Annotated in this window: 55 protein-coding genes, 1 other RNA gene and 2 pseudogenes (1 of these 58 only partly in view); 33 read left to right on the top strand and 25 right to left on the bottom strand. The window is 53.4% G+C overall.

The genetic code is table 11. The features are described 5' to 3' along the window. Positions 1-1,053 carry the 3' portion of a phosphoglycerate dehydrogenase gene (gene serA / locus ACM5QY_RS00285; protein WP_416118733.1) on the top strand. It extends 186 nt beyond the left edge of the window, so 1,053 of the gene's 1,239 nt are visible here — the last part of the coding sequence; its start codon lies beyond the left edge, outside the window; it ends in the stop codon at positions 1,051-1,053. A gap of 155 nt (positions 1,054-1,208) precedes the next feature. Here the strand turns inward: serA and ydgU are convergent, their stop codons facing one another. The 5 genes from ydgU to zapA all read right to left on the bottom strand — a co-directional run bounded on the left by ydgU (position 1,209) and on the right by zapA (position 3,198). After that, complete coding sequence (gene ydgU / locus ACM5QY_RS26485; RefSeq protein ID WP_456095398.1) at positions 1,209-1,289, bottom strand: small membrane protein YdgU; 81 nt, start codon at positions 1,287-1,289, stop codon at positions 1,209-1,211. Positions 1,290-1,405: 116 nt separating this feature from the next. Then, a complete protein-coding gene (gene asr / locus ACM5QY_RS00280) occupies positions 1,406-1,834 on the bottom strand; it encodes an acid resistance repetitive basic protein Asr (RefSeq protein ID WP_416118732.1) in 429 nt (142 codons plus the stop codon). Between the two features lie 164 nt (positions 1,835-1,998). Continuing rightward, positions 1,999-2,595 (bottom strand): 5-formyltetrahydrofolate cyclo-ligase, encoded by a 597-nt coding sequence (locus ACM5QY_RS00275; RefSeq protein ID WP_416118731.1) that lies wholly within the window; start codon positions 2,593-2,595, stop codon positions 1,999-2,001. A 39-nt stretch (positions 2,596-2,634) separates the two neighbouring features. Next, a non-coding RNA gene (ssrS, locus tag ACM5QY_RS00270) (6S RNA) lies at positions 2,635-2,818 on the bottom strand. 50 nt (positions 2,819-2,868) lie between these two features. Then, complete coding sequence (zapA, locus tag ACM5QY_RS00265) at positions 2,869-3,198, bottom strand: cell division protein ZapA (RefSeq protein WP_013576788.1); 330 nt, start codon at positions 3,196-3,198, stop codon at positions 2,869-2,871. A gap of 253 nt (positions 3,199-3,451) precedes the next feature. Here zapA and ACM5QY_RS00260 point away from each other — a divergent pair, with 253 nt between their 5' ends. From ACM5QY_RS00260 to ACM5QY_RS00150, 23 genes are all read left to right on the top strand, one after another. Next, a complete protein-coding gene (locus tag ACM5QY_RS00260; RefSeq protein WP_416118730.1) occupies positions 3,452-4,024 on the top strand; it encodes a YecA/YgfB family protein in 573 nt (190 codons plus the stop codon). 54 nt (positions 4,025-4,078) lie between these two features. After that, positions 4,079-5,395, top strand: a complete 1,317-nt coding sequence (gene pepP, locus ACM5QY_RS00255) for a Xaa-Pro aminopeptidase (protein ID WP_416118729.1) — start codon at positions 4,079-4,081, stop codon at positions 5,393-5,395. Between the two features lie 18 nt (positions 5,396-5,413). Further along, complete coding sequence (gene ubiH / locus ACM5QY_RS00250) at positions 5,414-6,592, top strand: 2-octaprenyl-6-methoxyphenyl hydroxylase (RefSeq protein ID WP_416118728.1); 1,179 nt, start codon at positions 5,414-5,416, stop codon at positions 6,590-6,592. A gap of 28 nt (positions 6,593-6,620) precedes the next feature. Then, positions 6,621-7,847, top strand: coding sequence for an FAD-dependent 2-octaprenylphenol hydroxylase (gene ubiI, locus ACM5QY_RS00245; RefSeq protein WP_416118727.1), 1,227 nt, complete (start codon positions 6,621-6,623; stop codon positions 7,845-7,847). 322 nt (positions 7,848-8,169) lie between these two features. Then, positions 8,170-9,267 (top strand): glycine cleavage system aminomethyltransferase GcvT, encoded by a 1,098-nt coding sequence (gene gcvT / locus ACM5QY_RS00240; RefSeq protein WP_416118726.1) that lies wholly within the window; start codon positions 8,170-8,172, stop codon positions 9,265-9,267. Positions 9,268-9,319: 52 nt separating this feature from the next. Continuing rightward, a complete protein-coding gene (gene gcvH, locus ACM5QY_RS00235; RefSeq protein WP_195823729.1) occupies positions 9,320-9,706 on the top strand; it encodes a glycine cleavage system protein GcvH in 387 nt (128 codons plus the stop codon). A gap of 109 nt (positions 9,707-9,815) precedes the next feature. Beyond that, positions 9,816-12,689: an aminomethyl-transferring glycine dehydrogenase gene (gcvP, locus tag ACM5QY_RS00230; RefSeq protein WP_416118725.1), complete on the top strand. Its 2,874-nt coding sequence runs from the start codon at positions 9,816-9,818 to the stop codon at positions 12,687-12,689. A gap of 721 nt (positions 12,690-13,410) precedes the next feature. Next, entirely contained in the window at positions 13,411-14,157 is a 747-nt protein-coding gene (locus ACM5QY_RS00225) for an SDR family oxidoreductase (RefSeq protein ID WP_416118724.1), read from the top strand. Positions 14,158-14,487: 330 nt separating this feature from the next. Beyond that, positions 14,488-15,345 (top strand): DeoR/GlpR family DNA-binding transcription regulator, encoded by an 858-nt coding sequence (locus ACM5QY_RS00220; RefSeq protein ID WP_410150879.1) that lies wholly within the window; start codon positions 14,488-14,490, stop codon positions 15,343-15,345. An 18-nt stretch (positions 15,346-15,363) separates the two neighbouring features. Beyond that, a complete protein-coding gene (locus ACM5QY_RS00215) occupies positions 15,364-16,350 on the top strand; it encodes a substrate-binding domain-containing protein (RefSeq protein WP_416118723.1) in 987 nt (328 codons plus the stop codon). Between the two features lie 2 nt (positions 16,351-16,352). Then, positions 16,353-17,870 carry a sugar ABC transporter ATP-binding protein gene (locus tag ACM5QY_RS00210; protein ID WP_416118722.1) on the top strand — a complete coding sequence of 506 codons (1,518 nt, stop codon included), beginning with the start codon at positions 16,353-16,355 and terminating at the stop codon, positions 17,868-17,870. Then, the gene (locus ACM5QY_RS00205; RefSeq protein WP_416118721.1) at positions 17,863-18,852 is read left to right on the top strand and encodes an ABC transporter permease; all 990 of its coding nucleotides are present in this window, start codon (positions 17,863-17,865) and stop codon (positions 18,850-18,852) included. The genes ACM5QY_RS00210 and ACM5QY_RS00205 overlap by 8 nt, the downstream gene beginning before the upstream one ends. 11 nt (positions 18,853-18,863) lie before the next feature. Continuing rightward, on the top strand, positions 18,864-19,937 hold the full coding sequence (locus ACM5QY_RS00200) for an ABC transporter permease (protein WP_416118720.1): 1,074 nt from the start codon (positions 18,864-18,866) through the stop codon (positions 19,935-19,937). A gap of 50 nt (positions 19,938-19,987) precedes the next feature. After that, complete coding sequence (alsE, locus tag ACM5QY_RS00195; RefSeq protein WP_416118719.1) at positions 19,988-20,668, top strand: D-allulose 6-phosphate 3-epimerase; 681 nt, start codon at positions 19,988-19,990, stop codon at positions 20,666-20,668. A 15-nt stretch (positions 20,669-20,683) separates the two neighbouring features. Continuing rightward, the gene (gene alsK / locus ACM5QY_RS00190; protein ID WP_416118718.1) at positions 20,684-21,616 is read left to right on the top strand and encodes an allose kinase; all 933 of its coding nucleotides are present in this window, start codon (positions 20,684-20,686) and stop codon (positions 21,614-21,616) included. Continuing rightward, positions 21,613-22,584 carry a ribokinase gene (gene rbsK, locus ACM5QY_RS00185; protein ID WP_416118717.1) on the top strand — a complete coding sequence of 324 codons (972 nt, stop codon included), beginning with the start codon at positions 21,613-21,615 and terminating at the stop codon, positions 22,582-22,584. The genes alsK and rbsK overlap by 4 nt, the downstream gene beginning before the upstream one ends. A 284-nt stretch (positions 22,585-22,868) precedes the next feature. Then, positions 22,869-23,183, top strand: coding sequence for a hypothetical protein (locus tag ACM5QY_RS00180; protein WP_416118716.1), 315 nt, complete (start codon positions 22,869-22,871; stop codon positions 23,181-23,183). A gap of 154 nt (positions 23,184-23,337) precedes the next feature. Then, entirely contained in the window at positions 23,338-24,210 is an 873-nt protein-coding gene (locus tag ACM5QY_RS00175) for a carbohydrate ABC transporter permease (protein ID WP_104923168.1), read from the top strand. Beyond that, positions 24,200-25,084: a carbohydrate ABC transporter permease gene (locus ACM5QY_RS00170; RefSeq protein WP_416118715.1), complete on the top strand. Its 885-nt coding sequence runs from the start codon at positions 24,200-24,202 to the stop codon at positions 25,082-25,084. Before ACM5QY_RS00175 ends, ACM5QY_RS00170 begins: the two co-directional genes overlap by 11 nt. A gap of 11 nt (positions 25,085-25,095) precedes the next feature. Beyond that, complete coding sequence (locus ACM5QY_RS00165; RefSeq protein ID WP_416118714.1) at positions 25,096-25,923, top strand: phosphodiesterase; 828 nt, start codon at positions 25,096-25,098, stop codon at positions 25,921-25,923. Next, the gene (locus ACM5QY_RS00160) at positions 25,923-27,023 is read left to right on the top strand and encodes an ABC transporter ATP-binding protein (protein WP_416122789.1); all 1,101 of its coding nucleotides are present in this window, start codon (positions 25,923-25,925) and stop codon (positions 27,021-27,023) included. The genes ACM5QY_RS00165 and ACM5QY_RS00160 overlap by 1 nt, the downstream gene beginning before the upstream one ends. A gap of 20 nt (positions 27,024-27,043) precedes the next feature. Next, on the top strand, positions 27,044-28,351 hold the full coding sequence (locus ACM5QY_RS00155; RefSeq protein WP_416122788.1) for an ABC transporter substrate-binding protein: 1,308 nt from the start codon (positions 27,044-27,046) through the stop codon (positions 28,349-28,351). Positions 28,352-28,651: 300 nt separating this feature from the next. Beyond that, complete coding sequence (locus tag ACM5QY_RS00150) at positions 28,652-29,125, top strand: DUF2846 domain-containing protein (protein ID WP_416118713.1); 474 nt, start codon at positions 28,652-28,654, stop codon at positions 29,123-29,125. Between the two features lie 80 nt (positions 29,126-29,205). Here the strand turns inward: ACM5QY_RS00150 and ACM5QY_RS00145 are convergent, their stop codons facing one another. Then, positions 29,206-29,814: an HD domain-containing protein gene (locus tag ACM5QY_RS00145; RefSeq protein ID WP_416118712.1), complete on the bottom strand. Its 609-nt coding sequence runs from the start codon at positions 29,812-29,814 to the stop codon at positions 29,206-29,208. A gap of 348 nt (positions 29,815-30,162) precedes the next feature. On the opposite strand from ACM5QY_RS00145, the gene trhA reads away from it, so the two are divergent. Further along, on the top strand, positions 30,163-30,807 hold the full coding sequence (gene trhA / locus ACM5QY_RS00140) for a PAQR family membrane homeostasis protein TrhA (RefSeq protein WP_416118711.1): 645 nt from the start codon (positions 30,163-30,165) through the stop codon (positions 30,805-30,807). Positions 30,808-30,863: 56 nt separating this feature from the next. On the opposite strand, the gene ACM5QY_RS00135 is transcribed toward trhA, so the two are convergent. After that, the gene (locus ACM5QY_RS00135; RefSeq protein WP_416118710.1) at positions 30,864-32,144 is read right to left on the bottom strand and encodes a lysine N(6)-hydroxylase/L-ornithine N(5)-oxygenase family protein; all 1,281 of its coding nucleotides are present in this window, start codon (positions 32,142-32,144) and stop codon (positions 30,864-30,866) included. 152 nt (positions 32,145-32,296) lie between these two features. On the opposite strand from ACM5QY_RS00135, the gene ACM5QY_RS00130 reads away from it, so the two are divergent. Continuing rightward, positions 32,297-33,178, top strand: a complete 882-nt coding sequence (locus tag ACM5QY_RS00130; protein WP_416118709.1) for a PhzF family phenazine biosynthesis protein — start codon at positions 32,297-32,299, stop codon at positions 33,176-33,178. Positions 33,179-33,180: 2 nt separating this feature from the next. Here ACM5QY_RS00130 and ACM5QY_RS00125 read toward each other — a convergent pair whose 3' ends face one another. After that, positions 33,181-33,852, bottom strand: a complete 672-nt coding sequence (locus ACM5QY_RS00125; protein WP_416118708.1) for a DJ-1/PfpI family protein — start codon at positions 33,850-33,852, stop codon at positions 33,181-33,183. Positions 33,853-33,965: 113 nt separating this feature from the next. Beyond that, positions 33,966-34,838 carry a LysR family transcriptional regulator gene (locus ACM5QY_RS00120; RefSeq protein ID WP_416118707.1) on the bottom strand — a complete coding sequence of 291 codons (873 nt, stop codon included), beginning with the start codon at positions 34,836-34,838 and terminating at the stop codon, positions 33,966-33,968. Between the two features lie 200 nt (positions 34,839-35,038). Between ACM5QY_RS00120 and ACM5QY_RS00115 the strand changes: the two genes are divergently transcribed. Genes ACM5QY_RS00115 through ACM5QY_RS00105 form a run of 3 tightly spaced genes read left to right on the top strand, consistent with a single transcriptional unit; the run spans position 35,039 to position 38,732 of the window. Next, positions 35,039-36,226, top strand: a complete 1,188-nt coding sequence (locus ACM5QY_RS00115; protein ID WP_416118706.1) for a M20 family metallopeptidase — start codon at positions 35,039-35,041, stop codon at positions 36,224-36,226. Positions 36,227-36,249: 23 nt separating this feature from the next. Continuing rightward, positions 36,250-37,047: a transporter substrate-binding domain-containing protein gene (locus ACM5QY_RS00110; protein WP_416118705.1), complete on the top strand. Its 798-nt coding sequence runs from the start codon at positions 36,250-36,252 to the stop codon at positions 37,045-37,047. Continuing rightward, positions 37,047-38,732 (top strand): M28 family peptidase, encoded by a 1,686-nt coding sequence (locus tag ACM5QY_RS00105; RefSeq protein ID WP_416118704.1) that lies wholly within the window; start codon positions 37,047-37,049, stop codon positions 38,730-38,732. Before ACM5QY_RS00110 ends, ACM5QY_RS00105 begins: the two co-directional genes overlap by 1 nt. Here ACM5QY_RS00105 and ACM5QY_RS00100 read toward each other — a convergent pair. Continuing rightward, positions 38,716-39,270 (bottom strand): helix-turn-helix domain-containing protein, encoded by a 555-nt coding sequence (locus ACM5QY_RS00100; RefSeq protein ID WP_416118703.1) that lies wholly within the window; start codon positions 39,268-39,270, stop codon positions 38,716-38,718. The genes ACM5QY_RS00105 and ACM5QY_RS00100 overlap by 17 nt on opposite strands. Before the next feature lie 85 nt (positions 39,271-39,355). Here ACM5QY_RS00100 and ACM5QY_RS00095 point away from each other — a divergent pair, with 85 nt between their 5' ends. From ACM5QY_RS00095 to ACM5QY_RS00085, 3 genes are all read left to right on the top strand, one after another. Continuing rightward, positions 39,356-39,877 carry a GNAT family N-acetyltransferase gene (locus tag ACM5QY_RS00095; protein WP_416118702.1) on the top strand — a complete coding sequence of 174 codons (522 nt, stop codon included), beginning with the start codon at positions 39,356-39,358 and terminating at the stop codon, positions 39,875-39,877. Positions 39,878-39,974: 97 nt separating this feature from the next. Further along, positions 39,975-41,072, top strand: coding sequence for a bifunctional DNA-binding transcriptional regulator/O6-methylguanine-DNA methyltransferase Ada (gene ada / locus ACM5QY_RS00090; protein ID WP_416118701.1), 1,098 nt, complete (start codon positions 39,975-39,977; stop codon positions 41,070-41,072). A gap of 50 nt (positions 41,073-41,122) precedes the next feature. Beyond that, on the top strand, positions 41,123-41,656 hold the full coding sequence (locus ACM5QY_RS00085) for a GNAT family N-acetyltransferase (protein WP_416118700.1): 534 nt from the start codon (positions 41,123-41,125) through the stop codon (positions 41,654-41,656). A gap of 63 nt (positions 41,657-41,719) precedes the next feature. Here ACM5QY_RS00085 and ACM5QY_RS00080 read toward each other — a convergent pair whose 3' ends face one another. The 7 genes from ACM5QY_RS00080 to gatZ form a co-directional block, all read right to left on the bottom strand. Then, a complete protein-coding gene (locus tag ACM5QY_RS00080; protein ID WP_416118699.1) occupies positions 41,720-42,424 on the bottom strand; it encodes a GNAT family N-acetyltransferase in 705 nt (234 codons plus the stop codon). 140 nt (positions 42,425-42,564) lie between these two features. Further along, positions 42,565-43,419 (bottom strand): tagatose bisphosphate family class II aldolase, encoded by an 855-nt coding sequence (locus ACM5QY_RS00075; protein WP_416118698.1) that lies wholly within the window; start codon positions 43,417-43,419, stop codon positions 42,565-42,567. A 4-nt stretch (positions 43,420-43,423) separates the two neighbouring features. Next, positions 43,424-44,473, bottom strand: coding sequence for a galactitol-1-phosphate 5-dehydrogenase (gene gatD / locus ACM5QY_RS00070; protein WP_416122787.1), 1,050 nt, complete (start codon positions 44,471-44,473; stop codon positions 43,424-43,426). 44 nt (positions 44,474-44,517) lie between these two features. Further along, entirely contained in the window at positions 44,518-45,885 is a 1,368-nt protein-coding gene (locus ACM5QY_RS00065; RefSeq protein WP_416118697.1) for a galactitol-specific PTS transporter subunit IIC, read from the bottom strand. Between the two features lie 3 nt (positions 45,886-45,888). Beyond that, positions 45,889-46,173 carry a PTS galactitol transporter subunit IIB gene (gene gatB, locus ACM5QY_RS00060; RefSeq protein WP_416118696.1) on the bottom strand — a complete coding sequence of 95 codons (285 nt, stop codon included), beginning with the start codon at positions 46,171-46,173 and terminating at the stop codon, positions 45,889-45,891. Between the two features lie 72 nt (positions 46,174-46,245). Beyond that, positions 46,246-46,728, bottom strand: coding sequence for a PTS galactitol transporter subunit IIA (gene gatA / locus ACM5QY_RS00055; protein WP_416118695.1), 483 nt, complete (start codon positions 46,726-46,728; stop codon positions 46,246-46,248). Then, positions 46,721-48,016, bottom strand: a complete 1,296-nt coding sequence (gene gatZ, locus ACM5QY_RS00050; protein WP_416118694.1) for a tagatose-bisphosphate aldolase subunit GatZ — start codon at positions 48,014-48,016, stop codon at positions 46,721-46,723. Before gatZ ends, gatA begins: the two co-directional genes overlap by 8 nt. Positions 48,017-48,282: 266 nt before the next feature. Here gatZ and ACM5QY_RS00045 point away from each other — a divergent pair, with 266 nt between their 5' ends. After that, positions 48,283-49,065, top strand: a complete 783-nt coding sequence (locus ACM5QY_RS00045) for a DeoR/GlpR family DNA-binding transcription regulator (RefSeq protein WP_416118693.1) — start codon at positions 48,283-48,285, stop codon at positions 49,063-49,065. Positions 49,066-49,255: 190 nt separating this feature from the next. On the opposite strand, the gene ACM5QY_RS00040 is transcribed toward ACM5QY_RS00045, so the two are convergent. The 8 genes and pseudogenes from ACM5QY_RS00040 to ACM5QY_RS00005 all read right to left on the bottom strand — a co-directional run bounded on the left by ACM5QY_RS00040 (position 49,256) and on the right by ACM5QY_RS00005 (position 57,330). Next, complete coding sequence (locus ACM5QY_RS00040) at positions 49,256-50,038, bottom strand: ABC transporter substrate-binding protein (RefSeq protein WP_416118692.1); 783 nt, start codon at positions 50,036-50,038, stop codon at positions 49,256-49,258. Between the two features lie 438 nt (positions 50,039-50,476). Beyond that, a complete protein-coding gene (locus ACM5QY_RS00035; protein WP_416118691.1) occupies positions 50,477-51,007 on the bottom strand; it encodes a rhodanese family protein in 531 nt (176 codons plus the stop codon). Beyond that, positions 51,004-51,321 (bottom strand): ArsR/SmtB family transcription factor, encoded by a 318-nt coding sequence (locus ACM5QY_RS00030; protein ID WP_416118690.1) that lies wholly within the window; start codon positions 51,319-51,321, stop codon positions 51,004-51,006. The genes ACM5QY_RS00035 and ACM5QY_RS00030 overlap by 4 nt, the downstream gene beginning before the upstream one ends. Positions 51,322-51,779: 458 nt before the next feature. Next, positions 51,780-52,891, bottom strand: a protein-coding gene (locus tag ACM5QY_RS00025; protein WP_416118689.1) for an IS3 family transposase whose coding sequence is annotated in 2 segments (ribosomal slippage) — positions 51,780-52,630 and positions 52,630-52,891 — 1,113 coding nt in all. Because the reading frame shifts where the segments join, the coding sequence is not laid out codon by codon here. 339 nt (positions 52,892-53,230) lie between these two features. Beyond that, complete coding sequence (locus ACM5QY_RS00020; protein WP_416118688.1) at positions 53,231-54,229, bottom strand: hypothetical protein; 999 nt, start codon at positions 54,227-54,229, stop codon at positions 53,231-53,233. Positions 54,230-54,463: 234 nt separating this feature from the next. Beyond that, positions 54,464-56,792, bottom strand: a pseudogene (locus ACM5QY_RS00015) (phage/plasmid primase, P4 family). Continuing rightward, a pseudogene (locus ACM5QY_RS00010) lies at positions 56,773-57,115 on the bottom strand (DUF5375 family protein). Before ACM5QY_RS00010 ends, ACM5QY_RS00015 begins: the two co-directional pseudogenes overlap by 20 nt. Further along, positions 57,112-57,330, bottom strand: a complete 219-nt coding sequence (locus ACM5QY_RS00005; RefSeq protein WP_416122786.1) for a hypothetical protein — start codon at positions 57,328-57,330, stop codon at positions 57,112-57,114. The pseudogene ACM5QY_RS00010 and the gene ACM5QY_RS00005 overlap by 4 nt, the downstream one beginning before the upstream one ends. Positions 57,331-57,390 lie beyond the last annotated feature (60 nt).

The following is a 57,390-nucleotide window of genomic DNA, read 5'->3' as shown; positions in this document are numbered from 1 at the left end:
ACTCAGCTGACCGAAGAAGTGTTTCAGGCAGCAGAAAAACTGGTGGCTGTAGGCTGTTTCTGTATCGGTACCAATCAGGTTGACCTGAAAGCGGCAACCCGTCGCGGTATTCCGGTCTTTAACGCACCGTTCTCCAATACCCGTTCCGTCGCCGAAATGGTGCTGGGCGAAATGTTGCTGATGATGCGCGGTATCCCTGAGGCCAACGCCAAAGCTCACCGCGGGATCTGGAACAAACTGGCCGTCGGCTCTTTCGAGGCTCGCGGTAAACGTCTGGGTATTGTGGGCTACGGCCACATCGGTACACAGCTGGGTATTCTGGCGGAAAGTCTCGGGATGCGCGTCTTCTATTACGATATCGAAAGCAAATTGCCGTTGGGTAATGCGCAGCCGATCGCGACTCTGGAAGAATTGCTCAGCACCAGCGACGTCGTGACCCTGCATGTTCCTGAAACTCCGGGAACCAAAAACATGATTTCCGAAGTACAGCTGGCACAAATCAAACCGGGCGCATTGCTGATCAACGCCTCACGCGGCACGGTGATCGACATTCCTGCCCTGTGCGATGCGCTGCGCAGCAAACATCTGTCCGGTGCGGCTATCGACGTCTTCCCGGAAGAACCGGCGACCAACAGCGATCCGTTCAATTCTCCGCTGTGTGAATTCGACAACGTACTGCTGACGCCACACATCGGTGGTTCCACCATGGAAGCGCAGGAAGGTATCGGCCTGGAAGTGGCGGGTAAACTGGCGAAATACTCTGATAACGGTTCGACATTGTCAGCGGTTAACTTCCCGGAAGCCTCTCTGCCAGCGCATACCGAGAAAGCCAGCCGTCTGCTGCACATCCATGAAAACCGTCCGGGCGTGCTGACCAGCATCAACCAGATTTTCGCGGAGCAGGGCATCAACATTGCAGCGCAGTATCTGCAAACCAGCCCTGAAGTGGGTTATGTGGTTATCGATGCTGAAACCGACATCACAACGCTGACTACCGCGCTGCAACTGATGAAAGCGATTCCGGGCACTATCCGTGCGCGCTTGCTTTACTGACAGATCTGCGCAGTAACAGACCATAAACCGCCGAAAGGCGGTTTTTTTATGCCATTTCCCGCAGACGGGAAGATCTTACCGGATGAGTCGTTTGCCAGATTGCTCAAGGCGTTGAGCCGATGACGGGCGTCATCTCAGGGCACTTCAGGAAAATGTCAGAAGTAAAAGAACAGGCTGACCAGACCACAGAGGATCAGCGATGACAGGGTGATTTCGAACTGAAAGCGGCGCAGCATCATCCACAGTACCTCAGGATAAAAACTGGAGAAAAAAACACCCGGCGAACCGGGTGTCAATTTATCAGTCTTGGTAGTTGTGAGTTAACGCCTCACAAAGACTTCATCGTTACTTCTTATGCTGCTGGCGTTGCTTTTGCAGCCGGAGCAGCTTTCTTAGCATGTTTCACGTGTTTTTTAGCAGCCTGCGCTTTCTGAGCAACCGGAGCCGCTTTTTTAGCGTGTTTTACGTGTTTCTTAGCGGCTTGCGCTTTCTGAGCAACCGGAGCCGCTTTTTTAGCGTGTTTTACGTGTTTCTTAGCGGCTTGCGCTTTCTGGGCTACCGGCGCTGCTTTCTTAGCGTGTTTCACGTGTTTCTTAGCAGCTTGCGCTTTCTGAGCGACTTTCTTATGTGCCTTGTGTTTGGTCACGTGCTTGGCTGCAGGAGCCGGAGCGGCAGTGGTTGCTGCGGCAGCAGGTGCCGGAGTTGCTGTAGTTTCAGCAGCGAAAGCGACAGAAGACAGACCCATTGCAGCGGCTACAACCAGAGCTAATACTTTTTTCATGTTTAATTCCTCAGAGATATCGGTTTATGTGTCTGCCCCACTGCGGGGCCGTTGAGAAGATAATAGACATGACGGATTTTATTGTCCGTGAGGGATTGGTTTCGGCGTGTAACGGTATGTATAAGGGAAATTTTCTGAGGGAAGTATTTACAGCTGGCTGATCTTTACCACGTCCACACTTTACCCGGCGTGATCACCTGAGGCAAAGGCACATCCCAGTGTTCCACCGGCAAGGCGTCCACCTGCTGGCAATCATGCGCTAAGCCGATCGGATACGGCCCGCCATCCTGCCAGTGCTCCAGTGTACGGTCGTAGAACCCGCCGCCCATACCCAAACGTTGCCCGTGGCGGTCAAATGCGACAAGCGGCGTCAGAATGATATCCAGCTGAGACAACGGCAACACCTGCGTGACATCCAGCTGTGGCTCGAGGATTTTAAGACGGTTGCGCACCAGCGGCGTTTCAGGGGTATAACGCAGGAACAACAAATGATGAGGGGAAAACGGATGCAGTACCGGCAGACAAAGCGCTTTTCCTTCCTGCCACAGGCGCTGAATCAGCGGGGTGGTATCAAGCTCTCCGTCGAAGGACAGAAAAAGCGAAATCGTTTTTGCAGACTGAATTTTTGGGTGTGCGGCAACGCGCTCAGCGGCCTGAAGGGCAAACTGTGCTTGCTGACCGGCAGTCAGATTTTTTCTGCACTGGCGAATTTGGTTACGGATATTTTGTCGGGCAGAAGCAAAAAGAGGCGTGTGCGACATAGATACAAACACCAGAAAGGGATGTACCGAAAAGAAAGGGGAATCTCCGAGATGCCGTCGCAGGCTGTAACCCTTGAACCCATGGTTCAAGGTGAACGTGCTGTCGCAGTCTTTAGGCTTCTCGGACGGACCGAGCATGCGCACCGATTACGGATCATCACATTCTGTTGGTACTAATTATCGGCTCAGGGGACGGGCCCGCTGGCGAACATCTCAGAGAAATTTTTTACCGTTTCTGACTGGCCTGTGACGAGCCACATCAGCAACGTTTTTTTATTCGAAAGGCGCCCCTTCACGTTCAGAGATCCGGCCTTGTTCGAGCAATGCCTGCTCGATGGTTTGTTGCAACATCCGGATACGTTGTTCCATATTGGATGCGTAATCGCGCGTTTTCAACCTTTCCTGAGCAAGTTCGTGACATACGTTCAATGCCGCGATGAAAACCAGTTGCTCTGTATTGGTGACTCTAGTGCGAACTTTAAGATCTTGCAACCGCTGATTAAGATCTTCAGCTGCCAGATTCAGTGCTTCCTGTTGTTCTGGCGGACAATTCACCCGTAACGAGCGACCAAAAATTTGAATATCTACCGGTTGTGCAGACATGCCACCTTCCTGCTGATTTATTCGTCCGCTCCAACGTGACCACTACGACCTGGCGCAGGATGTTGGAAGCGGGCGCCACTATAACTATCTCAATACCAGGTTACAACCCCATGACCGGCTGACTGCTGCCCGATTGTTCAGGGCGTGCCATTCAGGCCTAAGTCAGCCTGATTGCGGGCTGCTAATCTGGTACTACGACAGACCTTGGTGGTAGCATAACACGAACTTAACCTGCCAACGATGGCGAATGCGCATGTCTATTGAGAATACTTACCCTACTTACGATTCGTTGGATCAAAACCTGAAACAACAATCGGTTGCTTTGACCGCAGCAGAAATGCACGGGCTGATCAGTGGCTTACTGTGTGGCGGCAACCGCGACGGCAGCTGGCTGACGATGGTGCATGATCTGACCAACGAAGGCATGGCCTTCCCGCATACGCTGGCTGATTTGCTGCAACAGCTACGCAAAGTCACGTCCGATACGCTGGAAGATGACAGTTTCGAATTTAAAATGATGATGCCCGATGACGACAAAAGCGTCTTCGAGCGCGCCGATGCGCTCGCCGGCTGGGTCAACCATTTCCTGCTCGGTCTTGGCATGATGCAACCTAAACTGGCGAAAGTGAAAGGCGAAGTGGGCGAAGCCATCGATGATTTGCGCAGCATTGCGCAACTTGGCTACGACGAAGATGAAGATCAGGAACAACTGGCGCAATCTTTAGAAGAAGTGTTGGAGTATGTGCGTGTGGCGGCCATTTTGTGCTTTGGCGAATTCGGCCACAGCCTGCCGTCAGCACCGGAAAATACCCGCACGTTGCACTGATTATTTGAGAACCCAGTTAATAACCACGAACTAAAACGATTTCAGGAGAAAGTGATGACTCAGCAAGAGATCGAGAACCGTCGCCAGGCGCTGTTAGCGAAGATGGTTCCGGGAAGCGCTGCGATAATTTTTGCAGCCCCCGAAGCACCGCGCAGCGCCGACAGTGAATACCCGTATCGTCAGAGCAGCGACTTCTGGTATTTCACCGGTTTCAACGAACCGGAAGCCGTGCTGATTCTGGTTAAAAGTGATGAAAATCACAACCACAGCGTGTTGTTTAACCGCGTGCGTGATCTCACCGCTGAAATCTGGTTTGGGCGTCGTCTGGGGCAGGAAGCGGCACCGGCTAAGCTGGGCGTGACCAAAGCCTTGCCTTTCGGGGACATCAACGACCAGCTTCATCTGCTGCTTAACGGCCTTGATGTGGTCTATCACGCGCAGGGCGAATACGCCTATGCCGATGAAATTGTTAACCGTGCGATGGAAAAACTGCGTAAAGGTTTTCGTCAGAACTTTGCCGCGCCCGCGACCGTTACGGACTGGCGTCCGTGGGTTCACGACATGCGCCTGTTCAAATCCGCCGAAGAAATCGCGGTGATGCGCCGTGCCGGTCAAATCACCGCACTGGCGCATACCCGCGCGATGGAAAAATGCCGTCCGGGCATGTTTGAATATCAGCTCGAAGGCGAAATTCTCCACGAATTCAACCGCCACGGCGCGCGTTACCCTTCCTACAACACCATTGTCGGCAGCGGGGAAAACGGCTGCATTCTGCATTACACCGAAAACGAGTGTGAAATGCGTGACGGCGATTTAGTGCTGATCGACGCCGGTTGCGAATATAAAGGCTATGCGGGCGATATCACCCGTACCTTTCCGGTGAACGGCAAATTCAGCAAAGCGCAGCGCGAAATCTATGACATCGTACTGGCGTCAGAATACAAAGCCCTGGACGTTTTAAAGCCGGGCAGCAGCATTCAGGCGGCGACCGAAGCGGCCGTGCGCGTGATGATTGAAGGTCTGGTGAAACTGGGCGTTATGAAAGGCGACGTAGACACGCTGTATGCCGAACAGGCGCACCGTCCGTTCTTCATGCACGGCCTGTCTCACTGGCTGGGTCTGGACGTTCATGACGTCGGCCATTATGGCTCGGCAGATCGCAGCCGTACGCTGGAACCGGGCATGGTGCTGACCGTTGAGCCAGGTCTGTATATTGCGCCGGACGCCGACGTCCCGGAAGCCTATCGCGGCATCGGTATTCGCATCGAAGACGACATTCTGATCACCGCGACCGGCATCGAAATTCTGACCGGCGACGTGGTGAAAGAGGCCGACGATATCGAAGCCTTAATGGCGGCAGCCCGTAAATAATATGAGCATTGTTTCTCTATGAGCATCGTAATTGTTGGGGGCGGAATGACCGGTGCCACGCTGGCGCTGGCGATTTCCTCGCTGACGCAGGGGCGTCTGCCGGTGCATCTGGTGGAGGCCACTGCGCCGGAAGAACACGGGCATCCGGGCTTTGACGCCCGTTCGATCGCGCTTGCGCAGGGAACCTGTCAGCAACTGGCGCGTGTGGGTATCTGGCCTGCACTGGCAAAAATCGCGACGCCTATCCGTGACATTCACGTCAGCGATCGCGGTCATGCGGCGTTTGTGAATCTCACCGCGGCACATTACGGCGTTGAAGCGCTCGGCCACGTCGTGGAGTTGCACGAAGTGGGCAACCGCCTGTTTGCGATGCTGAACAATGCGCCCGGCGTGACGGTGCATTGCCCGGCAAAAGTGGTTGATGTTCAACGACAAACCGACAGCGCGAGCGTCACGCTCGACAGCGGTGAAACCCTGACCGCGCAACTGCTGGTCGCCGCTGACGGATCCCATTCGTCGCTGGCGAAAGCCTGCAATATCAGCTGGCAGCGCGAGGATTACGGGCAAATTGCCGTGATCGCCAACATCGCCACCAGCGAACCGCATAATGGCCGCGCATTTGAACGCTTCACTAAAAACGGGCCCCTGGCTTTATTGCCGATGTCCGACGGGCGCAGTTCGCTGGTCTGGTGCCACCCGCGTGAAGCCCGTGAAGAAATTGATCACTGGAGCGAGGCGCAGTTCCTCAGTGAACTGCAAAAGGCCTTTGGCTGGCGTCTGGGCACCATGAAACAGGCCGGTAAACGCTTCAGTTATCCGCTGCAATTACAAACAGCCAACAGCCATATCAGCCATCGTCTGGCGCTGGTGGGCAACGCGGCGCAAACGCTGCATCCGATTGCCGGTCAGGGATTTAACCTCGGCCTGCGCGATGTGATGACGCTGGCCGAAACGCTGGCTGGCGCGGCAACGCAGGGTACCGACGTTGGCAGTTATCGCGTGCTTTGCGATTATCAGAACCGACGTCAGCCCGATCAGCAGGCGACGGTCGGCGTTACCGACGGCCTGATCCACCTTTTTGCCAACCGTTATCTGCCATTAATGGTCGGCCGCAATCTGGGTTTACTGGCGATGGAAGGCATCACGCCGTTGCGTGATGCGTTTACCCGACGGACACTCGGCTGGGTTGACCGTTAATTCCGCTCCGGGCCTTACAGGAAAAATTATGCAATCTTTTGATGTGGTTATCGCCGGTGGCGGAATGGTTGGTCTGGCGCTGGCGTGCGGATTACAGGGCAGCGGTCTGCGTGTTGCCGTGCTGGAAAACCAGCTGCCGGATCTCGATTCGCCTTTGCCGGAACAGCCGGGCCTGCGCGTTTCTGCGATCAATGCTGCCAGCGAGCGTCTGCTCAAATATATCGGCGTCTGGGACAATATCATCGCCCAGCGCGCCAATGCCTATCAGGGAATGGAAGTCTGGGATCGCGACAGCTTCGGTAAAATTGCCTTTCGTGGCGAAGAATACGGTTTCAGCCATCTTGGCCATATCATCGAAAATCAGGTGATTCACCGCGCCCTGTGGCAGCAGGCAGAAAACGCTTCGGACATCACGCTGCTCGCACCTGCGACGCTGAAAAATGTCGCGTGGGGCGAAAACGATGCGTTCGTGACCCTCAGTGATGACCGTCAGCTTAGCGCGCGTTTAGTGGTCGGCGCTGATGGTGCACAGTCGTGGCTGCGTCAGCACGCCGATATCCCGCTGACGTTCTGGGATTACCGCCATCATGCACTGGTTGCGACCATTCGCACCGAAAAGCCGCACCAGTCTGTTGCAAGACAGGTTTTCCACGGTGAAGGTATTCTGGCGTTCCTGCCGCTGGCAGATCCGCATTTGTCTTCCATCGTCTGGTCGGTTTCACCGGATGAAGCGCAGCGTCTGAGCGCCCTGGCACCGGAGGAATTCAATAAAATTCTCGCCAGCACATTTGACCTGCGTCTGGGCGTTTGTGCTGTCGAAAGCGAACGCGTGACCTTCCCGCTGACCGGTCGTTATGCCCGCAGCTTTGCCGCGCCGCGTCTGGCGCTGGTGGGCGATGCGGCGCACACCGTGCATCCGCTGGCCGGGCAGGGCGTTAATTTAGGCTTTATGGACGCCGCTGAGCTGGCTTCTGAAATTAAACGCCTGCAAAAAGAAGGCAAGGATTTCGGCCAGCACATGTATCTGCGCCGTTACGAGCGCCGCCGTAAACACAGCGCGGCACTGATGCTGGCGGGGATGCAGGGCTTCCGTGAACTGTTTGCCGGGGATAATCCGGCGAAGAAATTACTGCGTGATATCGGCCTGACGCTGGCGGATTCCTTGCCGGGCGTGAAACCGCAACTGGTCCGTCAGGCGATGGGGCTGAACGATCTTCCAGAATGGTTGCGGGATGATTCACTTCGATTGAAATAATCTAATTTCAGCTCGGTTTTACCATTATTTTTTCTAATCCGAGGCCGGATTCTCCATTCTGAAAAGGGTGAGAAATCCGGCCTCGCCGTTATATAACATCGATACTTTTGCTGTTTATTTGTAGATTTTGCGCCACAAACCCCAGTTTACCAGTCAAAAACTCTGCACAATGCCCCTGAGAAATTACTGACATTCGTTCTGCTCCGCATATTTTATCTTATGGTTAGCAGGGGGATTCAGTGGTAAGTTCAGACAAAGGGTATCGTTTGCGCTCCCTGTCATTTTTACATTTTCAGGCAGCCTTTTCGTCATGAGGAATAAGATGGTTAAGCAGACTCAGCTTTATGAACAACACGTGGCGTGCGGTGCGCGTATGGTCGATTTCCACGGCTGGATGATGCCTTTGCATTACGGCTCGCAGCTGGATGAGCACCACATTGTGCGTCAGGACGCCGGTATATTTGACGTCTCGCACATGACCATCGTTGATCTTCACGGCGCACGGACCCGCGAATTCCTCCGTTACCTTCTGGCGAATGACGTCGCCAAACTCACCGTCCCGGGCAAAGCCCTGTACACCGGTATGCTCAATGCGTCCGGCGGCGTGATCGACGACCTGATTGTTTACTTCCTCACTGAAGATTATTTCCGCCTGGTGGTGAATTCCGCGACCCGCGAAAAGGATCTGGCATGGATTTCGCAGCATGCAGAACCGTACGGCATCGAACTGACCGTGCGTGATGACTTAGCGCTGGTTGCTGTTCAGGGGCCGCAGGCGAAAGAAAAAGCGGAAACGCTGTTCACCGCAGAACAAAAACACGCCGTTGCCGGCATGAAACCGTTCTTCGGCGTGCAGGCGGGCGACCTCTTTATTGCCACGACCGGCTACACCGGCGAAGCAGGCTATGAAATCGCATTGCCGCAAGAGCAGGTTGCTGATTTCTGGCAGAAATTGCTGGCCGCGGGCGTTAAACCAGCCGGGCTCGGCGCGCGTGACACGCTGCGTCTGGAAGCAGGCATGAATCTTTACGGTCAGGAAATGGATGAAGGCGTTTCACCGCTGGCGGCCAACATGGGCTGGACCATTGCGTGGGCACCGGAAGACCGCAACTTTATTGGCCGTGACGCACTGGAAAGACAGCGCGAGCAGAGCACCGAACACCTTGTCGGTTTAGTGATGACAGAGAAAGGCGTGCTGCGTAACGAACTGCCGGTGCGATTCACCGACGGCGCGGGCAATACGCAGGAAGGCGTGATCACCAGCGGCTCATTCTCCCCGACTCTCGGCTACAGTATTGCTCTGGCACGCGTTCCGGCGGGCATTGGCGAAAACGCTATTGTCCAAATCCGTAACCGCGAAATGCCGGTAAAAGTCACCAAACCAGGCTTTGTCCGTCACGGCAAACCGCTGGCGCAGTAACCCATTCGATTAGCTGATTTATAAAAATTTAAAACGTTTTCAGGAGATTAAGATGAGCAATGTGCCAGCAGATTTGAAATACGCGTCTTCCCACGAGTGGGTGCGTTCAGAAGGCAACGGCGTTTACACCGTAGGGATCACCGAACACGCACAGGAATTACTGGGCGATATGGTCTTTGTAGACCTGCCAGAAGTGGGTCGTGAAGTTGCCGCAGGTGAAGACTGCGCGGTCGCGGAATCCGTTAAAGCGGCGTCCGATATTTACTCCCCAATCAGCGGCGAAATCGTTGCCGTGAACGGCGAACTGGAAGGTTCTCCGGAGCTGGTCAACAGCGAGCCGTACGGCGCAGGTTTCCTGTTCCAGATTAAAGCCTCAGACGAAGCCGAACTGGCTAACCTTCTGGATGCAGAAGCCTACTCAGCTTCAATCGAAGAATAAGCAAGACTGCAATGCGCGCCCCGCAACCCGTTTGCGGGGCGAATTCAAGACCCGTAGCTTTTGTCAGTATCCCAAGACACCTCCAGCAGATTTCAGGAATGCGTAGCAAATGACTCAGACTCTCAGCCAACTCGAAAACAACGAAGCCTTTATCGGCCGTCACATTGGTCCGTCTTCTCAGCAGCAGCAACAGATGCTGGAAACGGTCGGTGCAGACTCGTTAAACGCGCTGATCCAGCAGATCGTTCCGGTCGATATCCAGTTGCCGGGGCCACCGGCCGTCGGCGATGCCGTGACAGAACATCAGGCGCTGGCTGAGCTGAAAGCCATTGCCAGCCAGAACCAGCGTTATAAATCCTACATTGGTATGGGTTACAGCGCGGTGCTGACGCCGCCGGTTATCCTGCGCAACATGCTGGAAAATCCGGGCTGGTACACTGCGTACACGCCATATCAGCCGGAAGTGTCTCAGGGCCGCCTCGAAGCGCTGCTTAACTTCCAGCAACTGACGCTGGATCTGACCGGTCTGGATCTGGCTTCTGCGTCATTGCTTGATGAAGCGACCGCTGCCGCCGAAGCCATGGCGCTGGCGAAACGCGCCAGCAAACTGAAAGATGCCAACCGTTTCTTCGTAGCCGATGACGTACACCCGCAAACGCTGGACGTCGTGCGCACCCGTGCGGAAACATTTGGCTTTGACATCATCGTTGATAAAGCGGAAAAAGTGCTCGATCTGGAAGGCGTATTCGGCGTGCTTTTACAACAGGTCGGCACCACCGGTGAAGTTCACGATTACACCGCGCTGCTGGGCGAACTGAAATCCCGCAAAATTGTGACCAGCGTTGCCGCTGATATCATGGCGCTGGTTCTGCTGGCCGCGCCGGGCAAACAGGGCGCTGACGTAGTCTTTGGTTCCGCGCAACGCTTCGGCGTGCCGATGGGTTACGGCGGTCCGCACGCGGCCTTCTTCGCCTGCATCGACGAATTCAAACGTTCCATGCCGGGCCGTATTATTGGTGTTTCCCGCGATGCCGCCGGGAAAACCGCGCTGCGTATGGCGATGCAGACCCGCGAGCAACATATCCGCCGCGAAAAAGCCAACTCCAACATCTGTACCTCGCAGGTTTTACTGGCGAATATTGCCAGCCTGTATGCGGTATTCCACGGCCCTGAAGGCCTGAAACGCATTGCGTCACGCATTCACCGTCTGACTGACATTCTGGCCTCTGGCCTGAAACAGGGCGGCCTGACCCTGCGTCACAACACCTGGTTCGACACGCTGACCGTTGAAGTGAAAGACAAAGCTGCCGTGCTGGAACGTGCGCTGAGCTTTGGTCTGAACCTGCGCACCGACATTCACGGCGCCGTCGGCGTGACGCTCGACGAAGCGACGTCCCGAGAAGACATCCAGGTTCTGTTCGCCGCCCTGCTGGGTGACGACAACGGCCTGGACATCGATAAACTGGATAAAGCCGCGTCGACCGACAGCAACTCGATTCCTGCCGCGATGCTGCGTGTGGATCCGATCCTGACGCATCCGGTCTTCAACCAGTACCACAGCGAAACCGAGATGATGCGTTACATGCACCGTCTGGAGAAAAAGGATCTGGCGCTGAATCAGGCGATGATCCCGCTGGGTTCCTGCACCATGAAACTGAATGCTGCGGCGGAAATGATCCCGATCACCTGGCCGGAATTTGCTGAACTGCACCCGTTCTGCCCGACAGAACAGGCCGCCGGTTATCAGCAAATGATTGGCCAGTTGTCACAATGGCTGGTTCAGCTGACCGGTTACGACGCGGTGTGTATGCAGCCGAACTCCGGCGCGCAGGGCGAATATGCGGGCCTGCTGGCTATCCGCCGTTACCACGAAAGCCGTAACGAAAGCAGCCGTCACATCTGCCTGATCCCAAGTTCAGCGCACGGCACCAACCCGGCTTCCGCCCAGATGGCGAGCATGACGGTGGTCGTGGTGGCTTGTGACAAACAGGGCAACATTGATCTGAGCGATCTGCGTGAGAAAGCGGCGCAGGCAGGCGATGCGCTGTCGTGCATCATGGTGACTTACCCGTCAACGCACGGCGTTTACGAAGAAACCATCCGCGAAGTTTGCCAGATTGTGCATCAGTACGGCGGCCAGGTTTACCTTGATGGCGCGAACATGAACGCCCAGGTCGGCATCACCACGCCGGGTTATATCGGCGCGGACGTTTCGCACCTTAACCTGCATAAAACCTTCTGCATCCCGCACGGCGGTGGCGGTCCGGGTATGGGCCCGATCGGCGTGAAAGCGCATCTGGCACCGTTTGTTCCGGGCCACAGCGTGGTGCAGATTGATGGCGTTCTGACGCAGAACGGCGCAGTTTCTGCGGCACCGTTCGGCAGCGCGTCTATCCTTCCCATCAGCTGGATGTACATCCGCATGATGGGCGCGGAAGGTCTGAAGCAAGCCAGCCAGGTCGCGATTCTGAATGCGAACTACATCGCTACCCGTCTGAAAGACGCGTATCCGGTGCTCTACACCGGCCGCGATGGTCGTGTGGCGCATGAGTGTATTCTGGATATCCGTCCGCTGAAAGAAAGCGTCGGGATCAGCGAAATGGACATCGCCAAGCGTCTGATCGACTACGGATTCCATGCGCCAACCATGTCATTCCCGGTGGCGGGTACGCTGATGGTTGAACCGACCGAATCCGAAAGCAAAGTGGAGCTGGATCGCTTTATCGATGCGCTGCTGGCGATCCGCAGTGAAATCGATCGCGTAGCAAAAGGCGAATGGCCGCTGGCCGATAACCCGCTGGTGAACGCACCGCACGTACAAAATGAGCTGGTGAACGAGTGGAACCACCCGTACACCCGTGAAGTGGCCGTGTTCCCGGCAGGTGATGAGAATAAATACTGGCCGACGGTGAAGCGTCTCGATGACGTTTACGGCGACAGGAACTTGTTCTGTTCATGTGTGCCGATGAGTGATTACGAATGATTAAGGGACAGTCCCTTAACGCTGAATCAGAATGTTTTAGTTCGAGAATATTTCGGTTTCTCAAGCGCGGTGATTACTTAGCTTATCGCGCCTAAACCGACCAAGAGAGGGAAGTGCTTTCCCTCTCTTGGATCTCTCCCCCGCTTTTTCAAACAAGCGCTACCGCTTGCTAAGCAAGTTTCAGAAACCCCCGCTATTGCCGCAAAATCCCGCCGCTGCGCGGTACCCTCCGTTCGGGTTACAAACCTCGCAAAAACACGCTCGTTTTTCCACCACTCCTCCGGCGCGATTTTTGAAAGCGGCTGGAAGTTTATCTAAATTCAAATGCAGGCTGGTTTTGTCTTTTAGATAGGCAGGATGGCGCGCTCAAAAATCCTGCTGAACGGAGCGGGCTGGAGACCTGAGGCTCCAGCACCGAGTGAAGGAACCGCGCAGCGGCAGGGTTTTGCGCCACACGCGGTTGCGCCAGAACACGTCTGTCGTCCCAGCGATAGCGCGTGTTGAAAAAGCGTGGGGAAATCCAAAAGGGGAAAAGCACTTTCCCCTTTTGGTCGGTTTCGGAGTAGTACGTTAAGTGATCACTGTTATTGAAAAACCGAAATATCCTCGATCTCTTCCAAACCCTGGCCGGAGAGCCACTACACCTGAGGTTTCTCCCTGAAAGTTGTAATTGAAACAATCTCCCCTACACTTTCCTCACTTTCTAAAAGGAGCTCCCTCTATGAACAGCGTAGCGTTAGTCACCGGCGCTAGCCGCGGTATCGGCCGTGCCACCGCGATCCTCCTCGCGCAGCAAGGTTACGCCGTCGGCGTCAACTATCTGAATAACGAAACCGCCGCTCAATCCGTCGTTGATGAAATCCAACAGGCCGGAGGTAAAGCCATCGCACTTCAGGCTGATATCGCCGACGAAACGCAGGTCGTCGCGATGTTCAAGCGCCTTGGCGGGGAACTCGGGACGATCACCGCGCTGGTGAATAACGCCGGAATTCTGTTCCAGCAGACGACCCTTGAAAACCTCTCCGCTGAGCGGATTAATAAAGTGCTGTCGACCAACGTGACGGGCTATTTTCTGTGTTGCCGTGAGGCGGTTAAAATTATGTCGCACCGGCACGGCGGAAAAGGCGGGGCGATTGTGAATGTCTCCTCGGCGGCTGCCCGTCTGGGCGCACCGGGTGAATATGTCGATTACGCCGCGTCGAAAGGGGCGGTGGATACCCTGACCACTGGTCTGGCGCTGGAAGTGGCGGCGTACGGTATTCGCGTTAACTGCGTACGGCCGGGTCTGATTTATACCGAAATGCACGCCAGCGGCGGTGAGCCGGGGCGCGTCGATCGCGTGAAAGTCAACCTGCCGATGCAGCGCGGCGGTCAGCCGGAAGAAGTGGCGCAGGCGATCGCCTGGCTTTTATCGGATTCGGCGTCTTACGTCACCGGAAGTTTTCTTGATCTGGCGGGTGGCCGGTAAAGTTTTCTATGATTGCACAAGCGCCTCCGGGCGCTTTTTTTATGTCCAAACGGTCAACTCCACACAAACGGTCATCCCCGGTCATGAGAAACCACGAGGAATTGTGACCGTTTGCAAAACTGTTGCTGTCTTGTTGCAACGCAAATGACGATTTAATGCCGTTCCCGCCACAGATCCAAACTTTAACATTTCATCTTTTCTCACCTTTTCGTGACAACTATCACATGACGGCGGTGGCAAAAAATGCACACAGCCGCGTTTGAGGCACTGCGCATTCCACACCCACCGGGCTGCGTATCCTGTTTGACATCGGGAAAGAGGAATCACCACATGCTGCCAGTCGAGCGACATCGTTTTATTACCGAAATTCTTACCCAGCGCGGACGCATTCTGGTGCAGGAAGTGGCGCAGTTATGCCGTATCTCGCTGGAAACGGCGCGGCGGGATCTGGCGCTGCTGGAAAAGCGTGGTGTGCTGTTACGCAGCCACGGCGGCGCGGTCTTTACGGAACATTCGGCGGGCGAAAAAACCTATGTGCCGTCGCAGATTGAACAGGGTGAATCGTTTCGTGACCGCAGCAATCAGTCACCGGACAGCAAAACGCGCATCGCCAAACGCGCACTGCAGCTGATTAATCCGGGCGACTGTCTGCTGCTCGACAGCAGTTCGACCAGCTGGTATCTGGCGCGTCAGTTGCCCGATATTCAGCTGGTAGTGCTGACCAACTCGGTGCAGATCATCCAGACGCTGTCGGTGAAAGCCAATGTGCGCACCATCGGTTTAGGCGGTGAATATTCGGCAAAATACGAAGATTTCGTCGGCGTGCTCGCCGAGCAAATGCTCAAAGAGTTCGTCATCAACAAACTGTTTTTCTCTTGTCACGGCATCAGCCACGAAGGCGGGATCCGTGAAAGCAACGAGCATCACGCGCGGCTGAAACAGCAAATGCTGCTTTCCTCCGAGCACAAAATTTTGCTGGCTGACGCCAGCAAATTCGGCCGCCGCTCTTTTGCGCGGATCTGCCACTACCGGGAAATCGACACACTGATAACAGACCATCTGGAGGATGAAGAATTCCGCCAGGAACTGGCCTGGAGCAACGTTAACGTGATTGAAGTTTCTCCGTCACCCCTACAGAAAAAAACTAAAAACAACCGCAACGGCCCGTTTGCTGCGGTAAATAACTGACCTCCCAGGAGAGTAAACATGATCAAGAAATCCGTTCTTGCCTGCCTGTTCGCCACAGCCATGTTGTCCCTGTCAGCACACGCCGCTGACAAAATCCGCATGGGCGTGGTGGTGAAAGTCGGCGGTAACGCCTGGTTCAACGCGATGGAAGCCGGGATCAAAAGCGAAGCGGCGAAACGCGGGATCGACGCATGGCAGGTCGGCCCGACCAGCGCCGATCCGGCGTTGCAGGTGCGTGCGATTGAAGATCTGATCGCCCAGAAAGTGGATGTGATCGGCGTGGTGCCCAACGATGCCCGCGTGCTGGAGCCGGTGCTGAAACGCGCACACGACGCCGGGATCAAAGTCATCGTGCATGAATCGCCGGATCAGAAATACGCCGACTGGGATTTCGAAATGGTCGACGCCACGCAGCACGGTATTACTCACATGGTCGCCCTCGCAAAATGTATGAAAGAAAAAGGTGATTACGCGGTGTACGTCGGCAGCCTGACCGTGCCCCTTCATCAGAAATGGGCCGACGCGGCCATCAATTATCAGAAAGAACATTATCCGAACATGCATCTGGTCGGCGACAAATTCGGTGTCGGCGAATCGCTTGATGACAGCATCCGTACCACCAACGACCTGATGTCCAAAGACGCCAACCTGAAAGGCATTCTGGCGATCGGTTCACAAGGCCCGATCGGCGCAGGCCGCGCGGTGCTCAATCGCGGCAAAACCGACGATATCTGCGTCTTCGGTCCATTCAGTCCGGGTCAGGGCGCGAGTCTGGTGAAAGCGGGCGCCATCAAAGGCGGCTTTATCTGGAACCCGATGGTGGCCGGTGAAGTCTTTGTACGCATCGCCGAGAAGCTGGAAAAAGGCGAAAAAATCACTGACGGCATGACCATCGAAGGCATGGGCAAAGTGAAAGTTGACGAGGCCACGCGCACCATTTTGGGCAACGAAACCGAAAGTCTGGATAAAGCGAACCTGCCGAAACTGGTCAAAATGGGGCTGTAATCATGGCAATCTCCGGGATCATTCAAACAGACAACACGCCGCTGATTGATGTACAGAATCTGTCGGTGACCTTTGGCGGACAGCGCGCGCTAAACGACATTTCCCTGCGGCTGATGCCGGGGGAAGTTCACTGCCTGGCGGGCACCAACGGCTGCGGTAAAAGTACGTTGATCAAAGTGATCTCGGGGGTTTATCAGCCGGATAACGGTTGCCGGATCACTTTGAATGGTCAGGCGTTCAGTAAACTCAGCCCGGATCAGGCGCGGCAGTTTGGCGTGCAGGTGATTTATCAGGATCTGTCGCTGTTTCCGAACCTGAGCGTGTTTGAAAACATCGCGTTTGATCACAACCTGCAAGGGCTGATGGGCTGGTACCGCCCGTCACGCCTGCGCGACACCGCGCAGCGCATTCTGACTGAACTGAATTACACCTTAGATCTCGACAGCAAAGTGTCGGCGCTGCCGATTGCCCAGCGCCAGCAGGTGGCAATTTGCCGCGCGCTGGTCGCCGATGCGCGCTTAGTCATTATGGATGAACCGACCGCCTCGCTGACCCGCACCGAAGTGAATCAGCTGCTGCGCACCGTGCATTACCTGAAAAACAAAGGGATCAGCGTGGTATTCGTCAGCCATCGTCTCGATGAAGTGCTGGAGATTTCCGACAGCGTCACGGTCATTCGTGACGGCAAAAAAGTCGGCACCTTCCCGGCCTCAGAAGTCAGCAGTGAACGCCTGACCGAGCTGATGACCGGCCTCAAACTCGATTACCGCCTGAAAGCCGCCAACATGAATGACGAACGCATCATGCTGGAAGCCGACAAACTCACCCGCGAAGGCCAGTACCACGACGTCAGCTTCAAACTGCACGCCGGCGAAGTGCTCGGCCTGTGCGGCCTGCTCGGTTCCGGGCGTACCGAACTGGCGCTCAGCCTGTTCGGTATGACCAAACCGGACAGCGGCAAAATTTACCTCGACAGCAAACCGGTGCGGTTTCGCAGCCACGAAGATGCGATCAAATCTGGCATCGGTTATGTCTCGGAAGACAGGCTGACGCTGGGACTGATCCAGCAGCAATCGGTCGGAGATAACACCGTGCTGGCGATCATGGATCAGCTGCGCAGCCGTTTTCATCTGATCGACGAATACCAAAAAAACAAGATCATCCAGCAGTGGATCGAAAAACTCGGCGTCAAAGTCGCGAACCCGGATCAGGCGATTTCCACGCTGTCCGGCGGCAATCAGCAAAAAATCGTCCTGGCGAAATGGGTACTGACACAGCCGAAGATCCTGATCCTCGATTCACCGACCGTCGGCGTGGACGTCGGCGCGAAAGCCAGTATTTATCAGCTGGTGCATCAGCTGGCGGAAGAGGGGATTTCGATCCTGCTGATTTCCGATGAAGTGCCGGAAGTGTATTTCAACTGCGACCGCGTGCTGCATTTCTCCGAAGGCACGGTGAAGGGCGAATACCTTCCGGGCGCGATGACTCAGCAACAGCTTGCGGAGGCGGTCAATGCTTAAGCTCAGCCGGTTACGCCCGTCCAGCAATGAAGGCTATTTAGCCTGGGTTTTGCTGGTGGTTATCGTTACGTTTTCCCTGCTCACCAACCAGTTTCTGACACTTCAGAACCTGCTCGATCTGACCGAAAGCTACGCCGTCAGCGGTATTTTTGCCCTCGGCTTATTTGTGGTGCTGGTCACCGGTGGCATTGATATTTCCTTCGCGGCGGTCGCTTCCGTCGTGCAGTACCTCATCGCCACGCTGGCCCTTCATTACGGCCTGAGCAGCCCGACCGGCAGCATTTTACTGGCGATCGCGATCGGTACCGTGCTCGGGATGATCAACGCCATCCTGATCTACTGCCTGCGTATCGTCTCGATCATCGTCACCATCAGCATGCAGTCGCTGTTGTTCGGCATGCTGATGTGGCTGACCAACGGCACCAGCCTCTACGACCTGCCGGACTGGCTGACCACGCCGATCCGCGTCCTGCCGTTCAGCGTCGGCGAACAGCATTACCAGATTGGCCTGCCGGTGGTGGTGATGCTGGCGGTGGCGGCACTGAGCTGGATTTTGCTCAACAAAACGCATCTGGGCCGTCAGCTGTTTGCGGTCGGCGGTGATCAGGAATCCGCGCGCCGCATTGGCATCCGCGTCGGTCTGCTGCACCTGTTTGCTTACGGCTATCTCGGCGCGATGGCGGCGATCGGCGGGCTGGTTCAGGTCTACCGCGTCGGTGAAGTGGTGCCGAATGCGCTGGTCGGCGGCGAGCTGGATGTGTTAGCCGCCGCAGTGCTTGGCGGTGCCAGCCTTAACGGCGGAAAAGGCAGCGTGGTCGGCACACTGATGGGCGTGTTCCTGATTGGCGTGCTGAAAAATGGCCTCAACCTGATCGGCGTCTCCAGCTACTTCATGAATATCGTCATCGGCGTGGTGATTGTCGCGGCCATCACCGTCACCCATTACAAGAAACGCAAAGAAACCGAAGTCGGCTTCGCCTGAGGAAAACCGCTATGTTCGCGAAAAGCAGAAATGTGAATCTTAAAGCCCGGCCACGGTTGAAAATTGCCTCCCGGAAAATAGACAACACCACACTGGGATTATCGCTGTTGCTGCTGGTGGTCATTATCGGTTTCAGCCTGGCGATGCCGGGGCGATTCTTCAGTGACGCCACCTTTATGAGCGTCGCGTTTCAGCTGCCGGAACTCGGCTTGCTGACGCTGGCGATGTTTATCCCGATCCTCAGCGGCGGCCTGAACCTGTGCATTATCGCCACCGCTAACCTGACCAGCCTGCTGATGGCGTGGGTGTTTCTGACCTGGCTGCCGCCCGATGCCAGCATGGCGATGCAGGCGGTCTGGCTGACGGTAGCGCTGGTCGGCGCAATGATTCTGGCGCTGGTCATCGGCATGCTGACCGGTGCACTGGTGGCCTACGTCGGCGCGCATCCGATTCTGGTCACGCTCGCCACCATGACGATGGTCAACGGCGTCGGTATCTATCTTTCACGCGGTGCAGCCATCAGCGGTATGCCGGACATCGTGCGCTTTATCGGCGCGGAAACGCTGCTCGGCGTGCCGGTCCCGCTGATTATCTTCCTGCTCACGGCGGTATTCATCGCGGTGTTCCTCGAACGCACGCGCCTCGGCAAATACATCTACATGAGCGGCAGTAACATCAACGCCACCCATTTCAGCGGCGTCAACACGCACCGCGTCCTGATCGCCATTTACGTGATTTCCAGCATGTTATGCGTGATTGCCGGGCTGGTGATGATGGTGCGCTTCAACTCGGCGCGCATGGGCTACGGCGATTCTTACCTGCTGCTGACCGTGCTGGCGATCATTTTAGGCGGCACCGACCCGAACGGCGGATTCGGCAAAGTGGCGGGCGTGGTGCTCTCGCTGATTGTCCTCCAGGTGATTTCCACCGGCCTGAACCTGATGAACGTCAGCCCGCATTTCAGCCTGGCGATGTGGGGCGCGGTACTGATTGTGGTGCTGGCACTGAAATTCTTCCGTGCCCGTTTCCTGCAAAAACGCGCAGGACGCATGAGCGCCGCCAAAGCGCGGGCTGCACAACCTTAACCCTTATTTTTAACGCTTATTTTCATAGCCTCTGACCTTAGGAAAACATCATGGAATACAAAATTTCTCCGTCGCTGATGTGCATGAGCCTGATAGACATCAAACAGCAACTGGAGGTGCTGAACCGCCGCGCTGACATGCTGCACATCGACATCATGGACGGCCATTACGTCAAAAACATCACGCTGTCGCCGTTCTTTATCGAGCAGATCCGCCCGCATACGCCGCTGGTTCTGGACGTGCATATGATGGTGGAAAATCCGGCCGACTTTATCGAACCGATAGCCAAAGCCGGTGCCGATTTTATCTGCCCGCACGCCGAAACCATCAACCGCGACGCGTTCCGCATCATCAACCAGATCCGTTCTCTGGGTAAAAAAGTCGGCGTGGTGCTCAACCCCGCGACGCCGGTGGAATACATCCAGCACTACATTCATCTGCTGGATAAAATTACCGTCATGACCGTCGATCCGGGCTACGCCGGGCAGCCGTTCATCCCTGAAATGCTGGGGAAAATTGCGCAGCTGCGCGATCTCAAACAGCAAAAAGGCTACCGGTATCTGATCGAAATCGACGGATCCTGCAACCTGCGGACGTATCAGGATCTGATGTCTGCGGGCGCGGAAGTGTTGATCGTCGGCAGTTCCGGCCTGTTTACGCTCGACAGCGATCTGGATATTGCCTGGGACAAAATGCTCGATCAGATGCGTCAGGCGCGTCACGCAGCCTGAGGGCAGGAGAGCCGTATGCCGCATTTTCTTGGAGTGGACGTCGGGGGCACCAATACCCGCTTAATGCTGATGGACAGCCAGCAAAATTTTCGCGGCTACCACAAAATTCCGACGCAAAGTTGGGCAGGGCAGAGCGATCCGCTGAGCGGGCTGGAACACCTTATTACGGCGTATTTGCAGGAACAGGATCCGCATCATCAGGTGGCGCAGGTGATGCTCGGTTTGCCGGGGATCTTGTCCCGCGACCGGCAAACCGTGTTATCGCTGCCGTTTATTTCCGCGCTGGATTATCAGCCGGTAGCGCAGCAGCTTGCACAGCGGCTGCATCTGCCGGTGACGATGGATAAAGACGTTAACCATCTGATGTGGTGGGATTTACTTCAGCACGACACGCTGCCGGACGTCGCCGTCGGCCTGTATCTGGGCACCGGTCTGGGCAACAGTTTGTGGATCAACGGTGACTTTTATCACGGCGCACACGGTGGCGCGGGCGAGCTCGGGCACATTCCGCTGGCAGGTAATCCGCTGCTGTGCCCTTGCGGCAAAACCGGCTGCGTCGAAACGCTGACGTCCGGTAACTGGCTGACCGGCTGGGCGCGGCAGCACGCGCCGCAAACGCCGTTCGCCGAACTGTTTGTGCGTCACGCGGGACAGGTGGATTTAACCGAATTTGTGTCGCGTCTGGCGCGAACCGTCGCCAGTGAAATGAACATTCTGGACCCGGAATATCTGGTGCTCGGCGGCGGTGTGCTGGCGATGGAGAATTTCCCGCTGGCACAGCTTGAACAGCAGCTACGCAGCCATCTGCGCAGCCCGTATCCGGCGAACGGACTGAAGATTCACTTCAGCGCCGTCACCGATGAGACCGGTTGCCGCGGCGCCTGTCTGGCCGCACAACGCGTTTTTCAGTCGCAGTCACGACCGTTTTCTTTCAGGAGAGAGGCATGAAAAAAGGCAAGGTATGCGTATTTGGTTCTTTCAACCTCGACATCGTCGCCGGCATGGCGCGTTTCCCCAAACCGGGAGAATCCCTGATTGCGCGCAACAGCATGATGGGTGCAGGCGGAAAAGGTGCCAACCAGGCAGTCGCCGCACTGCGCGCCGGTGCGCGGGTGCATTACATCGGGAAAGTCGGGCGTGATGACTTCGGCATGTTTGCCCGGCGTCATCTCGACAACGCCGGTTTCGACGCGGTCACGCTGTTTTCGACCAGCGAATGCCCGACCGGAAACGCGCTGATTTACGTCGCCGGTGCGGATGCGGAAAACATGATAGCGGTCGATCCGGGCGCGAACCTGACGGTCACCGACGAAGAGGTCGAACAATGCCGTCCGGCGGTGGCCGCCGCCGATATCCTGCTGACGCAGCTGGAAAATAACCTTCCAGCCATCGAGAAACTGATACACATCGCGAAAGAAAACGGCACATACATAATCCTCAACCCCGCACCGTTTCAGCCGGTTTCCGACCACCTGCTGGCGCAGGTCGATTTGCTCACGCCCAACGCCACCGAATGCACATTGCTGACCGGCATTGAGGTTCACGATATTCCATCCGCCCAACGCGCCGCCCATGCGCTGCACGCGAAAGGCATTCAGGCACTGATTGTCACGCTCGGCACGCAGGGCGCGCTGCTTTCGGTGAATGGCGAAACGCAGATCATCGCCGCCTGCCCGGCCACACCGGTCGATACCACCGGCGCGGGCGATGCTTTCAACGGCGCATTAGCCTCGCAACTCGCCGCCGGTTCTACGCTTTCCGAAGCCGCGCAATTTGCCTCCGCCTACGCGTCAGTTTGTGTGGAAAGGGCAGGGGCTGCGGCATCGATGCCGACCTATGAAGAAGCAAGGGAAAGGATGGGTGTTGGGAGGGAGCAGACGTCATTCCTGCGAGACGCCTTCCAAATATTGAAGTAACTTCCTGTAAATCCATACAGTCTGTTTCATTGGCAAAATCATCGGAATATAGTCACCTCGCTGCGGCAAAATCCGTAGCCGGACTTGGAACTCCGATTATCTGGAACTGAAAAAACTTGTTTTTTTTCAGTGACTACATGCACACTTCAATTCGTGGCTTAGGCAGGGCAATCTTTATGATTGGCCGGTCGCTAGATCCGGAGTTCCAAACCTGTCTGAGTCACTCCTTTAGTTTGGAACCTGAAGGCGTGATGAAACTTAAATCTAGTAATGGAATGATCATCATGACAACAACCGAAACCCAGCACCCTGAAAACTCCATCACCGCTTTTCGCACTCTGATTTCCGATATGGATCTCAGCAACTTCACCGAACCTCAGCTTTATGATCTTGGCGCTGTCGCCTCTGAATCTGCCGAGGGCCTTTGCCACGGTTTGCTGTGCCTGAGCGAAGGGTTGGAAAGTGGAGAGCTTTTGCCGCCGGAAGGCGTGGCGCAGGTGAGCGCGTACATCAAAGCCACGGCGCATGTTTTGCCTGCTTTGTTTGAGTTGTCGGAAAAAGCCGCGAACGCACTGGCGAGGTCGGGAGTTCAGGGTTAATGATTTTTAGGCCGGTGATACGCCGGTCTTTTCATCCCATTTGTTCAGTAACATTCGCTCATTTTTCATTCAAACAACCATCACATAACCGCCATGTAACTGACACACATTCCCGACAGGATAGGCACCTTATTTGGCTGACCGGTATCCTGTAATGCGCCGTTTGTTGTTCCCTTATCTTGTTCTGTTGCCGACGCTGATTTTTCTGTTTCTGTTCACCTATTACCCTTTATTCCAGTCAGCGATGGACAGCCTCTTTGACAGCCGTCTGTCGTCGGACGCGCCGCCGTTTGTGGGTCTGCAAAACTATCTGCGTCTGGTTCAGGACTCCGTTTTCTGGCGTGCGCTGCTCAATAATCTGGCTTACATCCTGATGACCGTGATCCCCGGTATCGTGCTGGCGCTGCTGCTGGCCGTTGCGCTGTGGGAAAACACCTCGCTTAACCGCTGGCTGCGTACCGCGTTTTTCTTCCCGATGATCATTCCGCTGGTCAGCGCCGCCACCTTGTGGCTGTTCATTTTCATGCCCGGCATGGGGCTGCTCGATTACTACCTGGCGAAAATGTTCGGGCCGATGAATAACAATTATCTCGGTATGAGCAACAGCGCGCTGATTGCGCTGAGCGTCATCGGCGTGTGGAAATTCGCCGGTTATTACATGCTGTTTTTCCTCGCCGGATTGCAGTCGATTCCGGCTTCTGCCCGCGAAGCGGCGCTGATGGAAGGGGCATCTCGCCCGCAGGTTTTCTTCTACGTCACGTTGCCACTGCTGCGCCCGACCATCAGTTTTGTGGTCACGATTGCGCTGATTTATTCGATTACTCAGATTGACCACGTCGCCGTGATGACGCAGGGCGGGCCGAATAACGCCACCACCGTGCTGCTGTATTACATCCAGAGTCTCGCCAACGACACGCACGATTTGGGCAAAGCCTCAGCGGCGACCTTCCTGACGCTGGTGCTGTTGTTTGGTTTTTCGATGCTGAATCTGCGCGTACTGGAAAGAGGGGCTCACTATGAGCGTTGAAACACTGGTGACTCAAAAATCGCGCGCCGCGCCGCGTTCTTCCGGGCTGATGCTGCGCGGTGCCCGACGTTCGACATTGCCGGTTCTGCTGCTCTGCGCCGCCTTTTTGTGGATGGCACCTTTCCTGTGGATGTTGTCGTCGGCGTTCAGTGAAAGCAGCTTCGGGCCGGATATGGCCTCGCTGTTGCCACGTTTCCCGCTGACGTTGCAAAACTTCCATGATGCCTGGGACAGCGCCGACTGGCTGCGGCTTTACGCCAACACCATTTTCTTCTCGTTCGGTACGTTTCTGGTTCAGCTGGTGACGATTACCACTGCCGGTTATGTCTTCGCGTATCACGAATTTCGCGGCAAACAGACGCTGTTCTACCTGCTGCTTATCCAGCTGATGATCATGCCGGTCATCATGATGGTGCCGAACATGATGATCCTCAAACAGTTTGGGCTGCTCAACACATTGACCGGCGTGATGATGCCGTACTTCGCGTCGGCGTTTGGTGTGTTCCTTATGCGGCAGGCGTTTCTCAGTATTCCGCGTGAAATCGAAGAAGCGGCGCTGATGGAAGGCTGCCGATGGTGGCAGGTGGTATTCCGCGTGCTGATCCCGATGTCATGGCCCGCCATACTCGCTTTCGCGACCGTCAGCATTACCTATCACTGGAACGAATATCTCTGGCCGCTGATGGTGCTTAACGACCCGGACAAACAGGTGCTGACCGTCGGGCTGGTGTCTTTCGCGATGGGGGCTGAATCCGGCGGCCAGTGGGGATTAATTACCGCCGGGACGCTGATGGTGTGCCTGCCGCTGATGCTGGCGTTCATTATTTTTCAGAAACAGTTCCTGAAAAGCTTCGGTTTCTCGGGGATTAAATAAAGGAGTCTTCCATGTTTTTAGCTCAGATCTCTGACATGCACTTTCGCAGCCACGGCCGCAAACTGTATGACTTTATCGACGTGAACGGCTGTAACGCCGAAGTGGTCAGCCAGCTGAATGCGCTGGAAGAACAACCGGATGCGGTGGTGATCACCGGCGATATCGTTAACTGCGGCCTGCCACAGGAATACGCAGTGGCGCGCCGCACGCTGGGCAATCTGCGTTATCCGCTGTTTATTATTCCGGGCAATCACGATGACAAAGCACAGTTTCTGGAAGCGCTGCATCCGCTGTGCCCGCAGCTTGGAAACGACCCGCAAAACATGCGTTACGCCATCGACGATTTTCCGATGCGTCTGTTGTTTGTGGACTCCAGCCTGGCCGGTGAATCGAAAGGTTTTCTGACGCTGGAAACGCTGGCGTGGCTGGAAGGCCAGCTGGAGGAGGGCGGCGACAAGCCGACGGCGGTGTTTATGCACCATCCGCCGGTCAAAGTCGGTTCCGCGCAGATGGACGCGATTTCCTGTGAAAATGGTGACCAGTTGCTGGCGCTGATTGACCGTTTCCCGTCGCTGGTTCGCGTGTTCTGCGGCCATACGCACCGCCTGATTTTCACCCAGTATAAACAGGCGATCATCACCACCATTCCCGGCACTGTGCATCAGGTTCCGTACTATCACCACAATCCGGCGCCATTCTATAACCTCGAACCGGCGGCCTGCGTGATGCACCGTCTGGTGGATAAAACCGGGCTGGTCAGTTATCTGCATCCGCTGTCGCAGTATCCGGGGCCTTATCTTTACGACGCGCAAATCAGTTGCCCGGTGGATGATCAATGATGTCGGGTATTCGTCTGGAAAATATTACCAAGCAGTTTGAAGGCAGTACGGCGGTGAATCAGCTTTCGCTGGAGATTGCCGACGGCGAATTTTTGGTGCTGGTCGGTCCGTCGGGGTGTGGCAAAAGTACCTTGCTGCGCCTGCTGGCGGGGCTGGAAGAGGTCAGCGACGGGCGTATTTTGCTCGACGGTGAGGACATCACCGCACAGGCACCGCGTGAACGTAATTTCTCGATGATCTTCCAGAACTACGCACTGTTCCCGCACATGACCGTTGAACAAAACATCACGTTCGGTATGCGGATGCGCAATGAGCCGAAAGATCAGCATCAGGCACGGGTCGATCGCGTGGCCGGATTATTGCAACTGGAACCGTTGCTCAAACGCAAGCCGGGTAAATTGTCCGGCGGGCAGCGTCAGCGCGTGGCGATGGCGCGGGCGATAGTGCGCGATCCGAAGTTATTTCTGATGGATGAACCCTTGTCGAATCTCGATGCGCGCCTGCGGACTGAAGTCCGCGACGGGATTATGCAACTGCATCAGCAACTGAAAACCAGCACCGTTTACGTCACGCACGATCAGATGGAAGCCATGACCATGGCCGACCGGATTGCGGTGCTCGATAAAGGTCATCTGCAACAAATCGGCGCACCGGAAACGCTGTACGCGCATCCGGCCAACCTGTTTGTCGCCGGTTTTATTGGCACACCTTCGATGAATCTGTTTTTGCTGCCGTGCGCCGGTGGTGTGCTGACCGTCGAAAATCAGCCGGTACGTTTACCGCAAACTGACCACGCGCAGGCGCTCAGTGATGTGTATCTGGGCATCAGACCCGAACACATCAGCGACCGGCCGGTGGAAGGCGAAAGCCTGCAATTGCAGGCCACTCTGACCTATCGCGAGCTGCTCGGTGCAGAGTATCTGTGCCACGCCGACACCGCGATCGGCAAAATACGTTATGTCCGTAAAAACCAGCTGCGGGAAAATGCCGGGGATATTCCACAACCCGGCGACCGCATCACTTTGCATTTCTCTTTGCACGACCTTCATCTTTTTTCAGGCCAAAACCAGCAAAACCTGCACCGGGAGAATTTTTTATGAGCAAAAGCATAAAAGCCACAATGCGTAAAATAAACGCGCTGGCGCTCGCCATCGGCTTCATTGCCGCAGGCACGGCGTCCGCCAAAGAAAACATCGATTTCATGTTCCCCGCGCCGGTTGACGGCAAACTGACCATGGAAATGACCCGCGTTATCAAAGAGTTCAACCAGTCACAGAATGATGTCGAAGTGCGCGGGATTTTCACCGGCAACTACGACACCACCAAAGTGAAAGCTGAAGCGGCGGCGAAATCCGGGCAACCCCCGGCGCTGGTGATTATGTCCGCCAACTTTACGGCGGATCTGGCGATCAAAAATGAAATCCTGCCGATGGACGAATTGTTCAAATTCGGCGACCAGAAGGCAACGCCCTTCCTGACGCAAAACTTCTGGCCTGCGATGCGCCAGAACGCCCAGCTGAACGGTGTGACTTACGCCATTCCGTTCCATAACTCGACGCCAATTCTCTATTACAACAAAGACATGTTCGCCAAAGCCGGGATTACCGCGCCGCCAAAAGACTGGGACGAACTGCTGGCAGATTCGAAAAAACTGACCGATTCGGCGAAAGGCCAGTGGGGCATCATGCTGCCATCGACCAACGATGATTACGGCGCCTGGATTTTATCGGCGCTGGTGCGCGCCAACGGCGGCCAGTACTACAACCCTGATTATCCGGGCGAAGTCTATTACGACAAACCGTCCACGCTGGGCGCGTTGCACTTCTGGCAGAATCTGGTGTATCGCGACAAAGTGATGCCTTCAGGCGTGCTGAATTCCAAACAAATCAGTGCAGCGTTCTTCTCCGGCAAACTGGGGATGACAATGCTGAGTACCGGTGCGCTGGGCTTTATGCGTGAAAACACCAAAGATTTTGAGCTGGGCGTGGCGATGATGCCTGCCAAAGTCCGCAACGGCGTGAGCATTGGTGGCGCGAGTCTGGTGAGCTTTAAGGGGATTTCCGACGACCAGAAAAAAGCGGCGTACCAGTTCCTGCAATATCTGGTCAGCCCGAAAGTGAACGGTGCCTGGAGCCGCTTTACCGGCTATTTTTCACCGCGTATGGCGTCTTATGACACACCGGAAATGAAAGATTATCTGGCGAAAGACCCGCGTGCGACGATTGCGCTGGAACAGCTGAAATATGCGTATCCGTGGTATTCCACCTACGAAACCGTTGCGGTTCGTCAGGCAATGGAAAATCAGCTGGCAGCTCTGGTGAACGACGAAAAAGTCACCCCGGAAGCCGCTGCCGCACAGGCGCAGAAAGATGCCGATACCGTCATGAAACCGTATGTCGATTCGACGGCGCTGACAGTGCCGAAGTAATTGATTTGGCTCCCTCCCCTGCGAAGGGGAGGGTTGGGGTGGGGTATTAAGGTCAAATTAAAACGTTAAAGTGTGCTTTGACAAACAGTTAGCCTGCAATACCCCCTCCCAACCTCCCCCTTCGCAGGGGGAGGAGCACGTCCACAGCAATAAATCATCTCCCTGATGTAATTTCCCTTTAAACAATAAATTTCATGATTATTCTCATGACACAGGGACTTTTGTTCAATTATAAATACACGACATTAGGATTTTTCTTAGTGGCGTTGTTTTTATTTTTATACATAAGGATCTGTTTTAATGAATACTAAAAAAATACTCGTTTCAGTTTCTCTGCTGGGCGCTCTGTTATTGAGCGGCTGCGCCAGTGTTCCTCTGGCAACGCAACAGGAATCTGCTCAGGCAAAAAGTTTTCCTGTACCTGAACAAAATATGTCTGGCTTATATATTTATCGTGACAGTTTTGTTGGCAAGGCACTTAAAAAAGATATCTATGTTGACGGGAAATGCATTGGCGAAACCGCCGACAAAGTATTTTTCTACACCCAAGTCTCTGGCGGCCAGAATCATAAAATCTCCACTGAGTCAGAGTTCTCACCCAATGATTTAACGATTTTCACTGAACCAGGCCGTAATTACTTCGTCAGACAATATGTAAAAATGGGCGTATTCGTTGGCGGCGCGGGTTTGAGTGAATCTGCCGAGAGCGAAGGTAAGAGGGTGGTTTCAAAACCCGCAGTGCGTCTGGCGAAAACCGGGCACTGCGATAATTAATCTGCTAATAATTCAGGGGTTATTACCGGATTGACAGAAAGCATAACTCCTCCCGCTTTGCAGGGGAGGAGCCAGGAAAATTACTTCAACCACCCCTGCTGGTGGGCGTTATCCAGATGGCTGCGGATATGTAGCCACAATTCCGGGTGGATCTCGGCGATAAAGGAATTACGCGCCAGAACCTGTTCCAGACGAATATTATTTTCTACCCAGCTCTGGCCCTGATTATTCAGATTCATGACCATCGGCATGACGCGGTCAATCACCAGCGCAAAGCGCGCTTCCGGCGTTTCACCCGCTTCGTATTCATTCCATAAATCTAAAAATTGTGTGCTCAGCGGCGCAGGCAGCAGGCCGAACAGGCGTTTGGCGGCGATCACTTCCTGATCATGCACGGCGGCGCGGGCGGCGAGGTCATAAACGATGACGTCACCGGCGTCGATTTCCACGATGTCGTGGATCAGCGCGATGCGGATGACTTTATTGATATCCACACCTTCAGGTGCGAAAGGGGCCAGCGACATGGCTGCAACGGCGAAATGCCAGCTGTGTTCCGCAGAGTTTTCCTGACGTTCTGTGCCCAGCACCTTGGTGCGGCGTTGCACGCTTTTCAGCTTGTCGATTTCCATCAGGAACTGAAAAACGTCGGTCATTGCGCCGAAATTCAGCGGGGAAGTTGCTACGGACATAGTCAAACCTTAGTCAAATTGACGGCATTATGAAGCGCATTATCAGAGATTTCCGCTACACCTTAATCCCTTGATGTAAAAAAATCATGTTTTTGGATGCGGAAAATGCCGGAGTCTTAATAATGTCATGCGGGTAAATTATAAACAAAGTGAATGAATTGAAGGGATTCCAGACATTCCTGTCATGAAATGATGATCTGGCTAAGAGACTGTTACATCAGGAAATACTCATTTTAAGCGTACATGTGTACACTGGAATGATTCTCAGCTAATCTCTTTTTCGGCGTAATTTATAACCAACGCCTGATTAACGTTATTTTATTGTTTTGCTTGAAGGATTCTCATCGTATGGGTAAGTCATCACCACAGGGATATCCGTGGGCTGAAGAAATTGCCAACAGCCTGAGTCACGGCGTCGGGTTGCTGTTTGGGATTGTCGGGCTGGTGTTATTGCTGGTGCAGGCGGTGAGTGAAAATGCCAGCGCAATGGCGATCACCAGTTACAGTTTGTACGGCGGCAGCATGATTTTGCTGTATCTGGCCTCCACGTTGTATCACGCCATTCCGCATCAGAAAGCCAAATACTGGCTGAAAAAACTCGATCACTGCGCGATTTATCTGCTGATTGCCGGAACCTACACGCCGTTCCTGCTGGTCGGGTTGAATTCTCCCCTGGCAAAGGGGCTGATGGCGGTGATCTGGGGACTGGCGCTGTTTGGCGTGATTTTCAAACTGGCGTTTGCACACCGTTTTGAAGTGCTGTCGCTGATTACCTATCTGACCATGGGCTGGCTGTCGCTGATTGTGATTTATCAACTGGCGACGACATTGTCCCTGGGTGGCGTTATTTTGCTGGCGGTAGGCGGCGTGGTGTACACGCTGGGGGTGATTTTCTACGCCTCCAAACGCTTCCGTTTTGGTCACGCAATCTGGCACGGCTTTGTGCTGGGCGGCAGCGCGTGTCACTTTTTGGCGATCTATTTTTACGTGTAGATTCAACGGTCAGTAAAAATGAAAGCGGAGCCTGATGCTCCGCTTTTTTGTGCCTGCTATTCGCCTGACCACCATTGCACCAGTGACGGCACCGGGCGCAGATCGTAATACGGTTCGCCCAGCAGATGGTTCAGGATTTTAGCCGAACGCCACGCGGTCAGCGTCAGCTGGCCTTCGGCGCTGCCATGACTGTGGATCCCCGCATTCACCGCGTAAATCCGGTTCTGTTCCGGGCCGTCCCAGCGCAGGTTGAAGTTGGGCTGTAACGGCAAATGCTGCTCGCGATCGTAAGGGATCCGGTCGAGCATCGGCGCGAGATATTCCGGCAAACCGGGGCGGTAACCGGTGGCCAGAATCACGATATCGCCGCTGAAATGCTCTTCGCATTGTTCCAGCCCGTGTTTGGCCTGCAAACTGAAATCCCCGGCAGCATTGCGCGCGATATGATCCAGCGCCCGGTGCGGCAGTAAACGCACGTTTCGCGGCTGATGCAACACGTCAAACCGGTGATACAACTGCTTATAAATATCTTCCAGTGTGTGATAACTGATGCCGTCAGAAGGCAGTTTCTGCGTTTTGATCTCCTGTTCCCGCACGTCTTCAGGCAGCGTATAAAAGTAATTCACATATTCCGGCGTGAAATATTCATTGGTAAAAATCGATTCATCCAGCGGCTGAAAATTCGGGCGTCGCGACAACCAGGTCAGTTGCGCGAATTCGCCCCAGTGGCCGCTCAGTGCATTGAGAATAATATCTGCGCCGCTCTGACCGCCGCCGACCACAATGACGCGTTTGCCGGTGAAATCCGGCTCACGCAATTCAATTTCAGCCGCGTGGAAACAGTTTTCCCCCAGCGCCGCCCGTGCCGGTTTGGGGATCCACGGTGCATGGCCGGTGCCAAGACAAATGTTGCGTGCCCGGTGTTCACCTTTCTCGCCGTACACCACAAATTCCTGCTTTTTATCATCGAAATCAATGCGCTCAATCGGCTCGGAAAAATGCAGGCCGGGAATGCGGTCACACGCCCAGCGCAGATAATCTGAGAATTCATCGCGGCTGATGATCAGCTGTTCCGTCGCCAGAAAACGATAAATCTTCTTCTGTTCCACCAGATAGTTGATGAACGAGAATTCGCTGCGCGGGGCGACAGTGGTCACCAGATCCTGCAAAACATACGTTTGCATCGTCGCCGTGGGCAATAACATGCCGGGGTGCCAGCTGAATTCCGGGTTGGCATCAAAAAATGCCGTGTTCAGTTTTCCGGTATCCTTCGCCATGGCGGCCAGACTGAGATTAAACGGGCCGATGCCAATACCAATCAAATCCTTCGCGGGCATCTTTCTGTTCCTTATAGGTTTTAGAAAAGACAGTGGAGTGCTTTAAGCATAGATCAGCCGCAGGAAGCTGACATTTTTCTCGAAATATGAAAGAAAAGTTCATAGACTCAGTCACTTCGCCTGTTTCCAAAAGATGAACAAAAGGAACCGTTATGAGCCGCCTGCGCCGTTTTAAACAAGTTGATGTGTTTACCGCTGAGCCTTTGAAAGGCAACGCACTGGCCGTAATCCTGGATGCCGAAGGGCTGACCGACGACGAAATGTTCGCGATGGCACGCTGGACTAACCTGGCGGAAACGGCGTTCGTGCTCAAACCGGAATCGCCGGAAGCCGATTACCGCGTGCGCATTTTTACCACCGACAAAGAGTTGCCGTTTGCCGGGCACCCGACGCTGGGCACGGCCTACGCGCTGCTGCAAAGCGGGCTAAAACCTAAAAATCCGGGCCATCTGATACAGGAATGCGGCGTCGGGCTGGTTCAGGTCAATCAACTGGCCGAAGGCGGGCAGGCATTTTCCGCACCTCCGGCGGTGATGAAACCGCTGGCGGCAGAACATAATGCGTTGCTGGCAACCGCGCTGCGTGGCGGTAAAATCCAGGCGGGCGTCACGCCGGTGGCGGTGGACATGGGCATTATCTGGCTGGTCGTGCGCATGGAAAGTGCCGGGGATTGCCTGAATATCACCGCCGATGCAGCGGCAATCAGTGAATTGCAAACGCGGCTCGGCGTGAACGGTATTGCGGTTTACGGTTTGCACGATAAAAACGGCCCGGCAGATTACGAAGTGCGGGCGCTGATCGACGAAGATGGCGTGATGAAAGAAGATCCGGTAACGGGCAGCGCGAATGCCTGTCTGGCGCGTGTGCTGAAAGCGGCGGGTTTCCCGGACGGTGCACATATGGCAGAAACTTACCGCGTCCGTCAGGGCACAAAACTTCAGCGCGATGGCCGCGTGACCGTCACTTTCGTGGACGGCGAACCGTGGATCGGCGGCGATACCTGTACGCTGATCGACGGCACATTAGATCTCTGATATCAGAGGTTTTTCAGTAACTGGCGCCCGGCGGCTTCTGTCGCCAGTCGCCTTTTTTCTATGAAAGGCGCTATCTGTTTTTTAGCTTGTTCGAGTAATGCCTCTGGTGCAACACGCGGGGAGCCGGAGGTAAAGGGCGGTTCAGGATCATATTCCATGTGCAATTGAATATTCTGAGCGATTTCTGATCCATAAATGTCTGCGATGACATTTAAGGCGAAATCAATGCCTGACGTCACGCCGGCACCCGTAATCCGGTTGCGATCCCTGACGACCCGTTCGTTAACAGGTTCAGCGCCAAGCAGCGTGAGCTGGTCAAGAGAAGCCCAATGAGTGGTGGCTTTGTAGCCGCGTAAAAGTCCGGCCGCGCCGAGAATAAGAGATCCGGTACAGACGGAGGTCACTAATCTCGCGTTTTCACTTTGGGTACGGATAAAAGAAAGCGTTTCATCATCATTCATCAGCGTAATTTGCCCCGGACCACCCGGTATGCAGATGACATCCAGCGCCGGACAGGTGTCGAACGTGCAGGTCGGTAAAATTCTCATGCCACGATCTGATCTCACCGGATCCAATGTTTTCCAAATCAGATGAACGTTGGCATCGGGCGCTCTGGCAAACACTTCATATGGCCCCGTAAGATCAAGCTGAGTGAGTTCCGGGAACAGCAGCATGCCTATCGATAAAGAAGATTCGCTCATTGAACAACCTCTGTAGTGTCAAAACACAAGACGATGAGTTTATGAAAAACGCGTGTCCGCAGAGTAATCAATAAATGCACGCGCGCCTAGACTTTCAAAACGTTGCCTTGTTGCGCCGTCTGCAACAAATGAATAAACGCCTGCATATACGGCGTGGCGTTCAGGTTATGGCGGTGCAGCAGCCAGGTACGGTTCTTCACCGAAGTACCATCGACGCTGACGGGCCGCCGGTAAAAATGCTCCGGCAGCGGTAAATAGGTCGCGACAATCGCGTAGCCCAGCCCGTGTTCCACCATCGCCATACACACTTCAAGTTTATCGACCTCCATCGTGACGTTGGGCGCGTGCGAGAAATTGGCATTCCACCAGCGTTCAATCAGTTGCGTGACGTGCGCCCCGTGATGAATTTTTATCTGCGGCATGTGCGGCAGCAGCGCGAAATCAAAATCCTGACTGTTCACCAGCATATAGTCATCTTCTTCAATCAGATGCTTGCCTTCCTTCCAGTTAAAATCATCTTTCACCAGCGCCATATCAATCTCGCCGCGCAGCAGCTTTTGAATAATATCCTCGCTGAATCCGCTCATCAGGCTGACGCGGATCCCCGGATGCGTCTGGCGAAACTGACTCAGCAAAGGCGGCAGGCGGTACGCCGCATAGTTGCTGGAAACACCGAGCGAAATTTCCCCCTGCTGCGCCTGATCCAGACTGTGCAGATTGAGTTTCAGCTGCTGTAAATCGTTGAGTACGTTCACCGCGTGCTGCGCCAGATATTCTCCCTGCGCGCTGAAAACCAACCCTTTCTGGCCTTCTTCAAATAAACGGATAGCCAGTTTGCGTTCGATCTGGCGCAGGCGATAACTCAGCGCAGGCTGCGAGGTGTAAAGCTGCTCCGCTGCGCGGGTAATATTTTTATGCTGATACACGGCGCGCAAAATTAGCCAGTCTTTCTCGTTCATGCATTTCCCCGGATTTCTGCCCGAAAAGTCGAACACCATAAAATAATTTTTGCGTAAAAAGGGCAACAGATAAAAAGGCTCAATTTGACCAAAACCCCTAAAAGCCCTATTTCTTGGAGATATAGAGACGTGTTAACGCAATATCAAAAAACCTTCATCCGAAAATAATTTTTGGTTTTGCACCATCGCAGGGAATATTTATGTCGGTTTGCACTATAGAAGAACAGAAGGCGCAGATTATTGCCGCCGTGGATTCACTGGCGGCGCAGGCCACCGAACTGGCGCTGAACATTCATGCCAATCCCGAACTCAGCTTTGAAGAAGTGAATTCTGCGGAGGCGTTAATTGCGCCCCTGCGCGAGGCTGGTTTTGAGATTGAAGAATCACTGGGCGGCTTGCCGACGGCGTTCCGCGCCACTTTTGACAGCGGCAAACCGGGGCCGGTGATTGCACTGCTGGCCGAGTATGACGCGCTGGTCAATCTGGGCCACGCTTGCGGACATAACCTGATCGGCACGGCTTCCGTTACCGCCGCGCTGGCGCTGAAACAGGTTTCATCTCTGCTGACAGGCAAATTGCAAGTGATCGGCACACCGGCAGAAGAGGAAGGGGGCGGCAAAATTATCCTCAGTGAAAAAGGCATTTTCGACCCTGTTGACGCGGTGATGATGTTCCATCCGCGCGATAAAACCATGGTGGTGCGCGGCGGGCTGGCGTGCGTCGATGCTGAGTTCAAATTCTATGGTAAAGCGGCACATGCGGCGTCTGCGCCACAAAACGGCATCAGCGCGCTGGACGCGGTGATCCACACCTTCAACGGCATCAACGCGTTACGCCAGTTGTTCACCGATGACGTGCGCGTTCACGGCATTATTACCGACGGCGGCAGCGCCACCAATATCGTCCCGGCCTACAGCGAAGCGAAATTCCTGATGCGCGCCGATACCGTGAAAGGGCTGGCCGCCGTGAAGCAAAAAGTGTTCGATGCGGCACGCGGTGCGGCGCTGATGACCGGCGCTCGGTTGGAAATTGAAGAAGGGCTGACCTACGCCGAACGTAACAACAACCTGACGCTGGCCGGTTATTTCCAGCAAAACCTGGAAGCGATGGGCGTTGAGGTGGTGCCGCCGCCCCTGAAAGGCGGCATTGGTTCTTCGGATATCGGCAACGTCAGCCAGATCACGGCGGCGATCCACCCGTATATCCGTATCGGCGATGTCCTTCCTCACACGCCAGAATTCGCGGTCGCTGCGGGTTCTGAGGCCGGTTTACAGGGCATGTTGCAGGCCGCAAAAGCGCTGGCGATGACGGCTCTCGATTTATTTCAGGACGACACAAAGCTCCGTGCAGTAAGAGAAGAATTTTCAAACTGGCAGTTAAAACAATAACTTTGGGAAGAGAGGACAGAATAATGATGAAAAAAACACTGGTTGCTGCCGTTCTGGCACTGACCTTTGGCAGCGCGATGGCTCATGCAGACGGCGAAACCCTGCGCGTCGCCGCCGACATGGGCTATCCGCCGTTCCAGTATCGTGATGCCAGCGGTACGCCAACCGGTTTTGAAATTGATATTACCAACGCCATTTGCGATGTGATGAAGGTGAAATGCGAATACGTGGTCAGCAGCTTTGACGCAGAGATCCCCTCGCTGATTGCCAAGAAAGTCGATTTCATTTCGCCGCAGGGCGCGACGGAAAAACGCCGTAAGGTCATTGATTTCAGCGATTTTGTCTTCCACATTCCGACCAAACTGGTGGTGCAAAAAGGCAGCCCGCTGTTGCCGACGCCGGAGTCGTTGCAGGGTAAACGGATTGCCGTTCAGCAAGGATCGATTCAGGAAATGTATGCCAACACCTTCTGGCAGCCGAAAGGCGTGGATGTGGTGGCGTATGCCGATCAGGACACGATTTACCAGGATTTAGTGGCCGGACGTTTAGACGGCGCGCTCAGCCCTGCGGTTGCCGTGACCTTTGGTTTTCTCAATAAACCGGAAGGCAAAAATTTCGAGCTGACCGGCCCGGAAGTGCGTGACGACAAAATATTCAGCATCGGGTCCTCCTACGGTGTGCGCAAAGACGATCCCAAAATCAAAGCATTGCTGAACGAAGGTCTGGCAAAAATTAAGGCCGACGGCACCTGGGAGAAGATCAAAGTGAAATATTTCGGCCCGCTGGACATGTCCGTACATCAGCCTGGGGAAGCCCAATAATGTTGCTGCGCCCGCCGGTTCGTGAACATTTACTGCCGCTGATGGATGGCCTGTTGCACGAGTTTTCCTCGCTGCACCGGCTTTCAGGTTGTGATGATGCCGAACTGGCGGCGCAGCGCATGGTGTCTTTATTGCAGGAACAGGGGCTGGATGCGCGCCTGATGCATTGTCCGTTGTATCTCAGCGATCCGCTGCACGGAAGCCTGGAATTGTCCGGCAAGCCCGGCTGGCGCGGTGAGGCGAAAACCCGTTCGTTCTCCGCGCATTGCCCGCAGGGTGTGAAAGGGCCGGCTTTTTATGACGCCGAAGCCTGCGTGCCGCGTACCGATCTCCAGTGGAAAGAGTGGGCGCCGAACGTAAAAGGGAAAATCGTTATCGCCGGGCAGGGTTTTGAAGATTACGTGCAACGCCTGTACGCCGCCGGCGCGCTCGGGCTTATCCATATCTGGGGGTCGGCGGAATCCGCGCTGCATGAAGAAACCGTCGGGCCGGTTTGGGGAACGCCGGAGCCGGATGATTTTTTGCGTTATCCGCGTCTGCCGGTGATTTCAGTTAATCAGCAGGACGGCCAGCGGCTGCTGGCGGAATTTCAGCTCAGCCCGCTGATGACGGTGAAAATCACCACACAGCTGAATTATCACGTTGCTGAATGCAGCATGCCGGTGGTAGATATTCCCGGCACCAGCCCGGAGTTTGTGCTGTTGTCTTCGCATTATGATTCCTGGCATGAGGGCGTGACCGATAACGCGACCGGCAATGCGCTGTGTCTGGCGATGGCGATTCATTTCTATCAGCAGCGGGAGACGCTGCTGCGCGGGCTGCGGATTATCTGGTGGCCGGGGCACTCGAATGCCCGCTATGGTGGCTCGACGTGGTATGCCGACCGCTACCGTGAACAGCTCAAACAGCATTGCGTGGCGCACATCAACGTGGATTCGCCGGGGTGCCTGGACGCCGTGAATGTGGTGCTCAATGCCAGCGGTTCGGAATCCCATACATTCTTAAACGCTGCCGTTGAAGCCGTGACCGGCGAACCGGCGCTGCGTATTACGCCGCTGGGTAAAGGTGGCGATCAGTCCTTCTGGGGATGCGGTTTGCCGCTGCATTTTGCCTTCCGTGAAGTGCCTCTGGAAAAAACGACACAGTCGCCGGGCAGCGGCGGTGGCTGGTGGTGGCACACCGAAGCAGACACTTACGATAAGGTGGATTTGAATATTCTCTGGCGCGATACGCAAATTCACGCGCACTGGCTGGAAGGGTTGCTTACGCAGCACGCACTGCCGCTGGATCCGCTGGCGTATCTGGGGAGTTTGCAGCAATCCCTCGCACAGCTTATCGCGACTATTTCACCGGAATTTGACCTCACACCGGTGGCTGAAAAATTTCAGCAGTTGCAGCCTGAACTGGAGAAACTCACGGCCCGCTGGCAGGCGGAACCGCAGGTCTGGCAGCCGCAGTTAAAGCAGGTGATCACAGATTTGCATCGCCTGCGTTACAGCTCGGTGGATGATTTCCACTATGACCTGAGTTATCGCGGCGGTGCGTTTCCCGGCTTTCGGGAACTGGCGTCAGACCGTAAAAACACGTCGCCCGAGATGTGGCTGATGATGACCACACGCTTTTGGCGTCAGCGGAACCGCGCGCTGGCGTTACTTGAAAAAGCAGACGCTATTTGCCGTTTATGATCAGTAAATAGCGGCATTGCTGTTCGCCCCCGTTGCTGAATGTGACGGGTAAATCCACGCCAAACGTCAGAGCGTCACCGGTAGATAATGTGTAATTTTCATCGCCATAACGGATATCCAGAGTGCCTTCTACCATCCACAGGCGCTGCTTGTAAGCCTGCTGATGCCAGCCCGGATAGCTGACCCGCGCACCCGCAGGAAGGGTAATCTCTACCAGCTCAGGCCCGCCATTTTCTTCATGCGCTGTCACCTGGCGGCGCAGATAGCCGATGTCCGGATCCTGCCAGACTTCCTGCTGTGCCAGCGGACGCAGCGGTGCAGGCTGCGGGTTATCTTCTGAAAGCAGGTGTGCCAGCGGCACGCCGAGGCTGGCCGCCAGCCGCCCCAGCAGACTGGCACTCGGGCTACTGTCCTGCCGCTCAATTTTCGAAATCATCGCTTTACTGACCCCGGAACTGCTTGCCAGCTGTTCGAGGCTCAGCCCCTGATTCTTACGTAATGACTGCAGACGTGTGGCGATCAACTGGTCGATTGACATAACAGACGTTCCGTTGTTTACTTTTGTGGAATTAATTCTACTATAGTGGAAAATTAATCACAACCGACGCTAAGGGGAACATCTGATGAAACTGATTGCCTGTAATGAACGTCAGCACGCGGTGCCGATTTTGGATATTTTTAATGATGCGATTCTGACTTCAACGGCGTTGTATGATTATAAACCCCGGCACATCGACAGTATGACCTCATGGTTTGCCACTAAACTGATCAATAATTTTCCCGTTATCGGCCTCGAGGATGAAAAAGGGGCGTTGCTGGGATTCGCCAGTTACGGCACGTTTCGCGCGTGGCCAGCGTATAAATATTCAGCCGAACATTCTATTTATATTCATAAAGATCATCGTGGAAAAGGGCTGGGAAAAGTGTTGCTCAATGCACTCATCGACGCGGCACGCGAGCGCGATGTCCATACACTGATTGGTGCGATCGACGCGGCGAACGGCAGCAGCATTGCGTTGCACGAAAAGAACGGATTTACCCACACCGGAACGATTAAACAGGCCGCCTGGAAATTTGACCGCTGGCTGGATCTGGCCTTTTATCAGTTGATCCTTGATACGCCGTCAGCGCCGGTTGGAAGCTGAAAACAGCAGATGGAATGAGAAAGCAAGCGCCGGAGGGCGCACGATGATTTCGCAGCTTATGCTGAGGGCCATCCAGTCGGGAAATGTGAGGCAGACTATGTCAGGTAAAACGCAAGTTCGTCATGAAGCGGTATCAGAAAGTACAGGGGGCAATCCGGTGCAGGATCCGCGCTGGCAGGCGGTCGTCAGCGGTGATGTAAAAGCCGACGGTCAGTTTGTCTATGCAGTGAAAACCACCGGAATTTACTGCGCGCCTTCCTGCCCGTCACGTCAGCCAAATCCGGAAAATATTGAATATTACGACGATGCAGAAGCCGCCGAGCAGGCCGGTTTTCGCCCGTGCAAACGGTGCAGGCAGGGGCTTATCTCGCTGGCGCAGTTTCACGCCCAACGGGTGGCGCAGGCTTGCCGCTTACTCGAGCAGTCTGGCGAAATGCTCACGCTGAACCAACTGGCGGCAGAAGTTGGCATCAGCGCCTATCATTTCCATCGTATCTTCAAAGCCCAAACCGGTGTGACGCCGAAAGAATATCAGCAGGCACAGCGCACGCGCCGGGTTCGTGAAAAGCTGACTGATGCGGCAACAGTGACCGAAGCAGTGCACTCCGCAGGATATTCCTCCGATGGTCGGTTTTACGAAACGTCAGGCACGGTTCTGGGCATGACGCCGCAGTCATTCCGCGCCGGTGGCCGTGATGTCCGCGTGTGGTTTGCCATTGGGCAGTCTTCGCTGGGCGAAATTTTAGTCGCTGAAAGCCAGCGCGGTATTTGCGCCATTTTGCTGGGCGATGATCCGCAAACGCTGATTGCCGAGCTGCAAAACAGTTTCCCACTAGCGGAACTGGTGGGCGGCGATCCTGATTTTGAGCAACGCATTGCCATGATTGTCGGCTTTGTTGAACAGCCACAAATCGGGCTGGATTTGCCGCTGGATATTCGCGGCACGGCTTTCCAGCAGCGCGTCTGGCAGGCATTACGTGATATTCCTGCCGGAACCACCGCCAGCTATGCGGATATTGCCCGAAAAATTGGCTCGCCAAAATCCGTTCGCGCCGTGGCGGGTGCCTGTGCAGCGAACCTGCTGGCTGTCGCTATTCCCTGCCATCGCGTCGTGAAAACTGACGGGAATATTTCCGGCTACCGCTGGGGCGTGGAAAGAAAGCGTTCTTTGTTAGCGCGCGAAGATGAAGCCTAACTATACTCACCTGACTTTTCTGCCACCGGATTTTTATAATGAGGGATGCCGTGTCTGCTTTTTCTTTGCGCGAAGCCGCGCTACAAGATATTGATGAACTCGCCGGATTGCACGTTGCTATCTGGCGTGAAACCTACCGCGAACTGGCTCCTGCGGAGGCATTCGCCGCGCTGGATGTGCCGCGCCGCAAAGCCTTCTGGCAGGATAAATTTGACCATCCCGCTGCCGGGCAGGGCATTTTTCTGGCCGAAGTGAACGGAAAACTGGCCGGTTTTTGTCTGGCTTCCGCATCATCTAACCCTGATTTTGGAGAGATGGCCGAAATCAAATTCCTGTATGTTTCCGCTGATTTTAAACGTCAGGGCATCGGGAAACGGTTAATCATCGAAGCCGCCCGACATCTGGCTGCTGCGGGATATCGCAGTGCCGGGTTAGGCGTGGTGGAAGGCAACGAACCGGCAATCCGGTTTTACAGCGCATTGGGTGGCCGCGAATCAGGGCGCTATACCGACGCCGGACCACTCTGGCGCTCGCGCAATATTATTTACGCTTGGCCGGATATTTCGTTGCTGTCCGCTGTGTAAATTTGCTGCTTAAATTTGATATGTCATAAAGTGCCCGCGTCGGTGAATTTCGCGGGCTATTTATTATTTACGCAGTGCTTCCAGCCGCTGTTTTTGCTGACCTTCTGCGGAGAAGTTATCGGCGCTCAGCCAGCGCTCAAATGCCGTTTTCGATTGCGGCCATTCGCTGTCGATGACGGAATACCAGCAGGTGTCACGGTTCTGATTGCGCAGGACGATCGCCTGGCGGAATGTACCTTCATATTGAAAACCAAAGCGTAATGCCGCCTGTTTAGACGGTTCATTCAGGCTGTGACATTTCCATTCGCAGCGGCGATATTTCAGCGTATCGAACAGATAACGTTGCAGCAGATAAATCGCTTCTGTGCCAAAACGGGTGCGCTTCATCAGCGGCGACCAGTTTACCCAACCAATTTCCGCAACACCGTTCACCGGGTCGATGCGCATCAGCGATACGCTGCCGACGGCGCGCCCTGTTTCGTTATCCACCACGGCGAAAAAGACCGGATCTTCACTTTTAGCCTGCTGTGAAATATACAAATCGCAATCAGCCTGTGTGGCCGGACGGTCAACGGAAAGGTAGGTCCAGTCGCGGTTATCATCAATAGTATGCCAGGCTTTAAAGAGGTCCTGACTGTGGCGTTCGCAGCTTAGTGGCTCAAGACGACACCATGTGCCGTTAAGCTGAACGTGTGAAGGACGCTCGCGGGGTTTCCAGTCGGGCAGGGAATCACCCACGGGCTGACCAAAGTGATTGAGGGTTGTCATCGTCTTTTCCATTTTACTCTCTGAGAGAACCCATAAAATCAGAATGGTGATTGGGCTGCAACTCATGCGATGCCAAAGAGCTGAAAAGCGGAGAAAAAACCTCCGCTTTTTATCCATTCAGGTTATGAGAACCATCCCGTTTATAAACGGCCAGCGCTGCCACAGACCTTGATCTTATCCTCCACCACTTTTTGCATTGCCAGCTTGCCGGGAACGATATATTTACGCGGATCGTTCGCGTCAGGGTGAGCTGAAAAATAGTCTTTCACCGCATCTGCAAAGGCAATTTTCAATTCAGTTGCCACATTGACTTTGCAGATCCCCAGCGCAATGGCCTCATGGATCATCTCTTCGGGGATCCCCGATGCCCCGTGCAGAACGAGGGGAATATCCACCAACTGACGAATCTGCTCCAGTCGGCGAAAATCCAGTTTCGGTGTGCCCTGATACAGGCCGTGTGCCGAACCAATGGCAACCGCCAGCGAATCGATACGGGTGGATTCGACGAAATGTTTCGCGACCACAGGGTCAGTAAAGAAGCTGTCACCTTCCTCAACGACCAGATCGTCTTCCTGCCCGCCAAGCCGCCCGAGTTCCGCCTCGACGCTCGCGTCAAAGGCATGACATAAACGCACAGCATCGCGCACCTTTTCTATGTTTTCCGCCAGCGGAAAATGCGAAGCGTCGATCATGACGGATCGGATCCCCGCTCGGACTTTCGTCCCGATGTCTTCCTGTTCTTCATGATGATCAAGATGCAGCGCCAGTGGAATGCGATTTTTCCGTGCCGCTTCCTGACATAGCGAAATCAGGTATTGGGTTCCCGCGTAACTGAATGTGCCGGGCGTTCCGGCGAGTATGACAGGTGAACTCATCGCGGCCGCCGTTTCGGCCACAACCTGTATCGTTTCCATATTGTGGATATTGAATGCAGGAACCGCATAACCTTCGCGCTGCGCCGCCAGAAGCATTTCTCTGTTTGAGATCAGATACATGAATTTATCTCCTTGTTAAATCCAGCAGGATTTTGCCCGCCATAGGTTTTCCCTTCAGGGCGGTGACTTCATTCGCAAATTCCTGAGCGTCGCCCAGACAGCCAATTAACGGCGTCAGATTTATTTTTTGCTCCGCGAAAAGTTGGGTTGCCTGCTGCCATTCGCTGCCGGGCCAGGGCGCGGAATAATTCATCCAGCTGCCGAGTAACGTCAGCTCTTTACGCAAGATGTGGCTGAACGTCGCCACATTCAGGGTCAGATCTTTATGCAGTGTGCCGACCAGCGCGATCTGCGCTTTCGGACCCGCAATGTCGAGAGCCAGCGCGACAGTTTGCGGCGTGCCAGCGGTTTCGATAATCAGTTGATCAAAACGACGATCCTGATTTTGCTGACGAATTTCATCGGCGTTTAGTTGGGCGCTGTTAAAGCTATGGCTCGCGCCGGTGCTCAGGGCGAGATCCAAACGCTGAGGGTTGATATCAATAGCCGTCACGGATTTTGCACCCAGGGCGCTTGCCGCCTGAATAATTAACTGGCCGATAGTTCCTGCGCCAATCACGACGACTTCTTTGCCTTCACAACCACCGGCCAGTTTCAGAGCGTGTAAACCCACGGTGATCGGTTCCAGAAATGCCCCCTGCAACAGCGAAGCGTTTTCCGGCAGCCGGAAGAGATTTTTTCTCGACGCAACGACAAATTCTGCGTGGCCGCCATCGCGGCGGGAGCCGATAAACTGGTAGTGCTTACATTGTGAATACGCTTCTTTTTTACATTCTTCACAGTGAAAGCAGGGGAGCAGAGGAACGCACGCCACAGCATCTCCTTCTTGTAAATCATGAACGTCATCGCCTGCGGTAACCACATAACCACTGAACTCATGGCCGAGCGTGATGGGATAGTAATGTGAAGAGTTGGCAAAAATGCGTGGAATATCAGAACCGCACAGGCCGGAATACGCCACACGCACTAACACATCATCCGGCGCGCTCAGCACGGGCTTATCCCGTTCCTCGACGGTGATAGTCCCGCCCTGGTGTACCACTACAGATAGCATCATTGTTTCCTTAAGGCGGAGGAAACCCTCCGCCTGGATGAGGGTTAAGCGCTGGCCAGTGCAGCCGCTGCCAGTTTTTCAGCCCGGGTAAAATTACGGGCTCGTCGCCAGGTGAGGAATACACCCACGGCGTAAATGACGCCGATGATGCTGAGCCCCGCGATATTTTTCAGCGTACAAAGCTGGATCAGGAGATAGGTAATCGGAGAACCGCCCTGATCCACGGATGCCACCCTGCCACCGGCCGTGAGAGCCCCTGCATTGGCAGCAAGCTGCGTGTGCAAATCGATAGTCTGGGTCGCAATCCAGAGAGTGATGTTCATGATGATGCAGCCTGAAATCAGCGTGCGGAACAGATTCCCCTGATGAACGGCAACCGCAATCGCCACAAAGAAGCCGATAGTGGCCAGATCCCCAAACGGCAGAACCTGATTTCCCGGCACCAGCACGGCAATCAAAATTGTTAACGGAATAAAGATCAGGCTGGCGGAAACGACGGCGGTGTGACCAAGCAAAAGCGCAGGATCCAGACCTATCAGGAATTCCTGACCGCCGAAACGGGCTTGCAGACGTGTACGGGCATGACGGGCAATCGGCGTTAAACCATCCATAATCGGTTTAATAACCCTTGGCATCAGCAGCATGACGGCAGCGGTTTTGACCGCCAGCTGCAATACGCCTTTGATGTCATAACCGGCGAGATAGCCAATAATTAGCCCCATCGCAAAACCGACAGTTACGGGTTCGCCAAACGGGCCAAAGCGTTTTTGAACATCGTCGGCACTGAAGTGGATCTTGTTCAGCCCCGGGATCTTCTCAATGACGGTATCGACCAGCACGGCAATCGGCCCGAGATACGCCGATGAGCCGTGCGGGATAGCGATGCCTTCAAGGTTGAAGAAATCACGCGTATCTTTCGCAAACCAGTCGCCCAATTTGTAGATGAATGCCGCGTGAACCACGACGCCCATGATCCCCATCCAGTATGACCCGGTGGCCAGATGTAACATGGCGCCGGTGAATGTCATGTGCCAGATATTCCAGATATCGACGTTGACGACGCGCGTCATACGGGTCAGCAGCATCACGATATTCACCCCGATCGCAATCGGAATAGCGACCAGTGCAATCTGAGAAGCCCAGGTCATCGGTGATGAGCCCGGCCAGCCGATATCCACCACTTGCAGGTTGATTTCGAAATGCTCGGCCATCGCTTTTGCCGCAGGTCCGATGGAATCGAGCATGAGACCAATCACCAGCCCGATCCCGACGAAGCCGATACCAATGTGAATAGCTGATTTGAATGAGTCTCCCAGTTTCATGCCTAATATCAGGGAGAAAATGATGATGACGCCGGGCAACATGACTGTCGGCCCGAGGTCGAGGATATAGCGCATTATTTCAGTAAACATGGCTTACTCCTGCAACAGGGTCAGTATTTGCTCACGCAACGCATCCATGCCGACACCGGAAATAAACGGCATGCCATGCACTAACGGAATATCCCCGAACTTGCGGTCAACTCTGGCCGTTGTGCAAATCAGGTGCGCACCGTCCATATAGGTTTCAATTTCGGTTACGCGACACTGTACGAGATCGACTTCAATGCTGTGCGCTGCGCACAACTCTTTGATTTCTTCTGCTGCCAGGGTTGATGTGGCGACAGCTCCGCCACAGGCGACAATGATTTTTCGCTTCACGGTAAAACTCCTTGGTGCTTTGTTTTAATGTTTTTAAGTAAGGTGTAGAGGTCGCTTCGGGTGGTAAAGGCTTCAGATGTAAACGGGAGAAATTTTGTCCTCAGCCGGTAAGAAAACGTGTTGCTCAAAAATGGATGCCAGCCGGTTTTCAGGAGCTGTGAGGAGTTGTTCTAAAAACTCAGGTTTCTGTAACTGACTGAAAAGCTGACGCAACAATTTCAGTTGTTCTGACGGGTGAGTGACGATAAGCGCCACAATCAGTGACGCCGGGATTGTGCCTTCATCATCAGCTTGAAAGAATTCAACGGGAGCATCAGGGCGAATCAGGTAGATCGCAGGGCTTCGGGCATGGCTGGCTTCGCAGTGCGGGATTGCGACCGCATGTTGTTCAAGCTGGATGCCTGTCGGAAATTCAGCCTCGCGAGTAAGCAGCGCCTGCGGATAGGTGTTTTCAACCACACCGGCTTTCACCATGCATTCACCGATGTGGCTCAGCGCTTCCTGATAGTCCGTGAAGGCAATGTGCGTTTTGACGAAGATTTCACAGTTATGCATTGCAGCAGGCCTCCGCGCTGATGGGGTGCGGTGAACAGCCGTAATGGTATGCGCGCAAAACATCCTGAATTTTATCGATAATCAATTCGTGAGGATCGCTGGTCAGTTTATTCTCCATCACGCGTTCAAATTGCGCGGGCAGATATTGGCTTAACAGGCCAAGTGGAATGTCTACGGCTTTTAAATTGGCGACCAGCGCTTCCATGGCCCGGTTGATGCGGGCGTTAGGCCAGTAATAACGAATACGATCTGAAAGGCTGAAATGCAGGTCGATCAGTGAGAGGCTGAATGTCGGGTTGTAGTATTTTTTCCAGTAAACCGGTTCGTCCAGCATGACACCGTCGATCACCGTCAGTATCTGGCTGCGGGATTCGGGAGCAATCATTACCTGTTCGATATTCGCCAGAGCAAAAACGGCTTCCCGAAGTGCAAAGGTTAACGCAGGTCCGACTTTCAGAATGGCAAAGTGATCCTCAACCAGATGACGATAAGATTCGCGGGTTTGGTAATCGGTTGAATGTGCCTCATAAACCAGCGGAGTCGTTGTTATATAGGCAGATAATTCCTGAGCGAGCTTCGGCTGATAGTGGATCACCCGGCTGTGGTCAAACTCAACGCCTGGCTGAACAACGATAGCGATAATCCGCTCTATTGCTGCCTCAAGCCCCTTTTCCCGGAAAGCCTGATGGTGCATTTCAAGCGTGGCTTTCGCATCTTTCGCTTGCGTGACATGAACGTGCTGAATAGCTGAAGCTTCTCCGCCGGGAACAGGAACTTCAGTGCCAACTACGTAAGTCAGTAAGCGTTTTTGTTGCGGTGTCGCAACGCGTTCGGCTACCTGACATAAGCGCGCTGCACGCTGAGCGACAACAACAGGATCGAGCGGGACAGGATCGCCTGCGCAGGACATCGAGGCATCCAGATGTATTTTGTTGAAACCGGCCTCAACGTATTGCGCTATCAGCACTTCTGCTTTGCACATTGCGCTGTCAGCATCTTCATTTTGCCAGCAGTTTGGCCCCAGATGGTCTCCGCCCAGAATGAGGCGTTGGGCGGGGAATCCCACTTTTTCAGCAATCGCGAGAACGAAATCCCGAAAATCAATCGGCAGCATTCCCGTATAGCCACCAAACTGATTCACCTGATTAGAAGTGGCTTCGATGAGCACTTTGCGATCAGTGAGAAGATCTTCCCGCAGGGCTGCCTCGATCACTAAAGGATGAGCAGAGCAGACAGAACAAATCCCGGTGCTTTCGCCTTGCTTATGTTTTTCGATAATATCTTTCATTTTGGCCTCCGTTTATTTTCGAAGATAGTCATATTTTTTCGAAAGCCAAACAATAGCGTTTTCTAGAATTCGTGACAGCGATCGAAATCTTTCGTAAGTTTGTTGCATTCGTTTTCTTTCGATTTTCGGAGTGTACCGATAAATGAAACTAATCAAAGCCTGGTGGGCAAGGTGATATCAGGTTTCACAATGTCTGGATTTTTTTCTCCTCTTAATGACGCCTTTTGTTTACACTGTCAGCAATACAGTCTTTCGGATCCTCAATCATGAATACTTATGATAGACGTAACAAAATCATTGATTTAGTGAATAAAAACGGCAGCGTTATGGTTGCCGACCTTTCGAGTGCTTTCGACGTTTCTGAAGTGACAATCCGTTCTGACTTGGGGTTACTGGAACAAAAGGGCGATCTGAAGCGCTTTCATGGCGGTGCGGCGAAACGCGATGCTTCACCTAATGATCAGGCGGCGTTGCCGCAGGATGAAATGGTGCTTGAAGAGCGCTACCTGCAAGCCAGTGACCCTAAAAAACGCATCGCTCAGGCGGCGGCAGGACTGGTAAAACCCGGAGATACCGTCATTCTCGATAGCGGCAGCACTACCATGTTACTGGCAGAAGAGCTGGTGAAATCAGGCGACATCACCGTCATCACGAACAATTTGCCTGCTGCGTTTGTGCTATCTGAAAACCCCGATATCACGCTGGTGGTTTGCGGCGGAACGCTGCGACATAAAACGCGATCTTTGCATGGCAATATTACGGAATACGCCTTGCAGGGAATCGTCGCCAACCTGATGTTTGTGGGGGCTGATGGCCTCGATGCCGTGACAGGTATCACCACGTTTAATGAGGGCTACAGCATCAGCGCAATTATGGCGGGTGCCGCTCAGCGTGTTGTGGTTGTCACTGATTCCACTAAATTTGGCCGTCGCGGATATAATCTGGTGCTGCCGATGGAAAAAATTGACACGATTATTACAGATACAGATATCCGTGATGAGGCTTTGCAGGCACTCAGGCTGACGTCGGCGAATCTCATGTTGGTGTAACCCTCTCAGATAACGTTTATCGGCGAGGCTGACTTTAGGCTGAAAGCATAATCGGGGAAACGGGCAGGTTTAAAGGTTGCGGCGGTTCGTGTAAACAATCTTTAGAATTGCAGTTTCAGACAGGCGGCTTTGGAATCCGGCCCGCAAATAATGAGCCGCATGTCTGCTGCCATGCGGCCTGAGAAGGGGATTACGGTTTTTTCGTATAGACCTCAAATGTGAAATATTTCTTTTCCAGCGTCTGATAAGTCCCGTTTTTATGGATTTCTGTCAGCGCATTATTGATTAACGCCAGGTGTGCCTGGTCATCCTTACGCAACCCGATAGCCGTTCCTTCGCCCAGATAACGGGTATCGTTTAACGGTTCGCCCGCAAAGGCAAAATCCGCGCCTTCATGCGTTTTCAGAAAGCCGATTTCGGCCACCGCTGCGTTCGTCAGCGTCACGTCAATACGGCCAGAGGCCAGATCCTGATTAACGAAATCCTGGTTCTGATAAGAGACGACGTTCACGCCTTTTTTCTGCCATTCGCCTTGTGCGTAAGCTTCCTGCGTTGTTCCCTGAGCAACTCCGACGGTTTTACCTTTCAGAGATTCCGCCGTCGGTTGCAGGCCACTCCCTTTTTTCGCAATCAGCACACTGGGAACGTGATAGAGCATGTCGGAGAAATTGACCTGAGCTTTGCGTTTAGGCGTCATCGACATCGCTGAAAGCACGGCATCAAATTTTTTGGCGTTCAGGGCAGGAATAATGCCGTCATACGCGGTCTCAACCCACTCACATTTAACCTGAGCCTGCTGACAGATTGCGTTGCCCAGATCGATATCAAAACCGACCAGTTTTCCGTCAGATGCTTTGGATTCAAAAGGGGGAAATGATGGATCTACGCCGAAGCGTAATGTCGTTTCCGCCTGCGCGAAACCGCTGGTCACGGCCAGCGTTGTTGCGATGAACAGCAATATATTTTTCTTCACAAGTAATCTCCTGATGGTGCTAAAAAAACAAACCCCCGCAGCTAAAGGCGAGGGTAAAAGTTGTGCTTTCTTATTTCGAATATGACGACTCAGTCAGGCAGGGTCAAGCGCCAAACATTTTTGCAAAACCAGCAATAGACGAAGATGGCAACAATAAGAGAACCGACCACTATGGAAAATGAATATCAGCCAAAATGGATGAGATAAATGTTGTGCTACGCCTTAAAAACAAAAGGATAGACTACGATGACTTACCGGGGGAGTCGCAATAAAAAAGCCGCAAACCCTTGCGGGCTACGGCTTTCTTTGCGGTAACGGCCTTATCGGGTAATAACCGAAACCTTGTTTAGAGACGTTGAGATTAATATTTAACTATCTGTTTTTAATTGAAAAAATTAATTTATATTAAATTCGCTATATCTAAACATATACCACTTTTTAATTCCTAACCTTGTTCCAGGGCATTTTGGAAAGCAGAACTGCCATTCCGCACCAACCACTTACACCAGCAAAAAGTAGTCCTGCACCGATGAATCCCGACAAGAGAAAGAAGCTTTGATCTATAGCGTATCCCATTACGACCCCCGCAAGGATAAGTATTCCAGCGATAATCTGAACTTGCCTCATGATTGGAAGAGGAAATTTCTTGTCTTCGATCGTCGGAAGATTTGCACTCTTCCAGGCATTAATGCCACCAGACAACAATAAAACTGCCGATGGATCTGCTGCTCTGATGAGTACATCTTCATTTTGAGCTGTACGCGAACCCGCTAAACAGTAAAAAATAACAGGATGATTTACAGGCAGATCTTTAATTTTTTTTCCCAATAAAATATCTGATAATGGAAAAGTGATAGCGCCAGGAACGTGCTCACGAAGAAATTCAGCAGGCTCACGGATGTCGACCAGAGTGCTGCCATTTTTCATGAGCTCTTGTGCTTCTGAAGGACTTACGGTTCTTGCGGTCATTTCAAATCCTCAGGGCAATAAATGTCCTTTAACGTTGCGATAACTTTTCGAATCGATTCATTTTTAATGAAATAATTTCTGCGTTGCTCATCTCTGTAGCATTCAATCAAATCCTCTTCTTTCATTCTCGCCAGATGCTGAGATGTTGCTGAGGGGCTTAATCCTGTCAATTTACTCAGATTGCCAGCTGAAGTTCCGGGTGAGTCAATGAGTGTACAAAGGATCAGTAGCCGGTTAGCGTTACTCATGGACTTGAGAAGTCTGGCCGCCTGAGCCGCACTTTCTTGCAGAAATTTGATGTCGATATTAGTCATGTTTTATTTTAGATTTATCTAATTTAAGCAAATTCTAAATCAAAGATAAGCGTAGAGCAAAAATGATTTATTTGAAGAGTATTCACGGTGAACACTTTTCTTTTTATTCTTTAAATTTCAATTTATTATGTGGTAACCACTTTGTTTTTTTCTGTTCATGTCTCTTCACTTTCCTGCGACCTCCTACCTTTCTATAAAAAAATCGGCCTGAGCAGGTTTCAGTTTAAACATGTTTGATGTCGATATTTTGCGACCAGTATGCTTCGCTGCCCTCGTTTATCTTTGCGCCACCGGGGTTCAAAAGGGTAAAGCCCAATGCCGTCTTGCAAGGTGTGCTCTTTGCCTTTGCCTTTGCCCTTAGCGGCTTTGAGCTCAGTGCTGGTGAGTGGTGTGGTGGTTAGAGCCATTTTAGTTATACGCTCTGTAGTTATAGGGGTTGTATTGTAAGCACACCCGTTTTAGTTCCACGCACTTTTTGAGATTTCCGTATTTTCGGCCATCAGCCTGTACTCTTCCGGCGTCAGGTTATTCAGAGATTCATGAGGTCGCTCGCTGTTATATTCCATCAGCCAGCGCTCTGTGATTTCCCGTACTTCGTTCAGAGTTCTGAACAGGTAAAAATCCAGTATTTCTGTCCGGTACGTCCGGTTAAACCGTTCGATAAAGGCATTCTGCGTCGGCTTACCCGGCTTGATAAATTCCAGCATCACACCATGCTCTTCTGCCCAATTCGCCAGAGCCAGTGAGATTAATTCCGGTCCATTGTCCATCCGCATCTTCAGCGGGTATCCGCGGTTTGCCACAATCCTGTCCAGTACCCGGACGACACGCTGGGCCGGAATATTCAGGTCTATTTCTATCGCCAGCGCCTCACGGTTAAAATCATCCACCACGTTAAAGGTTCGAAAGCGTCTGCCGCAGACGAGCGCATCGTGCATAAAATCGATCGACCAGCTCTGGTTTAATGCTTCCGGTGTTGCCAATGGTACCGGGTCGCGCACCGGCAGGCGTTGTTTACCCTTACGACGAAAATTCAGTTTCAGCAGGCAGTAAATCCGGTGTACACGCTTATGATTCCAGGCATTACCGTGCCTGCGAAGCACCTGAAAGAGCTTCTTAAAACCGTATCGCGGATAGCGTTCCGCCATTTCAGTCAGCGCCTGGATCACCGGCTCATCGCGACGGGTATCGGGCTGATAAAAATACACCGTCCTGCTCAGCGATAATGTCCTGCATGCCTGACGTAAGCTCATGGCAAATTGCGCCGTCAGATAGCTGACGAGCTCACGCTTTATCGCTGGTTTTAAAGCTTTTTTTCGATGACGTCTTTCAACGCGCGGCATTCCAGACTGAGGTCGGCAAACATCTGTTTGAGCCGCCGGTTCTCGTCTTCCAGATCTTTGATCTTTTTGATATCGGCGGCTTCCATCCCGCCATATTTCGCTTTCCAGTTGTAATAGCTGGCTTCTGAAATTGCGGCCTCGCGGCAGACATCTTTGACGGTCCTGCCAGCTTCGACGGATTTCAGGACGGCGATGATCTGGTGCTCGGTGAATCGGATCTTGCGCATAGCGATCTCCTCAGGGACATAATCAGTATGTCGGAAGATCTCTAAAAGTGAATGGTTCGTTTTACCGGGATACTTACAGTATAACTAAACGTATATCTGAAGTAGCCGGTTGTATACAGGGTCTGCCAGCAGATAACGGGCAATAAAAAAGCCGCAAACCCTTGCGGGCTGCGGCTTTCTTTGCGGTAACGGCCTTATCTGGTAATAACCGAAACCTTGTTTGGTGGGCTGGGGGAAGTTGATGAAAATTTCTAACTTATTGTTTTTATTCTGTAAAATAAAAAATTATTTTTGGATGTATACCTAAACGTATACCAATGCCAAAACCTGAAGCCGATTTCACCCTTTTTTAACCTTCGCTATAAGTCCCTGAGCTAGCCTTTCCAGTAGATTAGTCATGGTAAGAATCTCAGCATCACTGACGATGATTTTTTGTCCAACAACGTAGGTGGAGTCTCGAGATTTTTGGATATATTGCTCATCAACAACACCATCATTGTGTGCCAGGATATGGCGTTTTTGATAAAGCTTATTCAACAAAGTCAATTCTGATTCTAACAGCCAATGGTTATAGCCGACTCCAATTGCCTGTTCCCATAGCTGACTACTTTGGGATAGTCGTTGAAAGGCATTGAAAGGATGCTGCCCGAACTTAACATATAAAATTTCGCAAAGTCTTTGAAATGCAACAACTCCATCAGAAATACATGTTTCTCTCAATGATCTACATGTTATTTCTGCTGAATCTTTATCTGATGCCTCTGTGATGGCGGCTCTAATAATAGGAATATTTGCAATTTTTGCATGAATTTTCCTAAGCGAGTCGCTGAAGGTTCGTTCCACTGAGTTATGTCCACAAGCTGGGCAAAAGAAAGCGCTGCCAATTATTGCAAAACGTGCATTACAATTTTCGCAATGGATAATTAACTGCATAGATTCAATTGATTGAATAGGTATAGGATGTGTAGTTTGAACGCCGCCCTCGACTTTCATAGACATAGAAATAAAGGTGTTCTTTTTTTGTCTTTGATTAAATTTTTGAGCAGATGTTAATAATGCGTTATGGATATGCCCCTCGATAATTTTTAAGGCTTGTTCTTGAGCATTGTTAGCTTGCTCTATGGTGAACCAGTTCTTAGCTGGGGCTTCGTGCCTGCAGGAGGGACACCAGACAGCTTCGTCACGGAAAATATTTTTCCAATCTTCTGCGTTAACTTTGAAAAGAAACTCACATTCCTCTTGAGGACATTGTTTATCAATAAAGCCAAGCTCATCAGTATCGATAGGAATTGAAACTGTTTTGATATTGCCAAGTACATTTTTTAAATCCTCAAACATATTGACCTCGGAGGAATGAACAATAAACACACAATAACATACGAGTTTGGTTGGTGTACAAGCTGAAGAAAAGATTTTAGGAAAAACTGGTCACACTGTTCACATTTCATAATTTAATTTTGTTTTTCATAATCTTAAGTGGTGATGAGGTTGCCCTGAACTGTCCATAACTCATCACTTTCAAGTGACCAGTTACTATTTTCTAAATGAAAAAACCGGCCTGAGCCGGTTTTTTTAAGCATTCTTTATTTCGCACTTTGGCAACCAGTCTGTTTCGCAGTCCTCATTTAATATCAGATTAGTTTGCACACCTGATTGGTCTTTTTCTTCAAAAATTCAATCTCATATTCTTTCAGCGTTTGCGGCACCGCCCGACCAAAGGCAGTTAAATTCATTGTACGTTGATGTCCCCGCGCTTCCATAAATGATAAATAGGCATGGTAAAGATATTTACGAGGATTCGATGGATTAATGTTCCCATTACCTATATACAGGCCATTAGGCGCACTTACAGCCAGTAGGTAACCGCAGAAATCCACCAACGGATCAGCACTGCGTTTTATTTCAAGCGCTTCATCGGAATTCTGTTGTGCTTGTAACAGCTCGCGTGCATCACTCGGAACTGCAAAGCATTGCATCAGGTGGCGAACAATGACGGCTAGCTCCTGAGCTATTTTCTCTATTAACTGTGGATCCCGTTCATTGACTGGTATCACTTCAGGGAAAGTGATGATCACTCGCCGGCGCGATACGCCGCCGCTGCGATCACTGAACTGCATCGGGTTGTTGTTCACCGCAAGGATCACCGCCGGAATGTGCGCTGAATAAGCATCACGGTATTTCGGGTCAATGGCTACCGCATCGCCGCCGGTGATGGCTTTAATCCCTGCACCATCGCCGCTCCATTTCTCCTGATCGGGTAAGATAATTAGAGAGTATCCCACCAGGGAAGCCCGTTCGCGGGAAGACTCCAGCGTTTCGATGCTGGCGGAAGTGGTATTGTCATTCCCTGCAAGCATGCGTGCTATGGCTGCATGACGCTTTTACCACTGCCGCCTGGTCCTGTCACCTCAAGGAACAATTGCCAGTCATACCGGTTTGCCAGAACCATGAAAAGCGCCGCGAGAATGCGCTCTTGCTTTTCGCTTTGCTGGTTTGCCGCCCGCGTCAGCCATTGCCAGAAGTGAGGAGCATGCTCTGCAAGATTTTCCCCAGGCTTGGCCTGCGAATAATCCACACTGTTGACGGTACGCAACCAGTTATCTTTACGGTGAGAGCTAAAAATTCCGGTGCGGGTGTCAAAAACGCCATTTCGAAAACCAATTAAGTGACGTGCGGGCTTGCTCATTTCAGGCACCATGAGCTTTAGGGTTTCGATCATGCCGCTAATGAGGGGCGCTGAAAAAGCGCTTGTGCTTTCTGAAATAGAGCAGCAATTTCACGGCTGAGGATCCTGTGCGGCTACCAGCCGTTCTCATAGCGGATCTCCCCACCGGAGGCATAGCCAGACGGTGTTCATGGCAGCAGTTCACACTTCTCACTGGCTCATGGCCTTGAGGGCATCACTGACCGTTTCAAGGGGCTTTTCTGAGATTGCTGATTAAAAGCGCGGAGCTGTTCCAGCGTTTTGTCACGACCTTCCTGCATGAATACATCGTTCCAGTCACCGGCGATTAAGGGGATCGCAACTTTCCCGCTGACCAGATTTGCGGCTTCTTTCGCTTTCTTCTGTCCTGTGCCGTTACATCATTATCTGCTGCCATTAGCAGCACGGCGTCAGGGTATTTCTCCGAAGGCACTCAGCCAGATGAGGGAAGTATTGGCACTCAGTGCCACATACACGGTTTCACCCGTCAGCGCATGTATTGTCAGACCCGTTGCATAGCCTTCTGCCATCCAGATAACGGTGTTGTCGTTCCCTTCAAAATGATGAGCGGCGCCGGTAACCTGTCCACCCGCAAGCATGCGTTTTTCCCCCGACCCGTTAATGAGCTGGGCGTTGACCAGGTTGCCTGATAAATCATAAAGCGGAATGACCAGGTCACCCGCCACGAAATCTACGCCGCCCACGCGCAGGCCGTTGCCCTGCAACGTCAGCGCTTCCTTATCAACCCAGCCTTTTTTCTCCAGATAGGCATTGCCTGCCGCTTTGCGGGCAGCATTCACCAGCGCTTTCGCCTGCACGGCTGCCTTCTGGCGGGCATCGTCTTTTTGCTGTTGTGCAGCGGCCTCGTCGTGATGAACCGCAAGAGGCTGAGCCTCTCCCAGAATCTCAGCCACTTTCACGGCGGCTTCTTTCGTGGTGATATCCAGTGTTTTAGCAACCAGATTTAATCCGTCACCGGCACCGCAGTGGTTACATATCCAGGTGCCTCTACCTGCCTGATTATCGAAGCGAAAGCGGTCTTTCCCCCGCAAACGGGGCAGGCGGAATGATGCCCGTGAGGGGCAACGGTTATACCAGCGCGGGCAAAAGCTGAGGCCAGCGCCCTGTCGCAGCGCTCACGGTGTTTGAACAATCATTTGTGTCATATGCGCCTCTGTCAGTGCAGCGTGGTTTCAGGAGTGGTGTGAAGACAAGGCCGGAACAGCTCGTCCATCATGGATTCTCCCAGCGGTGTCAGGCGGGGTTTTGCCACCAGAAATATCGGGCTGCACCATGTCGCGCAGCATGGCGCAGGCGATGTCCATCCCCAGCTTTGCGCCGTGCTGACGGACATAGTAGCTTTCGACTTCTTTTGCGATGGTCATTTGCAGTTCATCAAGCGTGTAGCCGGTTTCAACGCCGTAGGTAGTACAGGCATCGAGATAGGCCTGTGCCAGGGCGCGACGGTAGAGGGCGGTGAGTACTTCAACCGGCAGGCAGGATTGCTGAGTCATATTCATTCGTAGACATCCCCCATTTGCGTTTTGATGGCGGTTTCGCAGGTGTCTACCACTTTGCCGAGCTGGTCAGTCAGCAGCGCGCAACCATTGAGGCCATGGAATTCAGCTGATCTCCGCTGGGTACATGCCCGAAGGTGTCCTGAGTCTAGCATGTCGAGGAACATCACGCCGACGTTGTGCGCGTGTTGCAGGCGCAGGAAATCAGCATGCGGAATAGGGTAATGGGGTTGGGGAAATAGAAGGACGCGAGCTTGTTCATGCAGCCTCCTGAGCGG

It is taken from the genome of Rahnella sp. PCH160, assembly GCF_047784855.1.
In the GTDB taxonomy this organism is placed as follows: domain Bacteria; phylum Pseudomonadota; class Gammaproteobacteria; order Enterobacterales; family Enterobacteriaceae; genus Rahnella.
The sequence above is the reverse complement of the archived record's forward strand: the minus strand, read 5'-3'. Positions and strand labels throughout refer to the sequence as shown.

Coding starts and splice junctions, on each gene's coding strand:
- ACM5QY_RS00030 (WP_416118690.1), bottom strand. CDS start 51,321: ATGACTAATATCGACATCAAATTTCTGCAAGAAAGTGCGGCTCAGGCG.
- ACM5QY_RS00215 (WP_416118723.1), top strand. CDS start 15,364: ATGATCAAGAAATCCGTTCTTGCCTGCCTGTTCGCCACAGCCATGTTG.
- ACM5QY_RS00210 (WP_416118722.1), top strand. CDS start 16,353: ATGGCAATCTCCGGGATCATTCAAACAGACAACACGCCGCTGATTGAT.
- asr (WP_416118732.1), bottom strand. CDS start 1,834: ATGAAAAAAGTATTAGCTCTGGTTGTAGCCGCTGCAATGGGTCTGTCT.
- alsK (WP_416118718.1), top strand. CDS start 20,684: ATGCCGCATTTTCTTGGAGTGGACGTCGGGGGCACCAATACCCGCTTA.
- ACM5QY_RS00175 (WP_104923168.1), top strand. CDS start 23,338: ATGCGCCGTTTGTTGTTCCCTTATCTTGTTCTGTTGCCGACGCTGATT.
- ACM5QY_RS00105 (WP_416118704.1), top strand. CDS start 37,047: ATGTTGCTGCGCCCGCCGGTTCGTGAACATTTACTGCCGCTGATGGAT.
- alsE (WP_416118719.1), top strand. CDS start 19,988: ATGGAATACAAAATTTCTCCGTCGCTGATGTGCATGAGCCTGATAGAC.
- rbsK (WP_416118717.1), top strand. CDS start 21,613: ATGAAAAAAGGCAAGGTATGCGTATTTGGTTCTTTCAACCTCGACATC.
- ACM5QY_RS00120 (WP_416118707.1), bottom strand. CDS start 34,838: ATGAACGAGAAAGACTGGCTAATTTTGCGCGCCGTGTATCAGCATAAA.
- gcvH (WP_195823729.1), top strand. CDS start 9,320: ATGAGCAATGTGCCAGCAGATTTGAAATACGCGTCTTCCCACGAGTGG.
- ACM5QY_RS00035 (WP_416118691.1), bottom strand. CDS start 51,007: ATGACCGCAAGAACCGTAAGTCCTTCAGAAGCACAAGAGCTCATGAAA.
- ACM5QY_RS00180 (WP_416118716.1), top strand. CDS start 22,869: ATGACAACAACCGAAACCCAGCACCCTGAAAACTCCATCACCGCTTTT.
- pepP (WP_416118729.1), top strand. CDS start 4,079: ATGACTCAGCAAGAGATCGAGAACCGTCGCCAGGCGCTGTTAGCGAAG.
- ACM5QY_RS00275 (WP_416118731.1), bottom strand. CDS start 2,595: ATGTCGCACACGCCTCTTTTTGCTTCTGCCCGACAAAATATCCGTAAC.
- ACM5QY_RS00115 (WP_416118706.1), top strand. CDS start 35,039: ATGTCGGTTTGCACTATAGAAGAACAGAAGGCGCAGATTATTGCCGCC.
- zapA (WP_013576788.1), bottom strand. CDS start 3,198: ATGTCTGCACAACCGGTAGATATTCAAATTTTTGGTCGCTCGTTACGG.
- ACM5QY_RS00100 (WP_416118703.1), bottom strand. CDS start 39,270: ATGTCAATCGACCAGTTGATCGCCACACGTCTGCAGTCATTACGTAAG.
- ACM5QY_RS00065 (WP_416118697.1), bottom strand. CDS start 45,885: ATGTTTACTGAAATAATGCGCTATATCCTCGACCTCGGGCCGACAGTC.
- ACM5QY_RS00155 (WP_416122788.1), top strand. CDS start 27,044: ATGCGTAAAATAAACGCGCTGGCGCTCGCCATCGGCTTCATTGCCGCA.
- ACM5QY_RS00135 (WP_416118710.1), bottom strand. CDS start 32,144: ATGCCCGCGAAGGATTTGATTGGTATTGGCATCGGCCCGTTTAATCTC.
- ACM5QY_RS00200 (WP_416118720.1), top strand. CDS start 18,864: ATGTTCGCGAAAAGCAGAAATGTGAATCTTAAAGCCCGGCCACGGTTG.
- ACM5QY_RS00205 (WP_416118721.1), top strand. CDS start 17,863: ATGCTTAAGCTCAGCCGGTTACGCCCGTCCAGCAATGAAGGCTATTTA.
- ACM5QY_RS00260 (WP_416118730.1), top strand. CDS start 3,452: ATGTCTATTGAGAATACTTACCCTACTTACGATTCGTTGGATCAAAAC.
- ACM5QY_RS00045 (WP_416118693.1), top strand. CDS start 48,283: ATGAATACTTATGATAGACGTAACAAAATCATTGATTTAGTGAATAAA.
- gatA (WP_416118695.1), bottom strand. CDS start 46,728: ATGCATAACTGTGAAATCTTCGTCAAAACGCACATTGCCTTCACGGAC.
- gatZ (WP_416118694.1), bottom strand. CDS start 48,016: ATGAAAGATATTATCGAAAAACATAAGCAAGGCGAAAGCACCGGGATT.
- ACM5QY_RS00165 (WP_416118714.1), top strand. CDS start 25,096: ATGTTTTTAGCTCAGATCTCTGACATGCACTTTCGCAGCCACGGCCGC.
- ACM5QY_RS00095 (WP_416118702.1), top strand. CDS start 39,356: ATGAAACTGATTGCCTGTAATGAACGTCAGCACGCGGTGCCGATTTTG.
- ubiH (WP_416118728.1), top strand. CDS start 5,414: ATGAGCATCGTAATTGTTGGGGGCGGAATGACCGGTGCCACGCTGGCG.
- ACM5QY_RS00150 (WP_416118713.1), top strand. CDS start 28,652: ATGAATACTAAAAAAATACTCGTTTCAGTTTCTCTGCTGGGCGCTCTG.
- ACM5QY_RS00145 (WP_416118712.1), bottom strand. CDS start 29,814: ATGTCCGTAGCAACTTCCCCGCTGAATTTCGGCGCAATGACCGACGTT.
- ACM5QY_RS00225 (WP_416118724.1), top strand. CDS start 13,411: ATGAACAGCGTAGCGTTAGTCACCGGCGCTAGCCGCGGTATCGGCCGT.
- gcvP (WP_416118725.1), top strand. CDS start 9,816: ATGACTCAGACTCTCAGCCAACTCGAAAACAACGAAGCCTTTATCGGC.
- ubiI (WP_416118727.1), top strand. CDS start 6,621: ATGCAATCTTTTGATGTGGTTATCGCCGGTGGCGGAATGGTTGGTCTG.
- gatD (WP_416122787.1), bottom strand. CDS start 44,473: ATGCTATCTGTAGTGGTACACCAGGGCGGGACTATCACCGTCGAGGAA.
- ACM5QY_RS00080 (WP_416118699.1), bottom strand. CDS start 42,424: ATGACAACCCTCAATCACTTTGGTCAGCCCGTGGGTGATTCCCTGCCC.
- ada (WP_416118701.1), top strand. CDS start 39,975: ATGTCAGGTAAAACGCAAGTTCGTCATGAAGCGGTATCAGAAAGTACA.
- trhA (WP_416118711.1), top strand. CDS start 30,163: ATGGGTAAGTCATCACCACAGGGATATCCGTGGGCTGAAGAAATTGCC.
- ACM5QY_RS00170 (WP_416118715.1), top strand. CDS start 24,200: ATGAGCGTTGAAACACTGGTGACTCAAAAATCGCGCGCCGCGCCGCGT.
- ACM5QY_RS00110 (WP_416118705.1), top strand. CDS start 36,250: ATGATGAAAAAAACACTGGTTGCTGCCGTTCTGGCACTGACCTTTGGC.
- gcvT (WP_416118726.1), top strand. CDS start 8,170: ATGGTTAAGCAGACTCAGCTTTATGAACAACACGTGGCGTGCGGTGCG.
- ydgU (WP_456095398.1), bottom strand. CDS start 1,289: ATGCTGCGCCGCTTTCAGTTCGAAATCACCCTGTCATCGCTGATCCTC.
- ACM5QY_RS00075 (WP_416118698.1), bottom strand. CDS start 43,419: ATGTATCTGATCTCAAACAGAGAAATGCTTCTGGCGGCGCAGCGCGAA.
- ACM5QY_RS00220 (WP_410150879.1), top strand. CDS start 14,488: ATGCTGCCAGTCGAGCGACATCGTTTTATTACCGAAATTCTTACCCAG.
- ACM5QY_RS00020 (WP_416118688.1), bottom strand. CDS start 54,229: ATGTTTGAGGATTTAAAAAATGTACTTGGCAATATCAAAACAGTTTCA.
- ACM5QY_RS00125 (WP_416118708.1), bottom strand. CDS start 33,852: ATGCTGCTGTTCCCGGAACTCACTCAGCTTGATCTTACGGGGCCATAT.
- ACM5QY_RS00130 (WP_416118709.1), top strand. CDS start 32,297: ATGAGCCGCCTGCGCCGTTTTAAACAAGTTGATGTGTTTACCGCTGAG.
- ACM5QY_RS00160 (WP_416122789.1), top strand. CDS start 25,923: ATGTCGGGTATTCGTCTGGAAAATATTACCAAGCAGTTTGAAGGCAGT.